Genomic DNA, 57,671 nt, shown 5'->3' with positions numbered 1-57,671 from the left:
TGAGGCCTTTACAAACCAGCTGATTCCCGTAAACCGGTGGTACACTGCCGAGCTGAAAGGTGAGGATCGAGTTGCCGGTTATGAGGTGGTAACTGTGGCGTTAACGGCTAACGATAAACACAGATACAGTCACAGCCTTTGGCTGGAAAAATCGACAGGACTTCTGGTAAAAAGCCACGTACGCACGGCAAAAGGTGAAGTGCTGGAACACTTCCAGTTCACCAGCCTGGAGATCACCGAGGATATTTCTGACAGCGAATTTGAGATCCGCTCCAAAGGGCGAGAGATCTCCCGCACCCTCAGTGGTTCAGGCTCGGAGGGAGAGGTTTCTAAAGTGCCGCGTATGCATGGGTGGCACCTGGGTTGGCGGCCAGAAGGGTTTGAACCGGCTGCTGCGCCAGGGTCCGGCAAAGGTCAGGCAGTTGCATTTTCGGATGGGTTGGCAGCATTCTCGGTCTTTGTTGAACCTGCCGGCAGGATCAGTATGCCTACAGGGGCCTCGCGTATCGGAGCAACAACCGTTTATATGCGTCAGTTGGAAAGCGGTAACAAAATGTTTTTAGTGACTGTGGTAGGTGAGTTGCCTCCCGCCTCTGCGCGTCAGGTTGCTGAGTCAGTGCGGATTGATGAGACGTTTGTGCTGGGTGTAGCAAAGCCGTGATTACCGAGACTGGCAAAGTGGTAGCTGTTTCAGGTGAACACGCCTGGGTTCAGACCATTCGCATCAGTGCCTGCCAAAGCTGTTCGGCACGCAACGGGTGTGGGCAGAAGTTACTGGCTTCAGCGACTGGCGGGCGTGCCAATCAGGTTCGGGTTGTTAATTCTGTGAATGCCTGTGTTGGCCAGGACGTTACGCTCGGTATTGAGGAAAGTGCACTCCTGGGAGCATCGATGCTGGTGTATGCGCTACCGTTACTGCTTATGGTGGTTGCCAGTGTGGTTGGGCATCAGGTGTCCGGAGGCAATGATTTTGTTTCTATGGTCGGCGCGGCCGCTGGCCTTGCATCAGGCTTTTTTATAAGCCGGAAATTACAACACCGGAAATCCGGTGGTTATGAACCCAGGCTGCTTCGGGTTAACCGTATCCCGGCCGGAGCGGTTTCACATACAGACTCGCTAACATGACTTACAGGGGACCCTGATATGCTGAGAACTACACCAGCAGTTACCTGGCTTTCCCCGGCATCACTCACTCAGAGGGTGCCGGCTTCTGTGCTGATGATGTTGCTGGCCTTTGTGCTGGTGGTCTGGAGTCAGTCAGGTGCAGCGCGGAGCTTGCCAGACTTTACCGAGCTTGTTGAAGAAAATGCAGACGCAGTCGTCAATATAAGCACCACCAGTACTCCTGCAGCGGGCGGCACACGCTTTCACGGGTTGCCTTTTGATGAGCGTCAGTTCGATCAGTTGCCCGAGTTTTTTCAGGAGTTCTTCCGTGGCCCGCAATCGCCGTTTGGTGGTGCGCCGGGTGGTTCACAGCCAAGCCGCTCTATGGGGTCCGGGTTCATTGTATCTGCTGACGGGTACGTGCTGACCAATAATCACGTGGTTGAAGGGGCTGATGAGATTATCGTCCGGCTCAATGACCGTCGTGAGTTGCCAGCAACACTGGTTGGCACAGATCCCCGCTCGGATATGGCAGTTTTAAAGATCGAGAATGGGGATGACTTGCCCGTTGTAAAAACAGGGCGGTCCAAGGATCTCAGAGTGGGGGAGTGGGTGTTTGCAATAGGCTCACCGTTTGGCTTTGACTACACGGTCACGGCTGGCATTGTCAGTGCGCTCGGGCGCTCACTGCCGTCAGAAAACTATGTGCCTTTTATTCAAACAGATGTTGCTATTAATCCAGGCAACTCTGGCGGCCCGCTGTTCAATATGGATGGTGAGGTTATTGGTATCAACTCACAAATTTACACGCGTTCGGGCGGCTTTATGGGGGTTTCATTTGCCATCCCCATAGATGATGCCATGAGTGTATTTCGTCAGATACGTGATAGCGGTGTGGTATCCCGTGGCTGGCTCGGCGTGTTGATTCAGGAAGTTAATCGCGACCTGGCTGAGTCGTTTGGTCTCAAGCGCCCAAGGGGTGCCTTGATTGCAGAGGTGATGTCAGGTTCACCGGCCGAAGCTGGTGGTTTGCAGTCCGGTGATATTGTTCTTGAGTACGATGGTGAAGATATTCATTTGTCGTCTGATTTGCCACCAAGGGTGGGGCGCACCCCGGTAGGAGAATCAGCGCGGCTGACCGTTCTTCGCGGTGGGAAAGAAATCACCCTGAATGTGGAGATCGGCCAGTTACCGGACGAGCGTGGCGCTCAGCAAGCGAGCCCCTCGGGCAGTAATTCATCTGCGGCGCCACTGGGGCTCACCGTTGAACCATTACCATCAGAGCTGGCGGACTCTATAGGTGTGTCGGGCGGCGTTATTGTAACAGGCGTTGGCAGAGGTCCGGCTTACAATGCAGGTATTCGCGCCCGGGATGTGATTACCGAAATCAACAGAAAAGCTGTGTCATCGGTTGATGACTTCCGTAAGGTTGTCAGAACCTTGCCGGAAGGGCGGGCGGTCTCAGTTCGAGTGGTGCGTCAGGGGCGAGCAATCTATCTGGTAATGAAGCCCTGATCTGACTGGTCGCATATAATGGCGTTAAGCCTCCTGGCCTGATGTTATAAACGACAGGTCAGGAGGCTTTTGTTATACTGCTTCGCGGTAATAATAAGAACGGCCACGGAATGGACCAGGTCAGATTATGATGAACAGAAAGGATCTCCCCCTCCTGCAACTTCTGAAACTCCGTAACGCCTGGCTTGCCTGGTTGCTTCTGCTTGTGGCGATCGCTGTCACTATTGCGTCCTGGCAGTTTTCGATCCGCTTGGTTGAAGATCGTACAGAAGCCAGATTCCGAACCCAGTCACTGCAATTGAAAACTGCAATTGAAGAGCGCCTGATCAACTACGAGCAGGTCCTGGCCGGTAGTGCAGGCCTCTTTGCTGTTGCAGGCAATGTCTCCCGTGATCAGTGGCAGGAATATGTTCACAATGTCGATATAAATCGCTACTACCCGGGTATTCAGGGCATAGGGTTTGTTGAACGCATTGAAGTGCGGGATATGGCAGATCACATTGCTTCGGTGCGCGCAGAGGGTGTTCATAATTATTTGGTGAAGCCTTTGGGGGTCGGGCCTTTTTACTACCCTATGGTATACCTCGAGCCGGGAACCGTCAGTAATCGCAGGGCGCTAGGCTACGACGCCTTCAGTGACCCGGTTCACCGCAAAGCCATGGAGCAGTCCCGCGACAATGCCATTCCAACGGTAACGGGCAAGGTGGTTCTGATTCAGGAGGAAATGGAAGAAGGGCAGGCCAGTTTCCTCATGTATTACCCGGTTTATCAAGGCGGGGAGGTGCCTGAAATACGCGCTGAGCGACGTATGATGCTGGCGGGCTTTGTGTTCAGTGCCTTCCGTATGAATAACCTTCTTGATGGCATCGTTGGCCTTATCTCGCCGTTTCTTGATGTTCGTATCTACGACAATGCCATCGCTGCCCGTGAAAACCTCATGTACGGCTCAAACCTTGGCTCTCTGGACGACCAGTTCAGTTTCGACATGAGCCAGACCGTAAGCCACGGTGGGCGCGAGTGGCTGCTGCAAACCCGGTCTACTCCTGCATTCGATTATCTGGCCTCTGATCCGCGCCCGTCCATAGTGCTGGGCAGCGGCATTGCAATAAGCCTGCTGCTGTTCATCGTCGCTTTGGTGTTGATCCGTTCCCGTCTTATGGCGCAGATCAGTGAAGGGCGTTACCGGGCAATTACAGAGGGCGCCGCCAACGTAACTCTGGTTATGGACGAAGCAGGCAAGCCCCTTTATGCCAGCCCCTCCAGCTTTGATATTCTCGGGTTTAATCCCGGCGAAATACAGGCGCTTGCACTGGAAAACCTTGTTCATGAAGACGACTGGGCTCAACTGAAACAGGGGTTTGAAGACGCAGTTAAGGCCCCGGGCAAGCAGATGCCGGTTATCCGTGCGCGTATCTACGATGCAGAACACAACTGGCGCGACATGGAAGGCACTTACACTGCAATGTTGACGGTGCCGGGCGTGGATGGTGTGGTTCTTAGCTTGCGTGATCTTACCCAGCTGAAAGCTGCACAGACTGAGCTGCACCGGTTGGCATTTTACGACCCGCTCACCGGGCTGGCCAACCGACAGTTATTTCGTGACCGTTTGAATAGTGTAGTGCAACGAAGCCGTCGCAGTGGCGAGCCCGCCGCCCTTATGTTCCTGGACCTTGATGGCTTCAAACGCATCAATGATACGCTCGGCCATGATGCGGGTGACGAACTCTTGAGTCAGGTGGCAACCTGGCTTGAGGGCTGTGTGCGAGAAGAGGATTCTGTTGCAAGGCTTGGTGGTGATGAATTTGTGGTGTTGTTGTCGCAGATCAGTGGCGCCGAGGCGGCCGGCAAGGTTGCTGAAACCATTCTGCGCAGGCTGTGCCAACGGATTCGCCTGAACGACCATGAGGTGGGAATTACTGTCAGTATTGGCGTGACTATGATCCCCCATGACAGTGAAGACCCGGGAACCCTGATGAAGTTTGCGGATTTGGCCATGTACCGCGCCAAAGAAATGGGCCGTAACACCTACCAGTTCTTCACCCCCGCTATGAATATAAAGGCCGCCCGCCGCTTGTTGCAGCAGGAAGAGTTGGCCAGTGCACTTGAAGAAGAACGATTTGTTCTGCACTACCAACCGAAGATAGACCTGTCCACGGAGCGGGTAATTGGTGTTGAGGCCTTCCTGCGCTGGCATCATCCGGAAAAAGGCTTGGTATCTGCGCAGCAGTTTATCGGGCTGGCAGAGGAAACCGGCCTGATTGTGAGGTTGGGTGAGATGGCCCTGCGTCAGGCCTGTATTCAGGTTCAAGCGTTGGAACGTGCGGGTTTTGAGGACCTGAAAATGGCGGTTAATCTTTCCGTGAGGCAGGTAACGGATTCGCGCTTCCTTGATATGGTTCGGCAGGTGATTACAGAGACGGGCGTATCCCCTGAGAAGCTTGAGCTCGAAATGCCTGTTGAACTGTTGAATGAGGACTCGCGGGCGGTGCGTGAGCTGCTGGTGTCACTCAATGATCTTGGTGTGTGCCTGATTCTGGATGATTTTGGGGCAGGTTCCTGCTCCCTGGTTGCCTTGCAGCAGTTACCCCTTGATGTTATCAAAATTGATCACCGCTTTATTCGCGATATTCCGTACAATGTAAGCGCAACCGACGTGGCCTCTGCGGTTATTGCGCTTGCACACAAGCTTCATCTTACTGTGGTTGCTGAAGGTGTGGAAACACCGCAGCAGCTGAGTTTCCTGAAATCTGCCGGGTGTACCCAGTGCCAGGGCAATCTGTTCAGTTACCCGCTGGATGAGGATGCTTTGATTGGTTTCCTTGTGCGGCAGTATGAACGGCCGGTTATTTCCTGATCATGGCAATAGCGGCCGGTTACCGGTAAAATCACGCCGGTCCCGGATCCTGATAATGGCCTCTCCGGGCTCAATCCTTCGTCTTTTTATGAGTATTCATTGTCTGTGACTGAACTGAGCCGAATCCGTAACTTCTCCATTATTGCCCACATTGACCATGGCAAATCTACCCTTGCTGACCGTTTTATCCAGATATGCGGTGGTTTGACCCAAAGGGAAATGGCCGAACAAGTATTGGACTCCATGGATCTGGAGCGGGAGCGGGGCATCACTATCAAGGCCCAGAGCGTTACGCTGCACTATACGGCCCGGGATGGCGAAATTTATAAACTGAACCTTATCGACACACCGGGGCACGTGGATTTTTCCTACGAAGTGTCGCGCTCACTGTATGCCTGTGAAGGCGCGTTGCTGGTTGTGGATGCGGGGCAGGGCGTTGAAGCCCAGTCGGTCGCTAACTGCTATACAGCCATTGAGCAGGGCCTGGAAGTCGTTCCGGTTCTGAACAAGATGGACCTGCCTCAGGCGGAGCCGGAGCGGGTTGCGGCAGAAATAGAAGACATTATCGGTATCGATGCAACCGACGCGGTGCGCTGCTCTGCCAAGAGTGGGATGGGCGTTGAAGATGTTCTTGAAGACCTGATCAAGAAAATTCCGCCACCGCAGGGTGACCGTTCCGCGCCCCTGCAAGCGCTGATTATCGATTCCTGGTTCGACAACTATCTGGGTGTTGTTTCTCTTGTCCGGGTAACTCAGGGCGTTTTGAGAAAAGGTGACAAGATTGTCCTCAAGTCGACGGGCAAAGCCTGGAATGCCGATAAGGTAGGGATTTTCAAACCCAAGCCCCACGACACCAACATACTGGAAGCTGGCGAAGTTGGCTTTGTGGTTGCCGGTATCAAGGATATTCACGGTGCGCCGGTTGGCGACACCATCGTGCACCACAAATTTGCTGAAGAAACTCCAATGCTGCCGGGGTTCAAGAAGGTTCAGCCTCAAGTATACGCTGGCCTGTTCCCGGTGAGTGCGGATGATTACAACGACTTCCGTGATGCACTGGAGAAGCTCACCCTGAATGACGCTTCACTATTCTACGAGCCAGAAAGCTCTGACGCTCTCGGCTTTGGCTTCCGCTGTGGTTTCCTTGGCATGCTGCACATGGAGATCATTCAGGAACGGCTGGAACGTGAATACGATATTAACCTGATCACAACCGCGCCTACGGTTATATACGAAGTGCTGACCAAGCAGGGCGAGACCCTGACCGTGGATAGCCCCTCAAAGTTGCCGGATACCGGCTCGATTGAGGAAATGCGCGAGCCTATCGTCGAAGCGAATATTCTGGTGCCCCAGGAGCATCTGGGCAACGTTATAGCGCTCTGTGAAGAGAAGCGTGGTGTTCAGAAAAACATGCACTTTACGACCAATCAGGTGCAGCTGACATACGAGCTGCCCATGGCTGAAGTAGTGCTCGATTTCTTTGATCGCATCAAATCTGCCAGCCGTGGTTTTGCTTCTCTGGACTACCACTTTGTGCGCTTTCAGCCGGCGAATCTGGTGCGTCTGGATGTTCTCATAAATGGTGATCGGGTAGATGCTCTGGCGCTGATTGTTCACAAAGATCAGTCCCACTATAAGGGGCGTCAGCTCATTGAGAAGATGAAAGAACTGATTCCCCGTCAGATGTTCGATATAGCCATTCAGGCAGCTATCGGTAATCAGGTGGTATCCAGAGTCAGCGTTAAGGCGCTACGGAAAAACGTAACTGCAAAATGTTACGGCGGCGATGTCAGCCGAAAGAAAAAGCTGCTCCAGAAGCAGAAGGAAGGTAAAAAACGCATGAAGCAGGTAGGTAATGTTGAAGTACCTCAGGAAGCGTTCCTTGCCGTATTGAAAGTCGATAATTAGAAGGCATCTTGATGGATATTGATTTTCCTCTGGTTCTGGTTGTTCTGACTCTGGTGTCAGGCTTGATCTGGCTGGCAGACATTCTGTTTTTGCGTAAGCGTCGCCTTGCAGCGTCCCCGGCTGCCTCCGTGGATGGCGAGGAACTACCTAAAGAACCGTACCTGGTAGACCTCAGCCGCTCGTTTTTCCCGGTACTGGCGGTTGTGCTTATCCTCAGGTCGTTTTTGGTGGAGCCCTTTCAGATTCCTTCGGGTTCCATGTTGCCAACCCTGGAGGTTGGCGATTTTATTCTGGTTAACAAGTACGCCTATGGCCTGCGCTTGCCTGTTGCGGGAACCAAAATATTGAGTATAGGGGAGCCAGAAAGGGGTGACGTGATGGTATTCCGCTATCCCGAAGACGGCAAAACCAACTACATCAAGCGGGTGATTGGCCTGCCCGGGGATACGGTGCGCTATCGCGACAAGCAGTTGTTTATCAACGACCAAAAGGTGGAAAGCGAGTTTGTTGTGCGCTTGCCGCCGGTGGAAGTGCGCCGCGAAGATCTGGGCAAGGTAGAGCATGATATTTTCCTGACCATGGGGCGCCCGGGTGCAGCCGGAGAGGGAGAATGGCAAATCCCCGAAGGTGAGTACTTCATGATGGGTGACAATCGCGATAACAGTAACGATAGCCGTTATTGGGGCACGGTTCCCGACGAGTTGATTGTGGGCAAAGCTTTCGCGATCTGGATGCACTGGAAATCCCTCACCAGTCTGCCATCCTTCAAGCGTGTGGGTGGAATTGAGTAATTTTGACTATTCTGGAGTCCAGTTGTAATGAAACACATTAATCTGTCCGCCATGGGCCGCCAAGGCGGCGCCTCAGCGCTTGTCATTCTCATTATGGTCCTGTTTTTTGGCAGTTTGCTTACCTTGCTGATCAAGGTTGGGCCAGCGTATATGGATGACTACACCATTCAGGAAGCGCTTCAAAGTCTGGATGGCACGGAAGGTCTGTCACAGATGGGGCCGGCTCAAATTCTTACCCTGATCAACAAGCGACTGAGCGTGAACAGCATCCGGGGTTTTGATACCAAAAACATTTCTGTTGAGAAGGACGGTGAGATTGTTGTGATTGCTGTGGACTACGAAGTCCGCAATAACATCTTCCGCAACATTGATACGGTTGTTCACTTTCAGCACAGTTACGAGATGAGGGGTAAGTGAGTTCGCAACCAGACCTCGATCAACTACAGCGACGGATTGGTTATCAATTCAAGTCGCCAGAGCGTCTTATGCTGGCGCTTACACACCGGAGTTACGGAAATCAGAACAATGAACGGCTTGAGTTTCTTGGCGACTCCATTGTTAACATGGTGATTGCCGAGTACCTGTTTCAGAGTTTTGATAAAGCCCGGGAAGGCCACTTGAGCCGGCTTCGGGCTCGCATGGTTAAAGGCGTAACCCTGGCGGAGATTGGGCGAGAGTTTGATCTTGGAAGCTACATGCGACTAGGTTCCGGTGAGCTGAAAAGCGGGGGCTTTCGTCGAGAATCCATTCTTGCAGATGCAGTGGAATCGGTAATCGGTGCCATTTACCTCGATAGCGATTTTTACACCTGTCGCGAGCAGGTGCTGCGCTGGTTTGAGGCGCGTCTGCAAAAGCTGGATCTTCAGGATACCCAGAAAGACCCGAAAACCCGTTTGCAGGAATATTTGCAGTCCCGACAGTTCCCCTTGCCCAGATACGATGTTATTTCGGTAGATGGGGAAGCTCATAAACAGACATTTCATGTGTCCTGTGTGTTGCCATCGCTGGATCGGAAAACCAGTGGAGTGGGCAACAGTCGCCGTGTGGCGGAGCAGGAAGCGGCCCGTAGCGCGCTGAAGCAACTTGGCGTGGAGACACCCTGATGAATGATATTACTCGTCCCGAAAACCCCGACAGTCGTTGTGGTTTTGTCGCTATTGTCGGCCGTCCCAATGTGGGCAAATCGACGCTGCTAAACCATATTCTGGGGCAGAAACTGAGCATTACTTCCCGTAAACCCCAAACCACTCGCCACAAGGTGCTGGGTATTAAAACCGAGGGACCAGTGCAGGCGATTTATGTGGATACGCCAGGGATGCATGTGGAAGAGCCTCGCGCTCTTAACCGCTATATGAACAAAGCAGCAACTTCCGCGCTTTCTGGCGTGGATGTTGTGGTGTTTGTGGTGGATCAACTTGCGTGGACCACGGCAGATGAAATGGTGCTCGAAAAGCTGAGCAAGCTCGATTGCCCGGTTATTCTGGCGGTGAATAAAGTTGACCGGATTGAGAAGCGGGAAAGCCTGTTGCCGCACCTCGATATGCTATCCAGAAAGCGCAATTTTGCGGAAATTATTCCCATGTCTGCGCTAAAGGAAACTAATCTGGAGCCTCTGGAAAAAGCGGTGACACGTTTCCTGCCAGAAAGCGTCCACTTTTATCCGGACGATCAGATTACCGATCGGAGCGAGCGTTTTATGGCTTCGGAGATGGTGCGTGAGAAAATCACCCGCCAACTGGGCGCTGAACTGCCTTACTCCGTTGCTGTGGAAATTGAAGAGTTCCAGCATGATGGCAAGACACTCCATATATCGGCGTTGATTCTTGTGGAGCGCGAAGGCCAGAAAAAAATCATGATTGGTGATAAAGGCGATCGGCTGCGAAGTATTGGCCAGGAGGCCCGGGCCGATATGGAACGCATGTTCGACTGTAAGGTCATGCTCAAGTTGTGGGTTAAGGTAAAACGCGGTTGGGCCGACAGTGACCGTGCACTTAAAAGCCTGGGCATGAACGACCTCTGAGGCTGCCACGCCCCCCCTGAGGCACTATGAGAAGAGACGCGCAACAACAGGAGCCCGCTTATGTGATCCATCGGCGGCCCTGGCGGGAAACCAGCCTCATGGTTGACCTTTTTACTCTGAATCACGGCCGTCTTAGCGTGGTAGCCCGGGGTGCCAGCGGTAATAAAAGCCCACTGAAAGCTCAGCTTCAGCCTTTCCAGCCACTGATGCTGAGTTGGGTGGGGCGCGGCGATCTGAAAACCCTGACCGATGTGGATGTGCGTGATGGCCAGGCCCTGCACCGCACGGTTTCCCTTTATAGTGGTCTGTATCTGAATGAGTTGATACAACGGGTATTGCCCCAGGCCGATCCTCACCCCACACTCTTTGCTGCTTATATTGAAGCGCTGGGCCAGCTTGCACAAACGTCGGATGTAGAGCCGGTATTGCGAAAGTTTGAGCAGGCGTTTGCGGCTGCCCTGGGGTACGATTTTCGCTGGGATGAGGTGATGGACACGGGCAAGGCAGTCCATGCCGCACAGGTTTATTGCTACGACCCGGAACAGGGTATTGTTGCTGCAGCGTCCGCCGGTGTGCGTTTGCAAAATCTGCCTGGGGAGACGCTGCTGGCACTTGCTGGTGGGGATTATGAATCTGCCGCGAGCCGACGGGTGTCAAAGCGGGTCATGCGCGTACTGACAGATTATCTGCTTCAGGGGCGCCCGTTGAACAGTCGCAGTCTTTTTAGTCATCTTTCTATTCGCTCATCATGAGGGAGAACGACATGAATCCTAGAGTATTGCTTGGTGTCAATATCGATCATATTGCTACCTTACGTGAGGCCCGGGGAACGCGTTATCCCGATCCGGTCCAGGCCGCTTTGATGGCAGAAGAAGCCGGGGCCGATGGTATTACCATCCATCCCAGAGAAGATCGTCGTCACATTCAGGACCGCGATGTATTGCTGCTAAAAGAAGTGCTTCAAACCAAAATGAATCTCGAGATGGCGGTAACTGATGCCATGCTGGAATTCGCCGAGAAAGTCCGCCCTGAGTGTGTGTGCCTGGTTCCGGAAAAGCGGGAAGAGTTAACAACCGAGGGTGGTCTTGATGTGGTAGGTCAGGAGAAGCGCGTGGCAAATGCGTGTGAGCGCCTTGCCAAGCTTGGCGCCGAAGTCTCGCTCTTTATTGATCCAGACCCTGCACAGATTGATGCAGCAGTGCGTTGTGGTGCTCCGGTTATCGAGCTTCATACTGGCGAGTACGCTGAGGCGGTTGGTGCTGAAGCCCAGGACGCGACGTTCAAAGCGCTATCAGACGCCGTCAGTTACGCCCGCAAGAAAGGGCTAATTGTGAATGCGGGGCATGGCTTGCATTATCACAACACCGAGCGGATCGCCGCTATTCCCGGTATCAATGAACTGAACATTGGCCACGCGATTATTGCCAGAGCCTTATTCACCGGCCTCAAAGAGGCAGTTAAGGATATGAAGGCCATTCTTGATCGGGCGGGCAGGCAAGCCGGATAAGGTCTTGCAGGTGCACCCATCCATCATCAGCTGGTTTCGGCCCGCTGATGATGAGCCCGGAACATTTGCTGCCAGTCTGTTTGTTCGCTCCAGATTTGCAAACGCTCAATAGCTGACATTAGCTGGTCTTTCTGCAGTTCCATGTCAGGCGCTGAGCATTTGAGGGCGGTTTCCAGCTGGTTTGCGGCAGTTCGCAGTTCCGGAACACCGCAGTAGCGCGTGGCACCGTGCAGCTTATGCACGCACTCCAGCAGGCCGGCCAGATCACCAGTATTCCAGAGCTGGTTAATACTGTTGAAATCTGCCGGCAACTGTTCCAGCAGCATGCTGAACAACTCTTCCGCCAAATCTGTTTTCCCTGCCGCCAGTTGAATACCCTCATCCACACTTACGCACTCTCGCTGCATCTTCCGGGTGGAAGGTCTGAGGGCGCGCCTGGTGTCGCGCACCTCCGGCACAGGAATTCGGCCTGCTTCACCGGCGCTTTGGCAACGGTATCCGGTGCATTCGAAGATGGTATCTGCAAGCTGCCCGCTACTGATAGGCTTGGGCATATAGCCGTCAAAACCCTGCCGGGTCAAACGCTCCTGCTCATCTGCCAGGGCGTGTGCCGTGAGGGCAATAATGGCTGTTCTGTGGTTGCTGTTGTCCATGTCACGGATTCGGGCCGTTGTTTCTACTCCGTCCATGCCAGGCATCTGAAGATCCATGAACACCAGATCAAAGGACTTCTGCCTGGCTTTGCTCAGGGCCTCGAAGCCGCTTGAAGCGCCTTCTGCGTCTATTTGATAATCCTGCAACAGGGTCATGACCAGCTTGAGGTTGGCATCGTTGTCGTCCACTGCCAGTACGCGGGGCACATTCACCGGGGCGGGCAGTCGTGCGCTGTAGTCCTGGCGTGAAATGCCTTGTCCGGATGTGTTGATGCCGTGTACCAGGAGCAGCAATTCATCGTACAAGGCATCTCGACAAACGGGCTTTGTCAGGTGGCCACTGGCCAGCCCGGCCAGCGGGGTGTCATGGACGTCGAGGGTCGGTGTAAGAAGCAGGGTGCGGCAATCCCGCTCTATCTCCACGGCTCGCACCAGCCCGCAGTACTGGCTGGAATTGAGCAGATGCCGTGTAATACCAATGATAGCGACGGCGTACCCGGATTGGCTTTTCTGGGCCTCTTCAATCTTCTCCTGCATGGCGCTTGGGCAGGTAACGCGATCAACCGTCATTCCCCAGTCCCGCAGCAGGTGTTCAACGGCAAGGCCACAGGTTTTCTGGTGTTCCAGATAGATGGCCCTCTCGCCCCGCAAAGCGTCCCGGGGGGCGACGGCTTCGCCACTTGAGGACAGTTCTGGAGTTAGAGTGAACCAGAAGGTAGAGCCTTTGCCCAGCTCACTTTGCAAGCCAATCTGGCCGCCCATTTCTTCCACCAGCCGCTTGGAAATGGCCAGCCCAAGGCCCGTGCCGCCATATTGCCTTGCGGTAGATGCATCGGCCTGGCTGAAGGCGTTGAACAGCGATTGCTGCTGGGCCCGTGACAAGCCAACGCCGGAATCGGTAATGCTCAGGCGCAGGGTAACGCGGTTACCTTCTTTGTCTTCCTCTTCCAGGCTCGCCCGCAGAACGACTTCACCGGTCTGGGTAAACTTGATGGCGTTGTTGACGAGATTGGTAATTACCTGTTTTACCCGCAATGGGTCGCCCATTATGTTATCGGGCACATCGTTGTAGACCAGCGGTACCAAATCGAGGTTTTTGCTATGGGCAGCGGGGGCCAGCATCACCATTACCTCTTCCACAATATCCCTGAGCTGGAAGGGAACACGGTCGAGAATCAGCTTGCCGGCTTCAATCTTGGAGAAATCCAGAATGTCGTTAATGATGGTGAGCAAAATTTCGGATGATTTGCGAATGGTGCTCAAATGATCCCTTTGTTGGCGGGGCAAGGGGCTTTTGAGCAGTAGTTCGGTAAAGCCGATAATCCCGTTCAGCGGTGTCCGGATCTCATGGGACATATTTGCCAGGAATTCAGATTTTATGCGGCTGGCTTCCAGGGCTTCCTTGCGCGCGAAATCCAGCTCTATGTTCTGGATTTCAATGGTTTCCAGAGTCTCGCGCAGGTCTTCCGTGGCCTGATCAATGTTTTGCTGCATTTCGGCCTGGGCTTTGCTCAGCTCCTCTGCCATGGCATTAAGGCCAGATTCAAGCTGCTCGAATTCCGGGCCGGCCTTGGTATGAATGCGGGTGTCCAGCTTGCCTTCTTTAAGCTTTGCGACAGCTTCGTTGAGCTCGAACACTGGCCCGGTGAAGGCACGGCTCAAGCGCAGGGCGATCAGTAAACTGAAAATAACGCCACCCAGAACCAGCAGAAGGGAAATCAGTAAGGCTTTGTAGGTCTCTTTTTCCGTACGGATATGAGACATCTCCACTGCCACCCAGCCAAGCGGCTGCCTTTGCTCGGAGGAGGGCTGCTGTGAGCCCTGGTCGTGGATGGACTGAATGATCAGATCCTGGAGAAAAACAGGGTTCACAAAACGTGTACTGGTCTTGCGGGTAATCCGGCTTGCCTCTTCGCTGACCAGCTCTTTGCTGTCGAGGTTGTCTGAACTGCCGGGCCCAGTGTGCAGTAAACGACGGCGGTTGCTGTCGAAGAAGGTAATTGAGCGAACGTCCTGCTCTTCCAGCAGGGCGCTGGAAAGATTGCTCAACAGACTGCGGTTCGCCGTGAACAGGCCATATTCTGAGCCAGCCGCGAGTTGGCGAGAGAGTGACTCGCCACGATCCTTCAGAAGGCTTTCAATATTGTTAACCCAGCTATAGGTAAAAAACATCCCTAGCATAAGGGTGGTGATAAGGGTGGGAACCAGAGTAACCACCAGCACCTTTTTGCGAATGCCCCAACGTCGCATACGAAATTCCTGAAAAATAACTTAACGCCACCTTTATGGGCGGGTTACGTCCTTGTAATAGTAGGTCATCCGGGCGCGGATGTTCTGAGTATCCAAGCCGGCGGAGCCGAAAAATACGTTGCTCATATAGCCTCCAGTCATGGTTTTAGCGAGAAGCTGTATTGGGCGACCGGGGCCATAAGGCGTATCATGCCACCCAAAAGTGTACCACAGGGTTCTCATATGCATTTTCCAACAGTTGAAGATTATGTCGGGCATACGCCTCTGGTTCGATTGCAGCGTCTTCCTGGCGAGACCAGCAATGTAATTCTGGCAAAGCTGGAAGGCAATAACCCGGCGGGCTCTGTAAAAGACCGACCTGCTCTGGGAATGATTCAGGAAGCGGAGCGTCGCGGTGAGATTCAGCCCGGGGATACGCTGATTGAGGCGACCAGCGGTAATACCGGTATTGCTCTGGCAATGGCAGCCGCCATCAAGGGTTACCGGCTGATACTTATTATGCCGGCCAACATGAGCGAAGAGCGCCGTGCATCCATGAGAGCCTACGGCGCCCGGATCATTACCGTGAGCCAGAAAGAAGGTATGGAAGTGGCCAGAGACATGGCTTTGAAAATGCAGGAGGAAGGCAAAGGCAAGGTGCTGGATCAGTTCAGTAACCAGGACAACCCACTGTCGCATTACCGCACCACAGGCCCTGAAATCTGGGAGCAGACGGCGGGGCGGGTAACGCACTTTGTCAGTTCCATGGGTACCACCGGTACTATTATGGGCGTGTCCCGTTACCTGAAAGAGCGCAACCCGGATATCAGCATCATTGGCCTGCAGCCAAAAGAGGGTGCTTCCATACCGGGAATCCGCCGCTGGCCTGAAGCTTACCTGCCCAGCATATACGATGCTGCCCGGGTGGATCAGGTACTCGATATTGGCCAGCAAGAAGCCGAGGACACCATGCGTGCGCTTGCTGAGCGAGAAGGGATTTTCTGTGGCGTATCATCCGGCGGCTCAGTTGCCGCTGCACTTCGACTGTCTGCCCAGGTTGAAAACGCCATTATCGTAGCCATTATCTGTGACCGCGGCGACCGCTATTTATCCACGGGTGTGTTTCCAAACACCTGAACCTGACTGACGACACCAAGAGAACAGATTATGAGCAGACGACGCAGGAAGGCACTTCCTACGGAACCCGTACGCTGTGAAGTGGACAAGCTAAGCCATGATGGCCGCGGCATAGCTCGTCAGGACGGAAAAATCCTGTTTGTCGATGGTGCCTTGCCCGGTGAAACGGTGATGGCCAAAGTGGTGTCCAGCCGCAGCAAATTTGATGAGCTGCGTACCCTTGAGGTGCTGGAGTCTGCACCGGACCGCCAAACACCTCCATGCGAGTTCGCAGATCTGTGCGGTGGTTGTAGTCTTCAGCACATGAGTAGCGATGCCCAGATCCGCTTCAAGGAAGACACACTGCGTGAACAATTCGCGCACTTTGGCGGTATAGAGCCTGAGGAGTGGATTGAGCCGCTACGCCCTGACAGCACATTGGCTTATCGGCGCAAGGCGCGTATGGGTGTGCGCTATGTGAAGGCTCGCGAGTCGGTATTGGTTGGTTTCCGGGAGAAGCGCAACAGCTTCCTTACGGATATTGACCGGTGTGTGGTTTTGGACCCGCGCATTGGGGAGCGTATTGTTCCGCTGCGCGAGTTACTGCACAGCATGGATGCCTATGCCCGCATTCCCCAAGTGGAGATTGCCTGTGGCGACGATACAGCGGCTATGGTTTTCCGCAATATGGATGAACTGAGCAGTGGCGACCAGGAAAAACTGATTGCCTTTGGTCAGGCACACGAACTGCATATTTATCTGCAGCCGAAAGGGCCGGATACTGTTCATCGCATCTGGCCGGAATCGGCCGGCCGGCAGGATGAGCGGCTCAGCTACCGGCTTGACGCCTTCGACCTGACCATGAAGTTCCATCCCATGGACTTTACCCAAGTCAATGCAGATATTAACAAGGCCATGGTACACAGGGCCGTGGAGTGGCTGGATGTGCAGCCAGGTGAGCGGGTTCTGGATCTGTTCTGCGGGTTAGGCAACTTTACACTGCCACTTGCGCGCAAGGGCGGGCAGGTGATTGGCGTTGAAGGCGACGATGCGATGGTTGTGCGGGGCCGGGAGAATGCGGAACTGAACGGGCTTACGAACGTAGCGTTCCACGGCGCGGATCTGCACGGAGATTTTACCGGCCAGAGCTGGGCGCAGGAGGGGTTTGATAAAATCCTGATCGATCCGCCCCGGTCGGGGGCAGAAGAAATCTGCAAGTACCTGACCGCATTCGGCGCCAAGACCATTGTGTATGTGTCCTGTAACCCTGCCACCCTGGCCAGGGATGCGGGTGTAATGGCCCGAAATGGGTACCGGTTGGTACGTGCTGGAGTGATGGATATGTTTCCTCACACCACGCATGTGGAGTCGATTGCGCTGTTTGAGCGCGGCTGACAATGAATGTTGTTGTGCGCAGCAAAGGACTGCTGCGTGAACCACCAGGAATAACAAAACAGATATGGTAAAAGTTCGCGAAGACTACGCAGTGGATGGCGATGGCCAGATTGATATCGATGGTTGGGTTCAGCAGATTTCATCGCAGACCCACCTGGATGATGTGGCGCAATTCCGCAGGGCTTGCGAAAAAGCTGCTGAAATAGATCTGCAGGCCTACCGTGAAGACCGCCTGTGGGCGGCTGGTTCCAGCAGCTTTCGCATTGGCATAGAAATGGCTCAGGTGCTTGCAGAGCTGCGCTTGGATCAAACCAGCCTGGTTGCCGCCATTCTCTACCGGGCAGTACGGGAAGAGCGAGTTGCTCTTGAGGTTATCCGCAAGGAGTTTGGTGACGAAGTGGCCATGCTGATCAACGGTGTTCAGCAAATGGCAGCCATCTCCTCGATTCATCATCCGCTTAAAGGCAATGTGCTTGGGCAAAGTGAGGGCCAGCTGGACAATGTCCGCAAAATGCTGGTCACCATGATTGATGATGTCCGGGTGGCGTTAATCAAACTTGCGGAACGCACCTGTGCTATCCGCGGGGTCAAGAATGCGCCGGAAGAAAAGCGCATGCGGGTGGCCCGGGAAGTATTTGATATCTACGCGCCCCTGGCCCATCGCCTGGGTATCGGGCACATCAAGTGGGAGCTGGAAGATCTGTCCTTTCGCTATCTCCATGAGACTGCGTACAAGAAAATCGCAAAGCTTCTGGATGAAAAACGCCTTGATCGCGAGGAGTATATTCGCCGTGTTATCAGCACGCTTCAGGCTGAGCTGAAAGCTTCTGGTATCAACGCTGAACTTTCCGGTCGCGCCAAGCATATCTACAGCATCTGGCGGAAAATGCGCATAAAGGGCATCGACTTTTCTCAGGTGTACGACATCAGAGCTGTGCGCATACTGGTGCCGGAAGTTAAAGACTGCTACGCGGCACTTGGGATTGTGCATGCACTCTGGCGCCACATACCCAATGAATTTGATGACTACGTGGCCAACCCCAAGGAAAATGGTTACCAGTCTCTGCACACGGCGGTTATCGGGCCTGATGGCAAGGTAATGGAGGTTCAGATTCGCACCCACAGCATGCATGAAGATGCCGAGTTGGGAGTGTGTGCTCACTGGCTTTACAAGGGTACGGATAAAAATCAGAAAGCATCCGGCTATGAAGCCAAGATCAACTGGCTTCGCCAGGTGCTGGAGTGGCAGGAGGAATTGGGCGATCTCTCCGGGCTGGCTGATCATCTTAAAACGGACGTTGTATCAGACCGGATATACGTCTTCACGCCCGATGGGCATGTGGTTGATTTGCCTCAGGGCGCTACTCCTGTGGATTTCGCCTACCGGGTGCACACCGAGATAGGCCATGCCTGCCGCGGTGCACGGGTAGATAGCCGGATAGTGCCGCTGACCTACCCGCTGAAAACCGGGGAGCAGGTATTCGTGCTCACCTCCAAGAATAATCCCGCTCCAAGCCGGGACTGGCTGAACCCAAGCCTTGGGTATCTCCAAACGTCCCGTGCAAGAGCCAAGGTTACTCACTGGTTCAAGCAGCAGAATCGCGAACGTAACGTGACCGATGGGCGCGCCATCATTGAAGACGAGCTCAGGCGCTTGTCGTTGCACGACGTGGATTTCGGCCAGGTGGCGGTAAAAGTAAACTATCACAACGCCGAAGATATGTTTGCCGCAGTGGGTGCAGGCGACCTGCGGCCGGCGCATGTGGCCAATGTTGCCCAGCAAATGCTGGAACCGAAATCGGAACAGCTTGATCTGAAGCTGACTGCCCAGCGCCGTAAGCCATACGATACCGAATCGGATATTCACATACTGGGTGTAGGCAAGCTGAAAACCCAGGTGGCGAAGTGCTGCAAGCCTCTGCCGGGGGACGCTATAGGTGGCTACATTACCGTCGGGCGGGGAGTAACGGTTCACCGGCAGGATTGCCTTACCTTCCTGAACTTGCAGGAATTCGAGCCGAACCGGATTATTGAAGTGAGTTGGGGTGGCCAGCAAGCCTCTGTTTACCCGGTGGATATCGAAATCGAAGCCTACGACAGGTCGGGTCTGCTGCGTGATATTACCCAGGTATTGTCCTTGTCAAAGAGTGATGTTCTGGCGCTTCATACCATGACGAACCGGGATGACAACACCGCAACCATGATTGTGACGGTAGAAATCTCCAGCTTGGAACAGTTGGCGCGGTTGCTGGCCCAGATTCGTAACCTGCCCAATATTATTGACGTCAGGCGTAAGCGCTCATGACTTACTCCATTGACGATTTGAAAGTATTGATGGCCCGGCTGCGTGACCCTGAAACCGGTTGCCCCTGGGATACAAAACAAACGTTCAAAAGCATCGTGCCCCATACGCTGGAAGAGGCCCACGAAGTGGCGGATGCCATTGAGCGGGAGGATTACGGAAACCTCAAGGATGAGCTGGGTGATCTGCTGTTTCAGGTGATCTTCTACTCACAGATAGGGGATGAGGAAGGCCGCTTCAATTTTGATTCTGTGGTCGATAACCTGGTGCGCAAACTTGTTCGGCGACACCCTCATGTTTTTCCCGAGGGTACGCTGGAAAGCCGTATTGATCCGGATAACCGGCCGGACGAAGCCTGGATCAAAGAGAGTTGGGAGCGTATCAAGGCGGAAGAACGGGCACAGGCGCAAAAAGCAGACGCAGCGGATGCGCCATCTCCAAGCCGGCTTGATGGCATTGCACGGGCGCTGCCTGCGATGGTGCGTGCGGAGAAATTGCAGAGGCGGGCGGCAAGACACGGGTTTGACTGGCCAAATATCGAGCCTGTTTTTGACAAGCTCCATGAAGAGATTGATGAGCTGAAAGAGGCCTGGCAGGCCGCCGAATCCGGGAAGGGTGAGCGCGACGCCGTTGAGGACGAACTGGGCGATGTGCTGTTTGTGTGTGTGAACCTCGCCCGCTTTATGAAGGTTAACCCGGAACAGGCAATTGGGCGCACCAATCACAAATTTGAGGCACGGTTCAGGGCCATTGAACAGGCGCTGGTTCAAGAAGGCCGCGACTTTGATGGGGAAACGCTCGAAGCACTCGATGATATCTGGCAGTCAGTCAAAGGTGTGGAAAAGAAGAGCTGATCCTTGGCTTCGTCTACACTGGTTGAAGCAGGAGCGCTGTTTGGGCTCTGAGTGTCACCAACAGGATGCAGGAGTCAGGTTTGATGAAAATAAAAGATCTGGTCAGTTACTGGGATAAGCACGCAAGCCGAAAGCTTACTCGTGATACCCACCTTATGGCTTTGTCTGATCATCATCACCAGCAACTTGAGGCCTTATCGACCCTCTACCCACTGAAATCGCCTGAGGATTTGTTGCGCGACTTGATAACGGTGGCGCTTGATGAGATTGAAGCTGAGTTCCCCTATGTGCAGGGGGATCAGGTAGTTGCCTTTGACGAGGATGGCTTTGAACTGTACGAAGACAAAGGGCTTACACCGGAATTTGTGCGTCTTAGCCAAAAGCATATCAAGCGCCTGAAGGCTCGCCAGATCGAATCTGTAGCCTGATTACTCGCTCGCCATCGGTAAACTGGAGTTAAACACCTACAGCTTATGCTTGCCCAACTTTTCTTTTAGCGGATTTCGGCTGGTCAGTTCGTCCAGGGCGGCAGCCACCATGTCATTGAGAATGTCGCTTTCGTTGCGATCGGGGTAAATCTCGGCCAGAGCTGCAACTCTTGCAGCGTCTCCAAGGGGAAGCCTCAGGCTGTATTCATGAGTGCGCTCTGCAGGCTCTTTCTTTTGCTCCCATTGCTTGGGCAGATCTGTGACTTTCATGGTCGCTCCTCAGGCATCTAAACGCCAATAGACTTTTCCAGTCGTTCCTTAGTATCGTTAGTTTACTTTGTCTCCGTCAATCCATAAGGACGCCAATGTGACCGAGCTACACCCTGATCTCCGAGAAAATGTCCGAATGCTGGGCGAGTTGCTGGGGCAGAGCATACAGCGACACCCCGGCCGTGAATGTTATGACCTTATTGAGGAAATCCGGGCTGCTGCCAAATCGGACCGCCGGCAGGAAAGCGGCTCTGGTCAGCGACTGGTCAGCCTTCTGGGCAAATTAAGCGATGATGAGCTGTTACCGGTCACCAGAGCCTTCAACCAGTTTCTTAACCTTGCGAACCTGGCTGAGCAGTATCATGGTATTCGTCGCAAGCGCGGGCACCAGTCGGACCTTATGGTTGAGCCTTTGGCAGGCGTGTTCGAACGCTTGAAAACCAGCGGAGTGACGGCCGAAGCATTGCATAAATGTGTAGCCGATATGCGTGTGGAGTTTGTGCTAACGGCGCATCCCACAGAAGTCGCACGCCGCACACTGATCATGAAATACGATGAGATGTCGGAATGCTTGGCCCGTCTGGATCACGATGACCTGTTGCCGGCAGAACAGGATGCCATCACCGAGCGTTTGTCCCGGCTTGTGGCAGAAGCCTGGCACACAGATGAAATTCGACATGAGCGCCCTACGGCAGTTGATGAAGCCAAGTGGGGGTTTGCAGTTATCGAAAACAGCCTTTGGCAAGCTCTGCCCCGGTTTCTTGCCGATCTTGATACGTCGCTTCAGGACGCAACGGACCAAGGGCTGCCATTGCAGGCAACGCCTGTGCGCATTGCATCCTGGATGGGTGGCGACCGCGATGGCAATCCGAACGTCACCCATGAGGTAACCCGAAAGGTATTCCTGCTTGGGCGCTGGATGGCTGCCGATCTGTTTCTCCGCGACATCAAATCGCTGCGGGCTGAGCTTTCCATGTGGCAAGCAAACGATGAGCTGCGTGGCCTTGCCGGCGATTCCCGCGAACCTTACCGTCATGTGTTGGCGGAGCTTCGTGACCGGCTGATTAAAACCCGCGATTGGGCAGAAGCCTCTATCAACGGAGAGCCTGCCGATAGCAATGGCATATTGTTCGAAAATGAAGATCTCACTGCGCCGCTTGAACTTTGTTATCGCTCAATGGTGGAGTGCGGGCTTGAGCACATAGCCAAAGGTGCTTTGCTGGACACTATCCGCCGCGCCCATACGTTCGGCTTGCCATTGATTCGTCTCGATATCCGTCAGGAAGCCACCCGACACGCGGAAGCGGTTGCGGAAATGGTGGAGTATCTTGGCTTGGGTGATTACCTTTCATGGCCTGAAAAAGACCGACAGGCCTTTCTGGTTCGTGAGCTGCAGGGGCGTCGCCCGCTGGTCCCCCGGAACTGGGAGCCTTCCGAGCTGGTGCGTGAGGTTTTGGATACCTGCGAGGTGGTTGCACAGCAAACGCCGGAAGCGCTGGGCTCCTACGTTATTTCGATGGCCAGCAAGCCGTCTGATGTTCTGAGTGTCATCTTGCTGCTTCGTGAATCCGGCATGAAATTCCCCATGCGTGTTGTGCCCTTGTTTGAAACCCTGGACGACCTGCAAGGTGCGCCTGAAAGCATGGCCGCCTTGTACGAGGTGGACTGGTACCGGGACTACTGCCAGGGACGTCAGGAGGTCATGATTGGGTACTCGGATTCGTCCAAGGATGCCGGCCAGCTAATGGCTGCCTGGGCGCAATACCAGGCCCAGGAAAAGCTTACTCAGGTGGCAGGTCGTTACGGCGTGCACCTGACTCTGTTCCATGGTCGGGGGGGAACTGTCGGCCGAGGTGGTGGACCCGCCAATCGTGCGATTCTTTCCCAGCCTCCCGGTTCGGTAAATGGCAGTTTCCGCATTACAGAACAGGGCGAAATGATCCGGTTCAAGTTCGGCCTTCCCCAGCTTGCGGTGCAAAGCCTGACGCTATACACCACAGCTGTTATTGAGGCGACTCTGGCACCACCACCTGAGCCAGAAGATGCATGGCGAGACACCATGGACTGGTTGACGGAGCGATCGCTCAAAGCTTATCGGGATGTGGTTCGGGAGAATCCGGATTTTGTACCCTATTTCCGCCAGGTAACCCCCGAGCAGGCTTTGGGAAAGCTGGCGTTGGGCAGCCGGCCAGCCAGGCGTAAAGCCAGCGGTGGAGTGGAAAGCTTGCGGGCTATTCCCTGGATTTTTGCCTGGACTCAAATGCGGCTAATGCTACCCAGCTGGCTTGGCAGCGACGTGGCGTTGGAAGATGCAGCTAAAGAGGGACGCTTGCCTGTCTTGCGTGAGATGATGCATGGCTGGCCGTTCTTCCGCACCTATGTAGACATGCTTGAAATGGTGTTGGCCAAGGCGGATCTGCGCATTGCCAGTTACTATGAGAAAACTCTGCTGGACGACGATAAGCTCAGAGCGCTCGGGGTAAGCCTGGGTGCTCGTCTTGAGGGCTGCGTTCAGCGCTTGCTGGAACTCAAGGAACAGGACAAGTTGCTGGAAGACGAGCCGGTTTTTGCTCACTCCATGCGCGTTCGCAACCCCTACACAGATCCCTTGCACTATCTTCAGGCAGAATTGTTGAGGCGTGACCGGGAGAGTGAAGGCAAAGGAGAGGTTCCTGAGCTGGTAGAACGAGCACTTAAGGTTACAATGGCGGGAATTTCCGCCGGAATGCGCAACACCGGCTAAATCGGCCGGGAATGGATAGAGGGGCAGAGGCGCCCCTGCCATGGATAACAGGAGTATTCTTTTGGCTCTCGCAGCGCGACTGGAGCGATTTTTTAATCAGCAAGGCATTGCTTATCAGGAGCGGCCCATCGGTCGGGCTAGCAGCCTGGATGAGGCCGTATCGGCCTTGGGCGAATCCCGGAAAAACGTCATTAAAGCAACACTGCTGATTGATATCAGTGGCATTGTTATGGCTGTGCACAAATTCGACAGTGCGCTTGATACAGAAGCTCTACACCAGTTGACAGGGCGCCATTTGCAACCCCTGACGGCGCAGCAGACCATGCGGTTGTTCGGTGATTGTGACCCCGGGTTTACGCCACCAATTGGCAATGCTTACGAGTTGCCAGTATTGCTGGATGAAGGTATTTCACAGGCTGAGCAGGTGTTGTTTTCCAGTGGCACAGATCACTCCATGGTAGAGCTGGATGGGCGCTCGTTGCGGCTGGCGATGGCCGGTAGCCGGGAAGGGAATCTGGCTATTCGCGGGCCGGGTAATAACGGTGGCCGGGATGCGCTGACGCTGGCAGAAGTCGCCAGCAAATTGAAAAAACTGTACCGATTGCCGCCTATGCCGGCACTGGCATTGCGTATTTTGCGCTTGACGTCCAACACCGAGGCCACGGCCCGGGAGCTGGCGGAGCTTATTGAGTTTGACCCTAGCCTGACGGCGCAGGTAATGCGCTATGCCCGGTCGGCGCTGTTCAATTACCCGGGCCAGATTAACTCTGTTCAGGATGCTGTAACCCGCGTGCTGGGCTTCGACCGGGTTGCCCACATAGCATTGGGCATTGCTTCAGTTCGTGCGTTCGATGTGCCCAAGGCGGGCATCCTGGGTATGGATAGTTTTTGGCGTCACTCACTTTACTGTGCTTTTGTGAGTCAACGCATGGCACCTCGCTGCGGTGCAGACAAAGGCTTGGCGTATTTGTGCGGCTTGTTGCACAACTTTGGTTTGTTGCTGGTTGGGCACTTGTTTCCGGCAGAATTCAAAGAGCTCAATAAGCTGCGAGAAGCCAACCCGGAAGCCAGCATGCAGTCTCTGGAGCAGCAGGTGTTCGGGCAGGGCGGTGAGCAGGAAATTATTTCTGTAGGTCACGGTGCCATTGGCGGAATTCTGCATCGTCTCTGGGAGTTGCCTGACCCGGTTGTCAAAGCTGCAGGCGTGCACCAGCAGCCAGGCTACCAAGGTGAGCATCAAAACTATGTGATGATGGTTCAGCTGGCTAACGCATTGCTGAAGGAGCGAGGCATTGGCGACGAGTTCAATTCAGATGATATTCCTGCCTTGCTGGATGGCCTGGGGTTGGAGCCAGGATTCGTGGATGAGTTGAATGTCGAAATTGATCAGGTGGCCCCGGAACTGGATGCCCTGGCATCGTCACTGAACACCTGATACTGGTCTTGCTAGCCTCCGTTATACGTCAGTTTTATGTAGATGATACGGAGGTCGACTTTCTCTGAAGTGCCTGACTTCGTATAATGCGCCATCGTCGAATTCGACCGACATCTGTTTCAATGGGAGAGGTTGTCGCAAAGGCACGGGTTTTTGCCACAGTTTTTCAAACTTTAATAACGAAAACGGGAGCACAGCTGTATGCGAATCATCATGTTAGGCGCACCAGGCGCGGGAAAGGGGACTCAGGCCCAATTTATAACTGAGCGTTTTGGTATTCCCCAGATTTCCACTGGCGATATGCTGCGGGCCGCTGTTAAAGCTGAAACTGAGCTTGGACTGCAGGTTAAAGAAGTGATGGCGACCGGCGGCCTGGTCTCTGATGACATCATTATTGCGCTGATTGAAGAGCGGGTTAAGAGCCCTGACTGCAAAAATGGATATTTGCTGGACGGCTTCCCGCGCACAATTCCCCAGGCTGAAGCTTTGAAAGATCAGGGCATTGTTATCGACTATGTTGTCGAGATCGCTGTCGACGACGAAGAGATTGTTAGCCGTTTGTCTGGTCGCCGTGTGCATGAGGGTAGTGGCCGGATTTATCACGTCAAATACGATCCACCCAAGGTGGAAGGTAAAGACGATGAAACGGGTGAGCCGCTGATGCAGCGTGCAGACGACAAGGAAGAAACTGTTCGCAAGCGCCTGAAGATCTACCACGATCAGACCGCACCTTTGATCGGGTACTACCAGGATCTGGCCAAGACACAGCCTGAAGCGGCACCAGAGTATGTGAGCGTTGAAGGCGTAGGCAGCTTGGACAGTATTCGCGAACAGATTAGCGCTCGCCTCAAATAATCCATTGATGTTCTACCGAGGCCATTCACGCCTGTGAAACTTTTGGCACTGGACACCTCCTCAGAGGGCTGCTCTGCAGCCCTTTTTGTTGACGGTGAGGTTATCGAGAAGTTTGAGATTGCGCCCAGAGGCCATACACGCCTTCTGATGCCGATGCTGCGAGAGTTATTGGCGGAGCAAAGGCTTAAACCAGCCGATCTCGATGCCCTGGCATTTGCCCGTGGTCCGGGATCCTTTACTGGTGTCCGTATCGCCACGGGTGTGGTTCAGGGCCTGGCATGGGGACTCAACCTTCCGGTTGTTCCGGTCTCTTCGCTTGAAACGGTTGCGCTTGGCGCTATTGAGGGCTTGCAGGTAAGTGAAGGCCAAGGCGTAGCTGTCGCCTTTGATGCCCGCATGAGCGAAGTCTACTGGGGCTGCTTTTTGAATCGCTCGGGCTTGCCAGAGCTGATTGGCGCGGAGCGCGTCTGTTCACCGTCCAGCGTTGTTCTGGAGCCCGGAATTGAAGAGTGGGCTGGTGCGGGCCAGGGTTGGGCATTTCGTGAAAAGATGCCCCCGGAGGCTTCAAGCCTGATCACTGCGGTGGATGAATCTCTCATTCCCCGGGCTGCCTGGGTTGCACGTCTGGCCGCGTTGAAGTTCAGTCAGGGATTGGCTGTGCCGGCAGAGCAGGCGCAACCGGTTTACATCCGCGATGAAGTTACCTGGAAGAAATTGCCGGGCCGTGAATAAGGTTTTTATCTGATGTCACGCCCTAACGCTTCGAAAGTCCCCTCTGACCACACACGTATTCCGTTGGCTGTCGCCCGAAGTCCGCTTGGCGATGATCACAAGGCCAAACTGCTTGGCTCTGATTTATCCTTGCCGTACCTTGGTGTTGTCCGCCCGAAAGATGTGCAGCAGGCTGATGCCTTACTGTTTCTGGACGAGAACGGATTGTGTCTGCAAGTAGCCGGAAAAGGCGCACCAGGCCCTGTGAGAGCAGAGTTTGTGACCGGCAAGATGGGATACCGTCGTGAGCATGGTGGAGGCTCCGGCCAGCTTGTTGCGCGCGCTGTTGGCTTACAGAAAGCCAAAGCAGGCTTGCATGTTCTGGATGCCACTGCTGGCTTGGGTCAAGACGCGTTCGTGCTCGCTAGCCTTGGTTGTCATGTCAGCCTGTTTGAACGTAACCCCGTGATTCATGCGCTGCTGGCGGATGGTTTGGCCCGGGCAGCCCTGAATATGGATTGCGCACCCATCATCGCCCGAATGACACTGAGGGCCGGGAGTAGCATTGACTGGTTGACTAGCGTTGAAGAGGCCTCAGAAGTGGCCGATGTTATCTATCTCGACCCCATGTTTCCCCACAGGGACAAACCTGCGCTGGTGAAGAAAGAAATGCAGGTGTTCCGAACGGTAGTAGGGGATGACGACGACTCAGAAGCTTTGTTGAACGCTGCACTGGCCACCGCAACCTATCGCGTGGTGGTTAAACGCCCACGGAAGGCACCGGCGATCCCCGGGCCTGAGCCGAGCACCCGGGTAGAGGGCAAGAGTAGCCGTTACGATATCTACCCTGTCCGCGCATTACCCTCGCGCTAGCCCTCTAGCCGATCCTTTGCCCACCGACGCTCCGCGTTACGATGCCACTACAAGCCGTGACTGACCTCCTCAGATACATTTTGGCCTAACCTGGCCTCCAGGTTTGAAGCTGGTGTTGTAGTTCCTGTGATATTCGAAGATCCGAATCTAACCAGCACGGGCGCGCATGCTGCAGGAGTTATACGAACGCGTTCGCAAAACTCCAGAAATCTCCAAAGAAAAGAAGGTAACTATCTGATAGGGTTGGAAAGTTGAAGCAGGAAGGGTGGAGTTATACGCCCGTGGTGGGAGCAGGAGTGGCTCGAAATAGGGCGTATAACTCCGGCGGTAGTCGTGGTAATTGGTCCTCAAGATTTTGTTTTTATTTGGAAAATCGTGTTTTCTTGAGTGTGTTTGAATGGAGTTTTACGAATAAGTGATATACGAACTCGTTCGTATAATTAGCTGTTAATTTCAAGGAGATTGTCGGTATATGGAAGTAAGCACTCAAGAACGTATCATCGCTGGCACGGTGCCATTGGTCAGCTTGATCATTTTCTATACCTATTTCTGGCTGTATGTACCATTGGTTATTCTTTTCCTGCTATTGGCTCGTCGTTTCGAATTTACGCATAGCAAGATGACTCTGCTGAAGTTCATGGATCTTTGGCTATCAACATTTATTTACCTCATGCTTCTGGCGGCACTAGCTGTTGGGGTTCGTATTGCGGTTCGTGACGCAGGCACGAGCATCCCTTACCTTTCAGGCGATGGTCTTAAAAATATACTCATGCTGGTTGGTATGGGCTTGAGCATCGTTGCAACCGTGTTCCTTTCAGTTGCAGGGTTTCGTGGGAGAAATTTAAAAATTCCAGGCCTGGTTCGGCCGTTTGAATACTGGATCGGGCGCAGTGCTACACCCACAAATTAACAAGTCGCAGCAGTTTGCGGCCGATGGCCGCCGGACGCCACTGACTTGGCGCCGCTGTGCTTCAGCGTTATGGGGTTACAGGTGCTGTTCCACATCCATGCTGTTGTGAAGAATCCGTATTACAACGATATGGGATTCCGTGCCAGCCCGGTAAAAGATGACATGGCTACCCTGGCTGAATTTTTTGTACCCTGGCTTGATATCGTCCGCATCGCGGCCTATTTCAGGCTGGCGAGAAAGCAGTTTGAATGCATCATCAAACTGCTTGAGGTATTTATCGCGTTGCCGCTTTCCCCATTTTTCGGTGGTAAAGCGGCCAATATTAATAAGATCTTTACGGGCAGAAGCGGTAAGCAGGTAAGGACGCATTAGTGAGCTTCGTTATCCAGTTCTGCAATAATGCTTTCAAGGGAATAATCCGCTATCCCGCTTTGCTCACCTTCATCCAAGAGGCGTCGGAGGCGATCAAGCTTGCTCTCTGTTTCTTCAAGCAGGCGCAGTCCGGCGCGGACCACTTCGCTCGCCGAGCCATAACGGCCATTCTCCACTTGGGCCGCAATAAACTCATCAAAGTGAGGGCCAAGTGTAATGCTGGTATTTCTAGCCATGAGTAGCCTCCTGTACCAAATATTGGTACATTGTGCCAAGACACCCATAACAAGGCAAGGCAGGCCGACATGGACTTCCCCCACTTCAGTAGACACGCATCGATAACTCCGCCACAGGAGAAGTACGATGCCGAAAATGATCACGGGGAAGAAGACCCAACGCTATAGCGTCGAGTTGAAAGTCAAAGCGGTGGAATGGATTAATCCAGGCGAGACAAAAGATGCGGAAGTCCTTTTCCTCTTTCCCAAAGGCTACGATATCGCACTGTATGAGAGGCTTGAATGGCGCCTTCAGGAAGGGGCGCTGGTAGGTTAATGTTCAGAGCACGAGCTCTGTTCAGCAAGTCGCTGTTAACCGACAAATTAGCGGCCTTTTTGGGAGCGGCAATGTTGCATAGATCGGCCGTTGTAGCCTCCAGTTGCAGCAACATGCTTAGTGATAGGTTGTGCGCATGCAAGTGCAGTTAACCAGAGGCCGTTGCCGGGCGGCGTTACACGCCTAGCATAGTGACTTGCTGAATGGCCTGTCGTTTCTCCACGCTCAGTACCAGTCGGGCATCATCCGCCACTTCATCCAGGCCTTCGCCATAGCATAGCAATTCGTTGTCATCGGTGGTGATAACACCGTTTTTTTGCATGTTGGCAATAAAGTTCCGGAACAGGCTCTTGTCAAAAAACTCAGGCGCATTCAGCCCGAACAAGATAGACATACGTTCTGCCAGCAAGGTGCACTGCTCTTCCAGTTCTGCTGCGGTAATCGTCCCTGAACCATTTTTGCGCAATATACCCAGCGCGATGTGGTACCGCTCTACCGTCTGAATGATGAATCTGGACAGTATTCTGAGGCGCAGCATGGCTTCAGTGCCTTCTTCGGGGCGCGCGATTCTGTCGTTCTCCTGGGCAACCAACAGGCCCTGTTCTACCAGAACGTCAATCCACTGGTTAATAACCGCTTCCGCTTCTTCAGGTTGGTACTTCAGGAACAGTTCAGACTGGATATAAGGGTAGGCGACGCCAGCAAGATGGACGATTCGTTCACGTGCAAGTGAGCTTTTGTTCTCGAACAGGCTAGCCACCAGTGCAGGCAAGGCAAAAAGGTGCTGGATGTTGTTGCGATAGTAGGTCATCAGGATGGCATTGCTGCCTTCCAGCCCAATGATGTCACCCAGCTTCTGGGGTTGGCGTGAGACCAGCCCCATGGATTCGCAGTAGGTAACCCAGTCTTTTCCTGAGCCTTCAGGCAAGGTTACAGTGTCTGCGTAGGGGAAAGCCTTGAGAAGGTCTCCGTACTGATCCGCCAGGCGAACAAGCTGGCCTTCATCCATGGCCAGCCTTTCAGCGCCAAGCAATACGGTTGCGATCATGCCAATGGGGTTTACTGCTACCGATGCGTTGATGCTTGAGGCAACGCGCTGTGATAGTTCGCCAACCGCTTCATTGAGCCAGGCAGGACGATACTCTGAGCTGTAAGCTTCATCGCGCCAGCTGTCGCGGACATCGTCCAATACCTCAGACAGATGTATGGCCTCGCCAAAGTTGAGTGCAACTTTGCCGAAGGAGCTACCAAGGTTGCGGGCGGATTTTGCCAGCCCGAACACGCTTTCTTTCTGCTTTTTCTTACCCCGGAGTTCGCCCAGGTAAGATCGCCCTTCCATGACCTTTTCATACCCGATGTACACAGGAACGAAAACAATCGGCTTGCGGTGGTCGCGCAGGAAGCTGCGCACTGTCATGGCGAGCATGCCCGGGCGGGGTTGCAGCATACGGCCGGTGCGGCTGCGGCCGCCTTCTACAAAATATTCAACCGAGTAGCCACGGGTAAACATTACGTGCATGTATTCGTTGAAAACGGTGCTGTAAAGCGGGTTGTCCCGGAAGCTTCTGCGCATGAAGAAGGCCCCGCCCCGGCGCAGGATTGGCCCTAATATCGGCATGTTCAGGTTGATGCCTGCTGCGATGTGCGGGGGCATCAGGCCGTTTTTGTAGAGCACGTAAGACAGCAACAGGTAGTCGATATGGGAGCGGTGGCAGGGCACGTATATGACCGTGTTGTTCTGAGCAGTTTCCTTGGCCACGCGAATGTTGTTAACGGCAATGCCTTTGTAAATGCGGTTCCAGAGCCAGGCAAGTAGTACCTCAAAAATACGGATGGTGACGATGGACATGCTGGCGGCAATTTCATCAGCGTATTTGTAGGCCCGGGCACGTACTTTTTCTGGCGCTATGTCTTCTTTGACTGCGGTCTCCCGGATAGCCTCTTTAACGGCCTGGGTTCTTACCAAGCCTTCTACGAGCGTTCTCCGGTGCGACAAATCCGGGCCTAACACCGCTTGTCGAACCTTGCGGAAGTGGGTTCGCAAAATACGGGCAAGCTTGCGGTTGGCGCGCTCTTCGCTGTGGCGATACTCTTCAATAATCTGCTTCAGCGGGAAGGGCTTATTGAACTGAACATAGGTGTTACGACCATGCACCAGAATAATCAGGAATTTTTGCAGTCGGCCAGCAACAGACCAGGTGTCTGATAAAAGCAGTTTCACCAGGGACTTTTCTTTGTCCGGAGAACGTCCCCAGAACAGGGATACAGGAACAATCTGTACATCCTTCTCCGGGTTTTCCAGACCGTAGCGCACCAGCGCCTGGAATTCAGGGGTTGGAACAGGCGCCTGGCGTTTGCGGAAGGATCTGCCAACTCGACGGTACAGAAAAAAGAAGGAGTGCGAAGGGCCATTTTTTACCGGAAGTGATGTAGTGGCACCGGGCAGATTTGCTCGTATCACCTCCTGCTCAAGAACCAGTCGACTCGATAGCGAGCTGTATTGCAGTACATAACAGACGGGCTTTTCAGGCGACAGCCCCAGTGCTTCAATGCTGTTCCCGCTGACGTCTGTCCGAACCCATAAAAACAGGATTTTCCGGAAAAGTGTCAGGATCAGGCTTCGAATACCCTGGTAAAGACGCATAAAATGTCGCTCCGATGAAAAACAGCCGCCAAGTTTACTTGGTTGAGTGAGAGCCGGAAAGCCAATGCTTCATTCTTGAAGCTCTCTTACGTGTGATACATTCCTGTTTGGCCCGTTTAACACTATAAGGTGCGATAGCAGATGGCGACATCATCTATTCAGTGGAACCCCGGATGGACTACCAGGCAGCCCGAGCGGGGAGACCTTGTACTGGTACTGTCTGGATCCGGTGTGTTCAAGCCGGGCGATGGATGGTTGCAGCCGTTGGAAAGTATGCCTGTGCAGGCAGGAAGTGCGGGCTTTGTATCTTTGGGAAGCGCAGATGGCCGTGCAGTTTTCGTGACCGAAGTACCGGAATCCGTTAGTGCTGACGGTGATATTGTTTCGTTGCGCGATGCCTTGATGATGATCAGCGATGTGCCCGCGGCCATGCTCAGCACCGGCTTTCAGGTTTGGCAGTGGTTTCAGGATCACCAGTATTGTGGGCGCTGTGGTGGCTGCATGGGGTTTCATCGCCGGGAACGGGCAAAGTGGTGCGATAGCTGCAGCATTCCTTGGTATCCGCGGCTTGCGCCCTGTGTGATTGTGGTGATTCGCAAAGAGGACCACTACCTTTTGGCCAAGTCCTCTCGTGTGAAGCGCCATTTCTATAGCCTGATAGCAGGTTTTGTGGAGCCAGGAGAAAGCCTGGAAGCTGCCGTTGTGCGTGAGGTAAAAGAAGAAACCGGGTTGGATGTGACTAATATTCAATATCGGGCGTCTGAGCCCTGGCCCTTTCCACACCAGTTGATGGCCGGTTTTTTTGCTGACTATGCTGGTGGCGAGCTGGTTCTCCAGGAGGATGAGCTTGCTGATGCAGGTTGGTTTTTACCTGGTAGCAGGCCGCCAGTGCCACCAGAAACGACAATTTCCGGGCGACTGATACGGGATATGGAAAGAATGATTACTGGTGGAGTGTCCGGCCTTGAGTGAGCGTGGCTTACCGCGGGTTCTGGTTTTTGATTCAGGCGTTGGCGGGTTAAGCGTTGCAGCCTGTGTCCATGAAAAGCTGCCGCAGACATCTATTGTATATTTGGCAGATAACGCCGCCTTTCCCTACGGTGGTCAGCCAGAATCTGTCGTTATTGAGCGTTGTTGCTCGCTTATTGCAAAAGCACTGGAACAATACCCATGTGATGCGATTGTGGTGGCTTGCAACACGGCCAGCACGGTTGCCCTGCCGCACCTGCGCGCTATAACAGCTGTGCCGGTGGTGGGTGTTGTGCCAGCGGTGAAACCTGCTGCGGCGCAAACCCTCAATCACCGGATTGGGCTTCTGGCCACCCCTGCAACGGTACGCCGGCCTTACCTCGACGAGTTGGTGCGGGAATTTGCCTCTCACTGCGAGGTTGAGCGTGTTGGGCACCCGGCGCTGGTTCAGTGGGCGGAGGATTTGGCCAGAGGTGTAGCTGTGCCTCAGGCTGAACTCGATAGCGCAGTTGCGAGCCTGCGAAATGCTGGAGTGGATACCGTTGTCCTCGGGTGTACTCACTATCCACTGTTGCTGGATAATCTTCGGTTAAGTCTGCCGGAGGTGAAGTTCTGGGTGGATTCCGGGGAGGCTATTGCGCGCCGTGTTGCCTGGCTTCTGGCGCAAGCCGAAAAGCCTTTAACCGCGACGGCGCCCAGTGACGTTAAAGGCGAACCTGTGGCTGCAGCCCTGTTCACCGGTAAGGCTCCGGAAGGTGTTGCCAATTATATGGCAATCATGGGCCTGCAGCCTGCCAAGGTTGTCGGGAATTGGCCTTCAGAGTCATAGCACTTGGGTCAGCTTGAACATGGCAAGAAACTCGAGTGCTGGTATGCTCCGCTTGTGGCAGCAGTATGTCTTGAAGTTGTCGCCGCGGAACCGTGATTTAGTGAACTCCAGTCCCTTGAAGTTATAGATGAAATTACCCCGGTTGTAGATGCCGTGCAAAATGCGTTTTAGAAGCCGTCCTTCCTGGTGTTCCGTGGTTGAGTCAAGCGACAGCGGGATAAGCCCCAAATCCAGATAGGGAACGCCTTCGGCCTTGAATGCTTCCATGGCGTGTGCCATCAGAGTATAGAAAATGCCCTGTTTGAAATCTGCGTTTGCGCGGGAAATATTAGGGACGTAACTGATGATTTCGTTGTCGCGGTAAATCGGATCAAAGTAGATAAATCCAACCGCTTTGCCATCCTGGTACGCATAGAAGCGACGCTCGTTTTCCCGGTATTCCATGTCCATGGGGCGAATCAGAAAGCGGATTTCGTTACTTTTACATTTGCGGGTACGAATCCAGGCTTCCGAGATTTCCCGGGTGTGGTCGTCGCTGAACCGTTCCTGCACCGTGATGGCGCTTTTTTCAGCCTGGTTCAATGCGGTGCGCAGAATCTGTTTTTTCTTGCCGCTAAGAGACCACTTTGCAAGGTCGATTCGGGATTCGCTGCCAAACTGTGTGCCGTACAAGCCAAAGCGCTGGTGCAAGAAGTCCACAACCGGTTTGGAAACCTGTACATAGGAGGCGTTAGGGAAGCGCTTTTGAAACAGCTCCAGAACCGCACCGAAGTTTTCCGGGGCGCAGACTGGGTCTGAGAGAACAATGGTGGTGCCCCACTGCCGCATGTAGGCCACATACCCCATCCCTGGTACATCAAAATATTGCATACCTGGCTGCAGGGTAGAGAAGGATTGGGAATGGCCGCCAAACCTCTTCAGGTAACCTACTCGCTCACTGAAGGTAAAAGCGGTGCTTTCAAGCTCGGAGGCCTGGTCGAGAGCAAGGATTTGATCTGACATGTGAATCTCCCCGGTTTTTATTATTTGGCAGATGATCTGTTATGCCTGCTTGCGGCCGAGAATTGACCAGTAACAATCCATGTTCAGCAGTTTGAAGTGCTTTTTCTCCGTTACCTCAAGGCCCAGGCTACGCATGTGCTCCGGGTAGTTGTATATCTTGTGGAAGGCATTGTTGGCGAACAGCCAGAAGGTAAACACGGCCATGTACCAGTACAGCTTTTTGAAGGTGCGCGAGAACACATTGCCGGTTGGGTAACAGAAATCGCCTACAACAATGTGAGCGTCTTCCTTGCCCAGTTGAATCAGGTGTTCCAGAACCTTCACCATCATGGTTTCGTCAAATACGTTGAGGAAAAAGTTGGCGACAACCATGTCGTATTGACCTACTTCATCCACTTTCATGATGTCGCTGTGAATGCGGCGAATGCTGAGGTGGGGTGCTTCGCTTTCCTGTGCTTCTCCGAACTTGCGCAGCATGGTTTCTGACAAGTCAACAACCGTAACGTCGGCACCCAGTTCTGCTGCACGTATGGCGTCCCGGCCATGGCCAACACCGGCAAACAGAATGCGGTCGCCTTGCTTCACTGTTTCCACATCCAGCATCGCGGTTTTACATCGGTGAATGTTTTTTCCGCTGTAAAGATTGCTGAGGAAATCGTACACGGGGCCTATGTAGCGGTACTTGTCACGCATGATAACTGCTGCCTGTTCTTGTTAGCTTGAATGCCGCCATCGTTATTGTAATTTTTGCCATTCTGACTAGTCAGAATGTTTCGATAGCCAATGTCTTTGTGATTCAAGTCTATTGAGCAGGGTAGAAAAAATATGTGCCGTAATCCCCATTTCGAGATACAAAAATTAACCTGAGGCACTACTTTGATAACAGATTCAAGGTTCGGTATAGGATTGTAAGACAGTGTTCTCGGAGCAGATCAGCTTGAGGCGGTTGCAGCCATTTCGGTTTTTGGGTGTGTCAGCAACTTGCTGATTTCTGCAGCGGGTTGTGCGGGGCCGTAGAAAAATCCCTGTACCTGATGGCAGCCGAGTGCGCGCAGGTAATCGAGCTGCTTTTCAGTCTCTACGCCCTCGGCAACAATTTCCAGCTTGAGCCCGTGAGCCATAGCTACAATAGCGTTAACAATACAGGCATCGTCCACGCCACTTCGGATGGCTTTAACGAAGGATTGATCAACTTTCAGGGTGTGGATAGGCAGTCTGTGCAGGTAGTTCAGTGATGAATACCCGGTGCCAAAATCATCGATTGCGATACGTACGCCGATATTTGCCAGCTCCCGGAGCTTCTGGCTGATCTGCTCCAGGTCGTTCATGATCACGTTTTCGGTAATTTCGATTTCCAGATTTGCGGGAGGGAACCGGTTAGCGTTTACTCGCTCTATCAAGGTTTCAACAAACCGGGGATGCTCCACCTCAATAGGGGAAAGGTTTACGGCCAGTCGCAAGTCTTTATGCCCGGCGCGGATCCATTGGCCAACATCCCGGCATGCCTGATCCAGAACCTGCTCGCTGAGCAGGCCAATGAGCTTGGTTTCCTCGGCCAGACTGAGAAAATCCCGGGGGTAGAGCAGGCCACGTTCAGGGTGCTGCCAACGTACCAAAGCCTCGAGCCCAACGATCTGATCAGTGCGGGCACAAACCTGGGGCTGGTAAAACACCCGCAGCTCTTTTTTCTCAAGAGCTATGCGCAGATCCCGTTCCAGCAGCAAGCGGTGGGTACTGTCGATGCTCATGCTCTCGGAGTAAAAGCGATAGCTGTCTTTGCCCCGGGCCTTGACGTGATACATGGCGATATCAGCATTCTGGATCAGCTGATCCATGCTGCAGCCTGCTTCCGGATAGATAGCGATGCCAATGCTGACCCCCACATACACTTCATGCTCGCCCAGCAGGAAAGGCGCTTTGAGTGTCTTGATGAGTTTTCTGGCGATCTGGCTTGCGTCTTCGTGACCGTGAACCGATGGAAGAAGCAGGGTGAATTCGTCGCCGCCAAAGCGAGACAAGGTGTCGCCCTTGCGCAGGCAGCCTTCCAAGCGTTGGGTGACAGCTTGTAGCAGCCGGTCACCCATAGCGTGGCCAAGGGTATCATTAATGATTTTGAAGCGGTCCAGGTCAAGAAACATCACTGCGAGCTTTTGGTGGCCGCGACGTGCATGGGTGATGGCTAACTCCAGACGATCTTTAAACAACGCGCGGTTAGGCAAGCGCGTGAGCAGGTCGTGATAGGCCTGGAAATTTATAAAGGCTTCAGCTTCTTTGCGTTCAGTGACATCGCGTGCAGTGCCGTAGTAGCTGGCGTTTTGGCCATTACCGCCGCCGTTGGTACTGCCGTTGTGTGTCCAAGCCTGGGGTGAAATGGGAAAGGCTGTTATCTCGAAATGCCGGGTAGCTCGGCGGCTACCTCGTGTTTTGAGACGTATCTCAAGAGTACGGGGGTTGTCTGCGCTGATGTCCGGCGCGTTGAGTGCGTAAACACCTCTGGCGAGATCGCGCTCATCAAGAATGTTCCGGAAGTGCTTGCCACAGAGCTCAGCCGGCTTATAGCCCAGCAGGCTTTCGACCTTGCTGTTAATAAAACAGAAGTGCCCCTTTGCATCCAGCATGAATACGATATCGGGCGAACTGTTTACGATGTAACGATGCAGTGCTTCAGATTTCTCAAGGCGCACCTGTATGTCTTCATGGGCTTTAAGAAGCGACTGCTTGCCAATAACGCCTTTTACTGTGGCGATGAGTTCTTCAGGATCAAATGGCTTACGAACGTAGTCCAGAGCACCGCGCCTGAGTGCGCGGCTGACGGCTGTGAATGAGCTTTCTCCGCTGATAACGATAATCGCGCATTCTGGCTGCCGGCTGTTCAGGTGGCTCATGACTGCAAAACCATCTACTTCTGGCATGCGCAAATCGAGCAGGGCCAGGTCAAAGCGAAGGGTGTCTGCCAGTTCGCAGGCCTGTTTTCCGCCATGGGCCTCGGTTACATCGTAGCCGCAGCTGCGCAGCAGGGTAGACAAAGCGCTTGCCAGGCGTGGCTCGTCATCAACCACCAGAATGCGCGCTGCGCCATGCAAGGTATGCTTGTTGGGCTGATCAGGTGCCATTGCTCTGGATCCGCTATCGTTCGTCAGTCGGTCTTGGTGTCTTCGTGGCTAGTCGCAGGCAGCAGCAGTCGGAAGGTGGTTCCTTCCTGCCCCGTATGACAAGCAATGATGCCCTCCATGTCATCAACAAGTTGTTTCACAATGCTAAGGCCCAAACCGCTGTGGCCTTCTCCTTTTGTGGTCTTTCCCGGTGTAAACAGGGCTTTCCGTAAACTCTCGGGAATGCCGGCACCCGTGTCGGTCACTACCATCTCAACCCAGTTGCTATGCCCTTGCCAAACCGGGGCCGAAGTCTTGATTGTAACGGTTCCGCCGGTCTCACACATGCTTTCAGCAGCATTCCTGACCAGATTGATAAGGATCTGGCGGATGGCAGGCGGGCCAGCGTTAACTAACGTTTGAGTGTTACACAGTAGCACGTTCAAATGCAGGTTGCCGTCGCTGAAAAGGCTGTCTTCCAGTACGCGGGCGAGGCTTGATATCTCTGCGTTCAGATCGGCTGCTCCGTCGCCAATATCGCGGGTTGTGGTGTGGGTGAGTTGCAGCAGCAAATTGCCTGCCCGATCTATTTCATCCCGCACGACATCCAGTTCTCCCTGCATTTCCTGATCGCTAAGCCGGCTTTTGAGTTGGTGGATGTACTGGCGAATGATGGTCAGAGGATTGCTGATTTCATGCACTTGCCTGTGCAGTTTTTCCAGCGCGATCTGGCGATTCAGGTCTGCTTCCTCTGTGCTGATCTCCAGGGAAGCGCTCTTGTCCTGAAGTGTCGCGGAAAGTTTTTGGACAAAAAGATTTACCAGCTCTGCAGATGTATCGGGTGTCTTGCCATCGGTGCCCAGCACAAATACGCCGGGGCAACGATTACCTGTAATCACGGGAACAGCGGTTAGTGATGGGGTTCTGAGCAGAGATAAAAGCTGGTTGTCGAGCACGTTTGGCGTGCGCCCACTCAGGCTGACCTGCGTTCTCGATGCAAAAGCCTCACTCAAGGCACTGCCACCGGCTTGTGCGTTTATAACCAGGCGCGGGTTGTCCCCTGCGGTGCCTGACAGAAGTACAAGGCTGTCATCGTCGAGCCCAAAGCACAGTGCAGGCAGCCCGGTAATCAGCGTAAGGCTACTGACAGTTTCCGCAAGAATAGCGCCACTGGTGCCGGCCAAATCTGCAAAGCCAAGAGCTTGCTGCGCAATGGCCTGTCGCAATACGGTCTGACGGAGTTTTTTTGATGCGGGCTCGGCGCTGTAGCTGTTGATTAGCGGAATTCCCATAGACTCTGCCATTTGGGAAACGTCCAGGTTGATGCGCCGGTTGACTTCACGGACCAGGTCTTCGCTGAGTCCGAACATGGTGCCCGCGGCTGCAATGCCGGCAGAATCGGACAAGGCGAGGCGGGTGGATAGGCTGATAACTTTTACCAGATGCCCTGCGTCCCGTAACTCTGAGGGTAACGCCTGTTGATAGCGCATGGCGTCTGCTGCCATTGACCCCAAGCCCCAGGAGGTAACCAGCTCTGCTGCGATCTCGGACTGACGATTCATGAATTCTTGCCGCGCCTCCATATCAGGCGTCTTTATTGCGATCAGTTCGCCGATGTTGTGAAGCATACCGAGCATGAAGGCTTCATCGGCTTCCGGATAGCGGGTCAGGGTTGCCAGAGCACGAGCCGTAAGTGCTGTAGTCAGCGCATGTCGCCAGAAATCCCGCAACTGTTGCCAGGCGCCACCGCCCAAGTCAAAAAGTACCTGGCGGAGGGCGACGGTCAGTATCAGTGTTTTGAAGCGTCGTGTTCCAAGGCGCATTAATGCCTGATCAATGGATCGTATTCCGGGGGTGGGGCCATAGAGAGCGGAATTGGCCAAGGCAAGAATTCGAACCACCAAGGCGGTATCCGATGCGACGATTTCGCTGATAGCACGATAGTTGTCATCCCGGTGGCAGGCTTCAAGCGCGCGCAGGGTGACTTCCGGAAGGCTCGGGAGCTGGAGGTCGGGAACTGTATTCATAGGCTTGCCTGTAGAGCGCGCTGAAATCACATTATGAAACTGTGTTCATTTTTATTAGTAGTCGAGCTTAGTCAAAAAGTCGGGAAGTTTAAACATCAACTGTACTTTTTTTGATCGGTATATTCATTGGAACGTGATGTGTGTACAATTTTTACAGGTTAATGTGCCGTTTGTTGTTCCTGCAAGGATGTAAGGTCATCCGCCATGAGTGCTCAGCAATCACCAATACGCAAAGCTAACCCGCCCAGAACCATCGCCATAACTGGCGGCAAGGGTGGAGTGGGGAAGACATCTGTTGCGCTGAATTTGGCGCTCACGCTGGCGCGCCAAGATAAACGTGTACTGCTTTTGGACGGTGATACAGATCTTGCCAATGTAAGCATTATGCTGGGGCTGTACCCCGAGCGCACACTGGCGCATGTGGTTGCCGGTGAATGCCGTCTGGAAGACATACTTCTGGAGGTGAGTTACGGCTTGCATATCCTGCCCGGGGCGTCCGGTGTCCAGGAATGCATGGATATGGCACCCGAGGACAGCTTCCGCATTCTGCGTGCGCTTTCAATGCTGGAACGACGCTATGACTGCGTGATAACGGATACTGCAGCTGGTCTTCAGCCGACTGGTTTGCACATGATTGCAGCTGCGGAACTGGCCTGTGTGGTGGTAACGCCAGACCCAGCCTCTCTGACAGACGCCTTTTCCCTGATCAAGGTATTGAGGCGCCGTGGCTATAAACGAACGCCCAGTGTGTTGATCAATATGGCGCAGGGTGCCAGTCAGGCGCGCTCGGTGTTTCAACGCCTCGATGCCGCCGCGCGTCGTCACCTTGAGTGCTCCCTGCATTACATGGGCGGAATATGGCGCGATGAGACGCTGCGCCAATCAGTATTGAATCAGAAGCCGGTTGCACTCTTGCCACAGTCTGACCCGTCGTGCCGACAGTTCGGTACATTGGCGGACATGCTTGAGGTGCGACTCACGCAACTCCCTGTGCGCAAAGCGGGTATAGCTGCCTATTGGCATTCCGTTTCGAAGCGTCAGCAGACCCGTGAGCAGAAGCCGGAAGTAACAAAGCCCTCGGTCAGCCCCCGGGATCGCTGCCTGAAGGCTGTTGCTGAGCTGGAAGCAGTGCTTGGGCCGGTAAGTGATAACGCTATGCTGCGCTATGACGTTTTTATGCGCCTGTTTGCCTTGCTGGGGCGCACGCCCGACAACGACACTATTGAGATTATCCAGACCGGGCTGAGTGCTATTGCCTGGGAAGGCCTGAATCGGGAGCAACGTGAACATCTCGCAGCGCACCTCAGGCATTTGGCGGAAGAAATTTCGCCACCCGACACAGATATGACCCCGGGTGATAGCAGTGCTCTTGCGCAGAGTCTCCCTCAGCCGGTACTCCCCGAGCCATTTTATGATCGCATCAGTTTTGGTGATCAGGAAAACCTGGTTAGAGTTTTGAAAGAACAGCCTTCCGGTATTTCACTGAGCCAATTGCTACGGTCTTTGGTTGATGAAGAAGGCAGTGGCGCCTGAGCAAGGTTGCTTGGGTGCAAGTACGGGAACATGTCGGCTAATTCGCTATTTCTTCCGGGGCGTTTGTAGAGCAGCACTTTGTGCTGGCGCTGTTGCGTGAGTTTTGGTGATAACCTTGCGGTTTGTCACCACACTGCCATGATTCTTGTGCAAGTATTGGGAGCTGCAGGAAATCATGAAAAAGGAATTTTCGTTATCGTAAACCAAACAAAGGAGGCTGGAATGTCTTCGTCCAAGGTACTTGAGCAACTGCGAGGCAAGCATGTTCTGATTACCGGCACCACGGGGTTCCTGGGCAAGGTTGTTCTGGAAAAACTGATTCGGGCGGTGCCTGATATTGGTGGTATACATCTTCTGATACGGGGCAATAAGCAGAACCCTGATGCCCGTAGTCGATTCCTCCAGGAAATTGCCACCTCGTCTGTGTTTGATCGTTTGCGTCAGGAGGACAACGAAGCGTTCGAGTCGTTTCTGGAAGAGCGCCTGCACTGTGTCACAGGAGAGGTAACTGAACCCGGTTTTGGTCTGCAGCCCGAGGCCCTTCAAAAGCTGGCTGACAGCATCGATGCGGTCGTTAATTCCGCTGCCAGTGTCAACTTTCGCGAAGAGCTCGACAAGGCACTAACGATCAATACCTTGTGCCTGGAAAACATTGCGGAGCTGGCGCAACTGAACCCCAACCTTGCGGTTGTTCAGGTTTCAACCTGCTATGTAAACGGAATGAACTCCGGCCAGGTTACCGAATCGGTAATTAAGCCTGCGGGTGAGGATATTCCTCGCAGCGCCTCAGGCTACTATGAAATAGAAGAGCTGATCCGGGTGCTTAACGACAGCATCGCAGATGTGCGTTCGCGCTATACCGGCAAAATGCTGGAGCGCAAGCTTGTAGACCTGGGGATCCGTGAGGCAAACCGATACGGCTGGAGTGACACCTATACCTTTACTAAATGGCTGGGCGAGCAGCTGCTAATGAAAGCACTGAAGGGTCGCTCCCTTACCATTGTACGCCCGTCCATAATTGAAAGCGCTCTGGAAGAGCCAGCGCCTGGCTGGATTGAAGGTGTAAAAGTGGCGGATGCCATCATTCTTGCTTACGCTCGGGAAAAAGTAACCCTCTTCCCCGGCAAGCGCTCTGGCATTGTTGATGTTATTCCCGTTGATCTGGTTGCAAACTCCATCATTCTTGCGGTGGCTGAAGCATTGAGCGAGCCGCCGGAGTCGAGGATCTACCAGTGTTGCAGTGGCAGTTCCAACCCGGTGTCTGTGGGTGCGTTCATTGATCATCTGCTGGCGGAAGCCAAGACCAACTACGCCGCCTACCCAAACCTGTTTTACCGTCGGCCCGTCAAACCCTTCATTGCAGTAAATCGCGCTCTGTTCGATGCCTTGGTGGGCGGTGCCCGTATTCCATTGAGTATGGCAAGCCGCATGAAGGGGCTGTTGGGGCAGGGGCGCGAGCTTAAGGTCTTGCAAAACCTTGATACCACTCGTTCATTGGCAACCATTTTCGGCTTTTACACTGCCCCGGATTATATCTTCCGCAATGACGAGCTTCTGGCTTTGGCCACGCGCATGGGGGAGGTAGATAAGGCATTGTTTCCTGTGGATGCCCGCCAGATTGATTGGGCAGTATATTTACGCAAGATTCACCTGGCTGGCCTGAACCGGTACGCACTTAGTGCGAAAAAAGCCCGTGGTCCACGGAGTTCCCGGGGACGAAAGAAAGCTGCGTGATTTTATCTGGCCCGATTAAACGGGGGCTGGTTTACCTCCCCGGGAAGTAGGGCCGCCTTTAATTTGAAGCCCATACTGTTTGGAAATTACCCTTGAATTCTTGCAGGTTACTGAACTTTTTAAGCTAAAAGTTCAAGTACGTTAGGACGTTAGTCTAATTCATTGTGTGGTAGCTCACATGTTGAACTACGGCTATGTGTCCGCAGGGCCTGCACGCCCTACCGCTCTGGATTGACAAAATCGACAATGACAACAAACTCTGATCAAAGGGGAGCACTATGACTGATAAAAACCTTTATCCGGTAAGCCCGGAAGTGGCCAAACGGGCCTTGGTAAACCGGGAGCAGTATGACGAAATGTATCGTCAGTCCATCGCAGATCCGGATGCGTTCTGGGGAGAGCATGGAAAGCGAATTGACTGGATCAAGCCCTACACCAAAGTCAAGAACACCACATTCGACCCTGAAAACGTTTCCATCAAGTGGTTTGAAGATGGTGAGTTGAATGCTTCTGCAAACTGCCTGGATCGACATCTTGAAACCCGCGGCGATCAGACGGCCATTATTTTTGAAGGCGACGACCCAGCCGAATCCCGTCACGTCAGTTATCGCGAGTTGCACGAAGAAACCAGCAAGTTTGCTAACGTACTTAAAAGCCTTGGCGTAAAAAAAGGTGATGTTGTCACGATTTATATGCCAATGATTGTTGAAACCGCCGTGGCCATGCTGGCCTGTACCCGTATTGGTGCTATCCATTCAGTTGTTTTTGGGGGCTTCTCGCCCGAAGCATTGGGTGCCAGAATTGTGAACGGCAAGTCGCGCTTTGTTGTTACTGCCGATGAAGGGCTCCGCGGTGGTCGCAAGGTGCCACTGAAAAAGAACGTGGATGCTGCCCTGAAAGACAGGGAAGGCGCGGCCGTTGAGAAGGTTGTGGTTGTCAGCCGCACAGGAAACAAAGATCTGCCCTGGAGTGATGGCCGGGATGTGCGCTATGAAGATTTGATGGCAACCGCATCCGCTGACTGCCCGCCAGAGCCAATGAATGCGGAAGATCCTTTGTTCATGCTCTACACCTCAGGGTCTACTGGCGCCCCCAAAGGTGTTTTGCATACTACCGGTGGCTATCTCGTATACGCCTCCATGACGCATGAGTATGTGTTTGATTACAAAGAAGGTGATGTCTACTGGTGCACCGCAGACTTTGGCTGGGTAACAGGCCATAGTTACATTCTTTATGGGCCTCTGTGTAACGGTGCAACATCGCTTCTGTTTGAAGGCGTTCCCAACTACCCGGACAGCTCACGTATGGGCCAGGTTGTAGACAAGCACCAGGTCAACATCCTGTACACAGCGCCAACGGCTATTCGGGCACTGATGGCCGAAGGCGAAGCCTGCATGGCGGGTACAACGCGCAAGAGCCTGAAGTTGCTGGGTTCTGTGGGCGAACCCATAAACCCGGAAGCCTGGGAATGGTACCACCGTGTAATCGGCAACAGCCAATGCCCGATCGTGGATACCTGGTGGCAAACGGAAACCGGCGGCATTTTGATTGCGCCACTACCCGGCGCCATTGATTTGAAACCGGGCTCCGCGACCGTACCTTTCTTTGGCGTGAAGCCGGGCCTGATGGACAACGAAGGGAATCTGCTAGAAGGAAAAGCTGATGGTAACCTGGTTATTCTGGACAGCTGGCCTGGGCAGATGCGCACGATCTATGGTGACCATGAGCGCTTTATCCGAACCTATTTCAGTGCCTACCCCGGAATGTACTTTTCCGAAGATGGCGCACGCAGAGATGAAGACGGGTATTACTGGATTACCGGCCGCGTTGATGATGTGCTTAATATTTCCGGGCACCGCCTCGGCACCGCTGAAGTTGAAAGCGCCCTTGTGGCCCACGACAAGGTGGCAGAAGCCGCAGTTGTTGGTTTCCCCCATGACATAAAGGGTCAGGGGCTGTATGTTTACGTGACTCTGATGCAGGGTGAAGAGCCTTCAGATGAGCTCAAGAAAGAGCTGGTACAATGGGTTCGTAAGGAAATTGGCCCCATTGCCTCTCCGGATGTTATCCAGTGGGCGCCGGGCATGCCTAAAACGCGGTCAGGCAAAATTATGCGCCGGATTTTGCGTAAGATTGCTGCTAACGAGCACGACCAGTTGGGAGACACATCCACACTTGCAGATCCGAGTGTAGTGGACGATCTGATCAGCAATCGTGAGTTTAAATAAGGTCTGATAACAGGCCGAAAACCTGTGAGGAATCGGTTTAATGACACAAACAATTATCGTCGCTGATGATCATCCGCTGTTTCGGGCTGCCCTGAAACAGGCGGTCAGTCAGGCGGTACCTGATGCGGAAACAGTAGAAGTTGACAGCATCAAGGCACTCCAGGCGTCGGTAGATTCGCACCCGGATGCAGATCTGGTCCTGCTTGATCTGAATATGCCGGGTGCCCACGGTTTCTCGGGGTTGGTGTTCATGCGTGGACAATACCCCGGGCTACCCGTGGTGGTTGTGTCAGGGTCGGAACAACTGCAGGTAATGCGGCGCTCGATTGACTATGGGGCGTCTGGCTTTATTCCGAAGTCGGCGCCGCTGCCCACCATCACCGAGGCTATACGGGCTGTTCTTGAGGGGGATGTGTGGCTGCCGGAAGGTGTAGCAGACAAGCTTGAGCGCATGCATGCCGACACCACAGACTTCTCTGAAAAGCTGGCGTCACTGACCCCGCAACAATTCCGGGTTCTGGGTATGCTGGCGGAAGGCCTTCTGAACAAGCAGATTGCTTACGATCTCGAGGTGTCTGAGGCAACGATCAAGGCGCACATCACAGCTGTGTTCCGTAAGCTTGGGGTTCGTAATCGCACCCAGGCGGTAATCGCGATACAGCAGATGGAGATCGATCCAGCGGATCAGTCGTTGTCTGGCAGCTGAGGTAGACCCAGTAAGTCAGGAGACCGGGCAGGGGAGGTGTTCCCAAAATGCGGTGTGAATACATCCCTGTAAGCTCGGCTCCGTCATCCATGGCTCCGCACGGTTTTAGGAACATCTCCCCCGCCCGATCCGGCATTTGAGGGAACGTCGGCTACTTGCTCCCCGCGTACCCCAGCTCTTTATCCACCAGATTGAACAGTTCTTCACCACCGTGCCAGCGATCAAAGTTTTCAAGAAACTGATCGGTAAGCGCACGATGCCAGCCGATAAAGTCACCGGCCATGTGTGCCGTCATGATGACGTTTTCCATGTCCCAAAGCGGGTGGTCTTCCGGTAAGGGCTCTTCCTCGAATACATCAAGCCCGGCGCCAGCAATGTCACCACTCTCCAGAGCAGCAATAAGATCGGCTGTTTTTACAATCGGGCCGCGGCCAACGTTAATCAGGCGCGCCGTGTTTTTCATGGCCTTGAAGGCTTTTTCGTCAAACAACCCCTCAGTTTGCGGCGTCAGCGGTGCAGCAATCACCACGTAATCGGCCAGTTCCAGCTGGTGGTATAACTCATCATTACCATGAACCGCTACAAAATCCGGGTCGTCCGTACGGGCGGTTCTGGCAATGCCGTGGGGCTTCATTCCAGCAGCGGCAACAAGGCGGCCAATCTGCCTGCCAATAGAGCCTGCACCAACTACCAGAACCTGCTTGCCTGTTGCTCTTTCCGTATCCCGATGCTTCCACTTGTGTTTCATTTGCAGGCGGATTGAGCCGGGAAAATCCTTGGCAAACATCAGGATGGTGCATAGCACATATTCAGCGATGGTGCGGTCAAATATGCCTCTGGCGTTAGTGACTACCACACTGCTGTTTGTGAGGGCAGGGAACATCAGCGCATCTACCCCGGCGCTGGTGGCGTGTATCCATCTCAATTTGTCCGCACAGCCCCAGGCAGCCTCCAGCGCCTCGGTTCTAAAATCTGTCACCATCATCACATCAGTACCCGGCAAGGTGCTTCGCAGGGTTGCTTCGTCACTGGCGAAACGCACTTCGGCACGAGCCCGAAGAGAATCCATTCCTGGTGGCTCCTGCTCTCCGGGAGCAGTAAGGACAGTTACAACAGGCTTGCTGAGATGGGACATTGAACCTCCGCGGCTTCGGTTGCTGATTGTCGAGAGTTGTTTTTATGGGCCAGGCATTTTCCTCTACAAAACCCTGAGGTTAGTCTGGTAGGCGGATGTCGTCTGGTCAACCTCAGCTCGCACATACAGTGGTGATCATCGGGAATCCTGGTGGGTACTTGTACCTATCAAACCCTTTCCGGCATTACCTTGTATGCCCGGATTTTCGTGACTAACCTGCAAAGGGGTCTGTTTTGGCCCTCCCGTTCCCGTTGTAGGAGGTTGTTATGGCAAATGGCGCCAATAAAGATACCGGCGAGGATAAAGTGCGGAGAGTGAAATACCGGAAGGCGAAGGCCAGTTGGAACCCTGCAATGCAGGCAATTCCGGTACCGGGGATTAGGCGCATGGTCAATATGGCGGCCACTATGAAGGATGTTATTCATCTGTCGATTGGCCAGCCTGATCTCCCAACACCCAAGCATGTTATTGATGCTTATATTGACGCCCTAAATGCAGGACAAACTGGCTACACCATGGATGCCGGTTTGCCTGAACTGCTAGTGGCCTTAAGGGATTACTACGGCAAACGATACAACCGGAAACTCACCAGAGATAATATTCTGGTGACCAGCGGAGCAACCGAAGCCATGTATCTGGCTATCTCGGCTACATCTGCACCGGGCCGCCAATTTATTGTTACGGATCCTTCTTTCCTGCTTTACGCACCACTTATTCGTATGAACGGGGGAGAGGTCAAGTTTGTACCGACCCGTGTGGAAAACGATCATCAGCTTGATCCCGATGAAGTGATCGCAGCCATGGGGCCGCGCACCTTTGCCTTGATACTGAACAATCCGAATAACCCTACTGGGGCGGTATATCCCCGCAGTACCGTGGAAGCCATTCTGGAAGAGTGTGCCTATCGGGGCATACAGGTGTATGCCGATGAGGTGTACGACCACATGATTTTTGATGATGAAGATTTTGCCAGTGTTCTCAGTTGCTCCGTGGATCTGGACAACATCATGTGCATCAGTAGTTTCTCGAAAACCTACAGTATGGCGGGGCTGCGAGTGGGTTGGGTCATTGCCAGCCAGGCTACGATCAAATACCTGCGGCGCTACCACATGTTCACCACGTCGGTGGCTAATACGCCCTCCCAATATGCGGGAGTGGCAGCATTAACGAGTGACCAGCAGTGCGTTAGGGACATGCTGGATATCTATCGGGAGCGCAGAGATAAAGTAGTGGACTTGATTGATCAGACTCCATACATGACCGGTTACAAACCAGGAGGAGCGTTTTTTGTCTTCCCGGATTTGCCGCCCCATGTTGATGGGTCGGACCTGGCTTTGCGGATGCTCAAAGAAACCGGAGTGTGTGTGGTGCCGGGAGATGCATTTGGAGAGGCCTGTACCAATGCCATTCGGATCAGCTTCTCTACCACTTGCGAGAATCTTGATGCGGCGTTTGATCGTATCATTCCGTGGATGGCCAAACAGAAGTTCTGAGGAGTGCTTATGTCGGCTCTGGATTCGGTCCTTATCCAGTGCCCCTACTGTTGGGAGACGCTGGATATCAGCGTCGACCCTTCAGTGGCGGAACAGGAATATGTTGAAGATTGCCAGGTATGCTGCCAGCCCATTCTATTGCAGGTTGTTTTCGATGATAATCTCACCCCGCATGTAGAAGCCCGGGCCGAAAACGAGTAGAAGTGTTCGGATTCTGACCGATCATTAACCTGCCAATCTTGTCTCGCCTCCCTTGCTGCCGCAGGATAGGGGGTCAGTCCATGGAGATCAAACGATGAAATACACGCACCTTAATGGCCTCTGGGGCTTGGTGTTGCTGGTTCTTGCCCTGACGAGCGGCTGTGCCAGCATGTCCCCTTACGCAATATCGGAAGGGGAGTTGGAACGGCACCTGCGAGATGTTGTTAGCGATTTTGATCGCACTCAGTTAAAGAATGGCTCGCCGCTGAGTATGAGTCTTAGCGATGCCGACATTACCCTGGGACCAGATGGCCGGGATGTGGCAGTGATTGATCTGAAAGGGCAGGTAGCGCTGAACGCTTTTCTGGCCAAACTACCGGTTGATATTGCCCTGAAAGTGGAAGGCGCACCGGTTTATGACAGCAAGGAAAAAGCCATCTATATTCGCAGGATCAAGTTACTTGAAAGCAGCATAGATTCCGGCTTTTTCAAGGGTGACCTTGCGCCCGTTACCGACACCGTGATGAGTGTGGTGGCTCAGATGCTGGAAACCATGCCGGTATATCGTCTGGACGAATCCAATATGGCCCAGCGTATGTTTGGAATGGTGCCGATGGATGTGCGTGTAGCGCCGGGGCGTCTTGAGTTTGTAATGGCTGACAAGTAAGCGGCTTTTATCAGACCAGAGCCAGAAACTGCTTCCTGGCTCTGGTTAAGCAATCGATCAGGCCGACAGCCGTTGGCAGATTGCCTCTCCGATTTCCTGTGTTCCCCGTCGCGCGCCGGCATTTTCCGCCAGGTCTGCCGCTACTGCACCAAAAAGCTCTTTGCCAGCGGTCGCCATTACCGGGTCTTTCCGGCCAAACCACTCCAGCATACGTGCCGCAGTAAACAGCATGGCGGTTGGATCTGCCAAGCCTTGACCCGCGATGTCTGGGGCGCTGCCATGGGTTGGCTCAAACATGGAAGGCATGTCCGGGTCGGTGGGGTTCAGGTTGCAGGAAGGGGCAACGCCCATACCGCCGGATAATACGGCCGCAAGGTCTGTAAGAATATCTCCCTGCAGGTTGCTCGCAACCACCACATCGAACGCCCAGGGGACTTGCACAAACTTCATGCAGGCTGCATCCACCAGTTCGTGGTGCGTGGCCACATCCGGGTATTCCTTGCTGATTTCTTCGAAGGCTTCAGTGTACATATCGCCCCAATAACGCAGCGCATTACGTTTGGTGATCAGGCACACCTGGCTTTCACATGTGTTGCCATTGAGCGTGCGAAACTCCCGAATGCGTCCTTCGGTTGAGCGATCCGCCGCTCTGGCACGAGCCTGCTCAAAGCCATAGCGAATAATGCGATTGGTGGCTTTGCGGGTAAACACCTCCATTTGGGTCGCAATCTCATCCTCGGTGCCTTTGCGCAGGCGCCCGCCCTGACTCACGTACTCGCCCTCGGAATTCTCCCGAATCACCAGCATATCTATGTCTTTTGCGCGCTCATCAGCGAGATATTGGCGGGCGCCGGGCAGCAGGCGAGCTGGGCGCTCACATACCCACTGATCAAAGCCTTTGCGCATTTCCAGTAGCGGTGCCAATGAAACGCTATCGGTCAAAAGGTAGCGATCGGGATCGTTCAAGGGGCCGGGATCACCCAGAGCACCCAGTAATATGGCGTCATAAGCTTTGAGTTGAGCGAGGGCATCCTCTGGCATGGATTCACCATGCTCTTGGTGCCAGGCGTGCGACGGCCACGGGAACTGATCCCACTCTAGGTTGAGGTTGTGCTTGGTGCGCAGGGTTTCCAGGCAGCGTATGGCTTCCCCAACAACCTCCGGGCCAATACCGTCGCCCGGTGTTACTGCAATGCGGGTAGTTTGGGCCATTTTGGAGACTCCTTTTAAAATTGACTCGTATGGATAACCAACCCAGTTTAGTCAGGGAAGCCGGGGTTGCCACCGGTGTGGGAAATAAACCCCTTTTACCCACCTGCAGCCCGGCGCTATAGTGTGTCCGCAATTGGCGCATTCGTGCTTTTTTCGTTTCAACTTACTACAGGAAGGCAGCTTTGCTTTACCGACTTCTTACCGTCATTGGCGGCCTGGTATTTGTGGCGGCGCTCTTTGCGCTGGTATGGATTTTCTGCAAAAAGTTTCTGCAGCGCCACGGCGTTATCGATAACCTTTCAGACCGCACAACCGAGCTCGCTACCTGGACCTTTGCCGGCATCAGCATTGGGTTGGTGTTTGCCGTAGTTGGAGCGTTTATCCTTGGGCCTTGGGCGTTCTATCGCACCCTGCGTGGGCACGGGGTCGACATCTCCGATGGCGCGGCCATTTGGTGGGGATTCGGTATAGTGTTGGCCTCCCTCGGCATTACCGCAGTCGGTTTTTTCGGCTTTCTGATTGCTGTGGGTGCTTACTGAATCGCCTTGAGCTGCTCCCGAAACCATATAAGCGCCGGCTCCTGGCCGTAGGCTGTGTGCCAGTACAGGTGCACATCGACTGAGGGCAGGTCGGCTGGCGGGTTCATTATGGTGATGTTTGCCCGCTCGGAAATAATCTGGGCGTAGGTTTCCGGCATAGTCAGCAACAGGTCCGTTTTCTCCACCACCCGGCAGGCGGCGTAATAGTGCTGACAGCGCAGGCGGATGCTGCGCTGAACCCCTAGCCTTGATAATTCAAAATCCTCAATTCCCGGCCCTTCTGCGCGTGATGAAACCAGTACGTGGCGCGCAGAAAGGTAGCCGTCCATATCCAGCGTGTTTCCCGCCAGGGGATGACCCTCCCGCGCCAGAACCACAAGCCTGTCTTGCCTGAGAAGTTCATGGGATGTCTGGTTGCTGACCGGCAGTAAAACATCCACAGCGAAGTCCAGTTTGCCTGCGGCCAATTGCGTTTCCATATCCCGCCGGGGAATCCGTTTGCTGGCTATCTCCAACTCCGGATAGGCGTTTAATCGTTGCATCAGCGGTGGCAGAAACGTTGATTCCAGTACATCCCTCAGCCCCAACGAATAGGTTTTGCGCTGATTCGCCGGGTCAAACGCATGGAATTGATTCACCGCTCCCTGAATCTGCGTAAGCCCAGGCTTCATGGATTCCAGGAAGCGACGGGCCAGAGGTGTAGGCACCATTTGATTGCCCTGGCGGGTGAACAGCGGATCGTCAAAATGGTCGCGCAATCGGGACAGCGAATGGCTAACGGCGGGCTGGGTAAGGTGTAACGCCTTTGCCGCCCGGGTAAGGCTGCCTTCCCGATAAATCGTGTCAAACACATGCAGCAGGTTGAGATCCAGACGATTCCCGGCCATAGTCATTAATCTCTATAAGAATTAGTTTCATTAATAGTAAACGATAAGAATAATTCAGTCGCGTAATAGTTTGAGCAGCCCTAGACTGGTTTAATCGTGCTTATAGTCATCGCACCGTTTGCTGGTCTATCTAATAGATGTTGTTCAATTTCTGAGAGGGTTTGGCAATGGATTTCAGTATCTCCGAGAAAGGTCAGGATTATCTCGAGCGTGTAAAAGCGTTTATGGCGGAAGAAATTCTCCCGGTAGAAGCCCAGTACCATAAGGAACTGGCGTCTCTGGACAATCGCTGGGTTGTACTGCCAATCATCAAAGAATTGAAAGAAAAGGCAAAGGCACAGGGCCTATGGAATATGTTTTTCCCGGATGAGGAGCATGGTTGTGGCCTGCTCAACTCCGACTACGCCCTGATTGCTGAAGAAACGGGTCGCAGCTTTATTGCCCCCGAAATTTTCAACTGCAACGCGCCCGACACTGGCAACATGGAAGTGCTCATTCACTATGGCTCCGAGGAGCAAAAAGCTGAATGGCTGCCACGTTTGCTCAGTGGTGAAATCCGCTCAGCGTTCTGCATGACTGAACCAGCCGTAGCCTCCTCTGATGCTACCACCATGGAAGCAACCGCCGTGGTTGAGGGTGACGAAGTGGTGCTTAATGGGCGCAAGTGGTGGAGCACCGGCATTGGCCACCCGGACTGTAAAGTGGCCATCTTTATGGGGCTGACGGATCCCGACGCCCACAAACACCGCCGCCACTCCATGGTTCTGGTGCCGCTTGATACCCCGGGCATTACAATTGAACGAATGCTTCCCGTATTCGGCGAGTACGACGAGCCCTACGGTCACGGCCAGGTACTGTTCGAGAACGTGCGCCTACCCAAGAGCGCATTTATTGCCGGCCCCGGCCGCGGTTTCGAAATTGCCCAGGGTCGCCTTGGACCTGGCCGAGTACACCATTGCATGCGCGCAATTGGCGCAGCGGAGCGCACACTGGAGTTGCTGGTGAAGCGCTCCCTGAGTCGCGAAGCCTTTGGGCGCCCACTGGCCAAACTGGGCGGCAACCCGGACATCATCGCCAACGCCCGCATGTCGATTGAACAGGCCCGTTTGCTGACCCTGAAATGTGCTTGGGCACTGGACACCAAAGGTATTGCCGGTGCGATTCAGGAAGTGGCCATGATCAAGGCGCTGATTCCAAACATGCTGCAAACCATTGTGGATCAAGCGATCCAGATTCACGGCGGCGCCGGTGTGAGCGATGATGATTTCCCGCTTACTCAATTGTTTGCCTATGCTCGTGTACTGCGATTGGCAGATGGCCCGGATGAAGTACATCGTGCCACGGTTGCTCGCCTCGAATTACGCAAATATAAAAATTGATGGTATAGCGCTAATGATGAGAGGAGCTGGCGGGGTGGGAGCTTCTGAAACTGTGCGGAGCCATGGATGGCGGAGCCAAGCCTACATGGATGTATTCACGGCGTGTTTCAGAAGCTCCCACCCCGCTGGCTCCGTCACACTCTATAGTTGACGTTTTTAAACAACAAACAACGGACAACCCCATGACACAAAGAGTATTCGTAACAGGCGGCGCAAGCGGCCTTGGCCGAGCCATTGCACTGCGTTATGCCAGAGAAGGCGCCAAAGTCTGCATCGGTGACATCAATCCCGAACAGGGCGTAGGCGTTGAGCAGGAAATTAACAATGCCGGCGGTGAAGGCTACTTTGTTGAGTGCGACGTTCGGCGCCTGACAGATCTCGAAAAAATCTGCGCCGATCTCACCGAGAAGTGGGGTGGCGTAGACGTAGTGGTGAATAACGCAGGTGTGGCCTCTGCCGGCTCCATTGAAGACACCACCATGGCCGACTGGGAATGGATTATCGACATCAACGTACTGGGTGTTGTGCGCGGCTGTAAGGCGTTCACGCCGCAGTTCAAAAAGCAGGGCTCAGGAACCTTCGTGAACATTGCCTCCATGGCGGGCCTCATGCTCGCACCGCTAATGGACAGCTACAATGTATCCAAGGCCAGTGTTATAGCATTGTCCGAAACCCTGCGCCAGGAACTGCGGGATGATGGCATTCACGTGAGCTGTGTGTGCCCTGCATTTTTCCAGACCAATCTCACGCAAAGCATGCGTTCGGACCTTCCCGGCATACAGCAAAATGTCAACAAGCTCATGAAACGCTCGACAATAACTGCAGATCAGGTTGCCGACGACATAGTGCGTTCGGTGCAGAAAAAAGACTTCTGGGTACTGCCCCACGTGAAAGAGCGCCGCTTGTGGATACTCAAGCGCTATGCGCCAGCGGTGTTCGACAAACTGATGTACGAAGAGAGCAAGCGCTGGATGAAGAAGATGGGCAACAAGGCCAAAGCCTGATTAGCACACGGGAACAAAAGGAGAGTGATGAATGACCCAGATTGACCAGGCAGCAGATATCCGCGAAGGCGAAGAGCTGGATATATCCGCAGTAGACCGCTTCATGAAAGGCGCCATCCCGGACTTGACCGGCGAGCCGGTTATCCGCCAATACCCGGGTGGCGCTTCCAACCTCACCTATCAGGTTGACTACGGCGACCGTTCCTTTGTTTTGCGTCGCCCGCCCTTCGGCAAAATTGCGAAATCCGCCCACGACATGCTGCGTGAAGCCAGAGTGATGCAGGCGCTGAAGCCTGTGTACCCTTATGTGCCCAACATCATTGCCATTTGCGACGATCACGATGTGTTGGGTTGCGATTTTTACGTGATGGAACGCCTGAAAGGCATCATTCTGCGCCAGGATTTCCCCAAAGATCTTGAAATGGATGAAGCCGACACCCGCAAGCTTTGCCTGAGCGTAATCGACAAGATGGTGGGCTTGCATCGCGTTGACGCCAAAGCCGCAGGCCTTGATTCCCTGGGTAAGGGCGAGGGTTATGTACAGCGCCAGATCGGCGGCTGGAGCGATCGATTCCGTAAGGCTCGCACGGACGACGTCGGCGACTTTGAGGAAGTGATGGCCTGGCTCAGCGAAAAAATGCCAAACGATGTGGCCCAGGTAGTGATTCACAACGACTACCGCTTCGACAACGTTGTATTGAACCCCGACAACCCCTTTGAAGTGATCGGGGTTCTGGATTGGGAAATGGCCACCATTGGCGACCCGCTGATGGATCTGGGCAATACGCTCGCCTACTGGATAGAGGCAGATGACGATGAATCCTTCAAGATGCTGCGCCGTCAACCTACACACCGCCCCGGAATGCTTACCCGTAAAGAAGTGGTTGAGTACTACATGGAGAAGTCCGGCTTTCGGGCAGATAATTTCGATTTTTATGAGATCTACGGGTTGTTCCGTTTGGCGGTGATCGTGCAGCAGATCTACTACCGCTTCTACCATGGCCAAACCAGCGACAAGCGTTTTGCCATATTCGGCCACGCAGCCAACAGCCTGGAGAAGCGCTGCAAGCGTTTGATCGCAGAGAGCTCTCTGTAATGGCTACGGTGTACCTGGTACGCCATGGCCAGGCCAGCTTTGGTAAAGAAAATTACGATCAGCTTTCAAAGAAGGGCTGGGAGCAGGGCAAGGTGCTCGGCCGCTGGATGGCCGATAAATTTGAACCGGCGGCGATTTTTGGCGGCGACTTGCAGCGGCATCGCGAAACCGTAGAAGCCATTGCAACCGGGTACGGCGCGGAGTTGCCGGATATGCAGGTTGCGCTGGGTTTTAACGAGTTTGATCATGAGTCCATCGTAAACGCCTATAAACCCCAGTGGCGAGATCGGCAGGTGATGGCGAGGGACCTTGCGGCTTCTCCGAAGCCCGCTGCGGCCTTCCAGAAGGCATTTGTTGAAGCCGTGCGCCGCTGGGCGTCTGGCAAGTTCGATAGTGAATACGATGAGACCTGGGGGGAGTTCAAAGCCCGGGTTCTCTCGGCCTTTGATGAAATGATCGAGTATGCAGACGGCGGCGATGTTCTGGTGTCCACATCCGGCGGGCCTATTGCCGTTATGTGCCAGCACCTTTTGAGCCTGAGCGACGAACGCACATTAGGGCTGAACGAAGTCATCGCTAATACCAGCGTTACCCGTGTGCTCTATTCCGCGGGCCGCCGCAGCCTGTCTGTTTTCAATAATTACAGCCACCTGGAAGCGGAAGACCCCGCCCTGGTGACCTTCCGATAACGAATTGAGGTGAACCAATGAGCAAGAAAGACCTGTTTGATCTGACTGGAAAGATTGCCCTGATTACCGGTGCGAGCCGTGGTATAGGTGAGAGCATTGCCCGCACACTGGCGGATTACGGCGCCCACGTGATTGTAACCAGCCGCAAGATTGATGGCTGTGAAGCCGTCGCCAGCAGCATTCGTGAAGCGGGTGGTAGCGCTGAAGCCTACGCTTGCCACATTGGTGAGATGGATCAGATAGAAGCGATCTGGGCTCATATCGAAAAAGAGCACGGCAAGCTGGATATTCTGGTAAACAACGCCGCAGCCAACCCGTATTTTGGCCCGGTTGAGGACACAGACCTGGGTGCCTTCCAGAAAACCATTGATGTGAATATTCGCGGCTACTTCTTTATGTGCGCTCGCGGTGCGCAACTGATGAAGAAGAACGGCGGTGGTTCAATCATAAACGTGGCGTCAGTAAACGGTGTGAACCCGGGCCATTATCAGGGCATCTATTCGGTGACCAAGGCCGCAGTTATCTCAATGACCAAATCCTTTGCCATGGAACTGGGCCAGCAGAATATTCGTGTGAATGCCTTGCTGCCGGGGCTCACAGACACCAAGTTTGCCAGTGCCTTGACTACCAACGAAGCTATTAAAAAGCAGGCTATGGCACACATTCCCATGAAGCGTGTGGCCGATCCCAACGAGATGGCAGGCACTGTGTTGTATCTGGCATCGGGTGCATCCAGCTACACCACCGGCGCCTGCATTAATGCCGATGGCGGTTACCTGACGGTCTGATTGCCCGCTATCTATTGCGTGAGGCGACTTCGGGGCTTGGCTTGCAGGTCAGCGCTTTGAAGTCGCCGCCCAACTCCGATATCCGCCGGGTCAGGTGATCAAGCTGTGAGGCGTGGCTTGCCAGCAGCAGTTCCTGAATCAACGAATTCATGGCTACCATGCTTTCATCTATCCTTTGCGCATAGGCATCGCCCCGGCCCGCTTTTGGGTTGTTAATCAGTTCAGTAATCGTTGCTTCAAAATCAGCCTGGCTGCGATATTCGAGAGCATTTAGCAGGGTATCCTGCCAATTTCGACGGCCTGCGAGCCAGATTTCAGTCTGCCCGGCACGGTCTTCTGACCAGACCTTGATAATGTCTTTCTGAACCGGGTTCAGGCTACCCAGCCAGCGCTCAGCTCGCTCTTCCGTGCGTTCTGCTC

General features: G+C 53.9%; 51 protein-coding genes (2 of these 51 cut by a window edge). 37 read left to right on the top strand and 14 right to left on the bottom strand.

Going from position 1 to position 57,671, the window contains the following annotated elements:
- The 11 genes from RKA07_RS16985 to pdxJ all read left to right on the top strand — a co-directional run.
- Positions 1 to 661: the 3' portion of a MucB/RseB C-terminal domain-containing protein gene (locus tag RKA07_RS16985; protein WP_200201905.1), read on the top strand. The gene continues 371 nt to the left of window position 1, outside the view; the window shows 661 of its 1,032 coding nt (coding positions 372-1,032); the start codon falls outside the window, past its left edge; it ends in the stop codon at positions 659 to 661.
- Complete coding sequence (locus RKA07_RS16980) at positions 658 to 1,125, top strand: SoxR reducing system RseC family protein (protein ID WP_200201904.1); 468 nt, start codon at positions 658 to 660, stop codon at positions 1,123 to 1,125. Before RKA07_RS16985 ends, RKA07_RS16980 begins: the two co-directional genes overlap by 4 nt.
- 93 nt (positions 1,126 to 1,218) lie before the next feature.
- On the top strand, positions 1,219 to 2,619 hold the full coding sequence (locus RKA07_RS16975) for a DegQ family serine endoprotease (RefSeq protein WP_265091897.1): 1,401 nt from the start codon (positions 1,219 to 1,221) through the stop codon (positions 2,617 to 2,619).
- A gap of 127 nt (positions 2,620 to 2,746) precedes the next feature.
- Entirely contained in the window at positions 2,747 to 5,473 is a 2,727-nt protein-coding gene (locus tag RKA07_RS16970; protein ID WP_310966905.1) for a bifunctional diguanylate cyclase/phosphodiesterase, read from the top strand.
- Positions 5,474 to 5,578: 105 nt separating this feature from the next.
- Positions 5,579 to 7,381 carry a translation elongation factor 4 gene (gene lepA, locus RKA07_RS16965; RefSeq protein WP_200201901.1) on the top strand — a complete coding sequence of 601 codons (1,803 nt, stop codon included), beginning with the start codon at positions 5,579 to 5,581 and terminating at the stop codon, positions 7,379 to 7,381.
- Positions 7,382 to 7,392: 11 nt separating this feature from the next.
- Positions 7,393 to 8,172: a signal peptidase I gene (gene lepB / locus RKA07_RS16960; RefSeq protein ID WP_200370137.1), complete on the top strand. Its 780-nt coding sequence runs from the start codon at positions 7,393 to 7,395 to the stop codon at positions 8,170 to 8,172.
- A gap of 27 nt (positions 8,173 to 8,199) precedes the next feature.
- Positions 8,200 to 8,589: a DUF4845 domain-containing protein gene (locus RKA07_RS16955; protein ID WP_200201899.1), complete on the top strand. Its 390-nt coding sequence runs from the start codon at positions 8,200 to 8,202 to the stop codon at positions 8,587 to 8,589.
- Entirely contained in the window at positions 8,586 to 9,275 is a 690-nt protein-coding gene (rnc, locus tag RKA07_RS16950; protein ID WP_200201898.1) for a ribonuclease III, read from the top strand. Before RKA07_RS16955 ends, rnc begins: the two co-directional genes overlap by 4 nt.
- Positions 9,275 to 10,192 (top strand): GTPase Era, encoded by a 918-nt coding sequence (gene era, locus RKA07_RS16945; RefSeq protein WP_310966904.1) that lies wholly within the window; start codon positions 9,275 to 9,277, stop codon positions 10,190 to 10,192. Before rnc ends, era begins: the two co-directional genes overlap by 1 nt.
- Before the next feature lie 26 nt (positions 10,193 to 10,218).
- The gene (gene recO / locus RKA07_RS16940; protein WP_200201896.1) at positions 10,219 to 10,944 is read left to right on the top strand and encodes a DNA repair protein RecO; all 726 of its coding nucleotides are present in this window, start codon (positions 10,219 to 10,221) and stop codon (positions 10,942 to 10,944) included.
- 11 nt (positions 10,945 to 10,955) lie between these two features.
- On the top strand, positions 10,956 to 11,699 hold the full coding sequence (gene pdxJ, locus RKA07_RS16935) for a pyridoxine 5'-phosphate synthase (protein WP_200201895.1): 744 nt from the start codon (positions 10,956 to 10,958) through the stop codon (positions 11,697 to 11,699).
- Positions 11,700 to 11,725: 26 nt separating this feature from the next.
- Here the strand turns inward: pdxJ and RKA07_RS16930 are convergent, their stop codons facing one another.
- A complete protein-coding gene (locus tag RKA07_RS16930; RefSeq protein WP_310966903.1) occupies positions 11,726 to 14,602 on the bottom strand; it encodes an ATP-binding protein in 2,877 nt (958 codons plus the stop codon).
- 222 nt (positions 14,603 to 14,824) lie between these two features.
- On the opposite strand from RKA07_RS16930, the gene cysM reads away from it, so the two are divergent.
- The 5 genes from cysM (at position 14,825) to RKA07_RS16905 (ending at position 20,676) form a co-directional block, all read left to right on the top strand.
- Positions 14,825 to 15,718: a cysteine synthase CysM gene (gene cysM / locus RKA07_RS16925; RefSeq protein WP_200201893.1), complete on the top strand. Its 894-nt coding sequence runs from the start codon at positions 14,825 to 14,827 to the stop codon at positions 15,716 to 15,718.
- A gap of 30 nt (positions 15,719 to 15,748) precedes the next feature.
- A complete protein-coding gene (gene rlmD / locus RKA07_RS16920; RefSeq protein ID WP_310966902.1) occupies positions 15,749 to 17,092 on the top strand; it encodes a 23S rRNA (uracil(1939)-C(5))-methyltransferase RlmD in 1,344 nt (447 codons plus the stop codon).
- Between the two features lie 64 nt (positions 17,093 to 17,156).
- Complete coding sequence (gene relA / locus RKA07_RS16915; RefSeq protein ID WP_200201891.1) at positions 17,157 to 19,397, top strand: GTP diphosphokinase; 2,241 nt, start codon at positions 17,157 to 17,159, stop codon at positions 19,395 to 19,397.
- Positions 19,394 to 20,248 (top strand): nucleoside triphosphate pyrophosphohydrolase, encoded by an 855-nt coding sequence (mazG, locus tag RKA07_RS16910; protein ID WP_310966901.1) that lies wholly within the window; start codon positions 19,394 to 19,396, stop codon positions 20,246 to 20,248. The genes relA and mazG overlap by 4 nt, the downstream gene beginning before the upstream one ends.
- A gap of 83 nt (positions 20,249 to 20,331) precedes the next feature.
- Positions 20,332 to 20,676, top strand: a complete 345-nt coding sequence (locus RKA07_RS16905) for a pilin assembly protein (RefSeq protein ID WP_310966900.1) — start codon at positions 20,332 to 20,334, stop codon at positions 20,674 to 20,676.
- Between the two features lie 36 nt (positions 20,677 to 20,712).
- Here the strand turns inward: RKA07_RS16905 and RKA07_RS16900 are convergent, their stop codons facing one another.
- Complete coding sequence (locus RKA07_RS16900) at positions 20,713 to 20,946, bottom strand: hypothetical protein (RefSeq protein WP_310966898.1); 234 nt, start codon at positions 20,944 to 20,946, stop codon at positions 20,713 to 20,715.
- 97 nt (positions 20,947 to 21,043) lie between these two features.
- On the opposite strand from RKA07_RS16900, the gene ppc reads away from it, so the two are divergent.
- The 6 genes from ppc (at position 21,044) to RKA07_RS16870 (ending at position 28,473) form a co-directional block, all read left to right on the top strand.
- Complete coding sequence (gene ppc, locus RKA07_RS16895; protein WP_310966897.1) at positions 21,044 to 23,689, top strand: phosphoenolpyruvate carboxylase; 2,646 nt, start codon at positions 21,044 to 21,046, stop codon at positions 23,687 to 23,689.
- 61 nt (positions 23,690 to 23,750) lie between these two features.
- Complete coding sequence (locus tag RKA07_RS16890) at positions 23,751 to 25,124, top strand: HDOD domain-containing protein (RefSeq protein ID WP_200202112.1); 1,374 nt, start codon at positions 23,751 to 23,753, stop codon at positions 25,122 to 25,124.
- A 201-nt stretch (positions 25,125 to 25,325) separates the two neighbouring features.
- Entirely contained in the window at positions 25,326 to 25,979 is a 654-nt protein-coding gene (gene adk, locus RKA07_RS16885) for an adenylate kinase (protein ID WP_310966896.1), read from the top strand.
- 33 nt (positions 25,980 to 26,012) lie between these two features.
- Positions 26,013 to 26,711, top strand: coding sequence for a tRNA (adenosine(37)-N6)-threonylcarbamoyltransferase complex dimerization subunit type 1 TsaB (gene tsaB, locus RKA07_RS16880; protein WP_310966895.1), 699 nt, complete (start codon positions 26,013 to 26,015; stop codon positions 26,709 to 26,711).
- A 12-nt stretch (positions 26,712 to 26,723) separates the two neighbouring features.
- Entirely contained in the window at positions 26,724 to 27,563 is an 840-nt protein-coding gene (locus RKA07_RS16875; protein ID WP_310966894.1) for a class I SAM-dependent methyltransferase, read from the top strand.
- Positions 27,564 to 28,035: 472 nt separating this feature from the next.
- A complete protein-coding gene (locus tag RKA07_RS16870; protein WP_310966893.1) occupies positions 28,036 to 28,473 on the top strand; it encodes a hypothetical protein in 438 nt (145 codons plus the stop codon).
- Between the two features lie 75 nt (positions 28,474 to 28,548).
- On the opposite strand, the gene RKA07_RS16865 is transcribed toward RKA07_RS16870, so the two are convergent.
- From RKA07_RS16865 to plsB, 4 genes are all read right to left on the bottom strand, one after another.
- Positions 28,549 to 28,842, bottom strand: a complete 294-nt coding sequence (locus tag RKA07_RS16865; RefSeq protein ID WP_200201882.1) for a type II toxin-antitoxin system RelE/ParE family toxin — start codon at positions 28,840 to 28,842, stop codon at positions 28,549 to 28,551.
- A complete protein-coding gene (locus tag RKA07_RS16860; RefSeq protein WP_200201881.1) occupies positions 28,842 to 29,081 on the bottom strand; it encodes a type II toxin-antitoxin system ParD family antitoxin in 240 nt (79 codons plus the stop codon). Before RKA07_RS16860 ends, RKA07_RS16865 begins: the two co-directional genes overlap by 1 nt.
- 200 nt (positions 29,082 to 29,281) lie before the next feature.
- Positions 29,282 to 29,512, bottom strand: coding sequence for a type II toxin-antitoxin system CcdA family antitoxin (locus RKA07_RS18000; protein ID WP_435404625.1), 231 nt, complete (start codon positions 29,510 to 29,512; stop codon positions 29,282 to 29,284).
- Between the two features lie 60 nt (positions 29,513 to 29,572).
- Entirely contained in the window at positions 29,573 to 32,041 is a 2,469-nt protein-coding gene (gene plsB / locus RKA07_RS16845; RefSeq protein ID WP_200201879.1) for a glycerol-3-phosphate 1-O-acyltransferase PlsB, read from the bottom strand.
- 141 nt (positions 32,042 to 32,182) lie between these two features.
- Here plsB and nudC point away from each other — a divergent pair, with 141 nt between their 5' ends.
- Both nudC and murI read left to right on the top strand, forming a co-directional pair.
- Entirely contained in the window at positions 32,183 to 33,013 is an 831-nt protein-coding gene (gene nudC, locus RKA07_RS16840) for an NAD(+) diphosphatase (RefSeq protein WP_310966892.1), read from the top strand.
- Complete coding sequence (murI, locus tag RKA07_RS16835) at positions 33,006 to 33,839, top strand: glutamate racemase (RefSeq protein ID WP_310966891.1); 834 nt, start codon at positions 33,006 to 33,008, stop codon at positions 33,837 to 33,839. Before nudC ends, murI begins: the two co-directional genes overlap by 8 nt.
- Here murI and RKA07_RS16830 read toward each other — a convergent pair.
- The 4 genes from RKA07_RS16830 to RKA07_RS16815 all read right to left on the bottom strand — a co-directional run bounded on the left by RKA07_RS16830 (position 33,834) and on the right by RKA07_RS16815 (position 39,960).
- Complete coding sequence (locus RKA07_RS16830) at positions 33,834 to 34,841, bottom strand: DUF2156 domain-containing protein (RefSeq protein WP_200370124.1); 1,008 nt, start codon at positions 34,839 to 34,841, stop codon at positions 33,834 to 33,836. The two genes, murI and RKA07_RS16830, sit on opposite strands and share 6 nt — an antisense overlap.
- Before the next feature lie 39 nt (positions 34,842 to 34,880).
- Positions 34,881 to 35,534 carry a class I SAM-dependent methyltransferase gene (locus RKA07_RS16825; protein WP_200201875.1) on the bottom strand — a complete coding sequence of 218 codons (654 nt, stop codon included), beginning with the start codon at positions 35,532 to 35,534 and terminating at the stop codon, positions 34,881 to 34,883.
- 239 nt (positions 35,535 to 35,773) lie between these two features.
- Positions 35,774 to 37,954 (bottom strand): EAL domain-containing protein, encoded by a 2,181-nt coding sequence (locus RKA07_RS16820; protein WP_310966890.1) that lies wholly within the window; start codon positions 37,952 to 37,954, stop codon positions 35,774 to 35,776.
- A gap of 23 nt (positions 37,955 to 37,977) precedes the next feature.
- The gene (locus RKA07_RS16815) at positions 37,978 to 39,960 is read right to left on the bottom strand and encodes an HDOD domain-containing protein (RefSeq protein ID WP_310966889.1); all 1,983 of its coding nucleotides are present in this window, start codon (positions 39,958 to 39,960) and stop codon (positions 37,978 to 37,980) included.
- Between the two features lie 204 nt (positions 39,961 to 40,164).
- On the opposite strand from RKA07_RS16815, the gene RKA07_RS16810 reads away from it, so the two are divergent.
- From RKA07_RS16810 to RKA07_RS16795, 4 genes are all read left to right on the top strand, one after another.
- The gene (locus tag RKA07_RS16810; RefSeq protein WP_310966888.1) at positions 40,165 to 41,493 is read left to right on the top strand and encodes an AAA family ATPase; all 1,329 of its coding nucleotides are present in this window, start codon (positions 40,165 to 40,167) and stop codon (positions 41,491 to 41,493) included.
- A 222-nt stretch (positions 41,494 to 41,715) separates the two neighbouring features.
- Entirely contained in the window at positions 41,716 to 43,227 is a 1,512-nt protein-coding gene (locus RKA07_RS16805; protein WP_310966887.1) for a fatty acyl-CoA reductase, read from the top strand.
- A 278-nt stretch (positions 43,228 to 43,505) separates the two neighbouring features.
- Positions 43,506 to 45,455, top strand: coding sequence for an acetate--CoA ligase (gene acs / locus RKA07_RS16800; protein ID WP_310966886.1), 1,950 nt, complete (start codon positions 43,506 to 43,508; stop codon positions 45,453 to 45,455).
- A gap of 40 nt (positions 45,456 to 45,495) precedes the next feature.
- Positions 45,496 to 46,161 (top strand): response regulator transcription factor, encoded by a 666-nt coding sequence (locus RKA07_RS16795; RefSeq protein WP_200370119.1) that lies wholly within the window; start codon positions 45,496 to 45,498, stop codon positions 46,159 to 46,161.
- Positions 46,162 to 46,312: 151 nt separating this feature from the next.
- Here the strand turns inward: RKA07_RS16795 and RKA07_RS16790 are convergent, their stop codons facing one another.
- Complete coding sequence (locus RKA07_RS16790; protein ID WP_200201869.1) at positions 46,313 to 47,296, bottom strand: D-2-hydroxyacid dehydrogenase; 984 nt, start codon at positions 47,294 to 47,296, stop codon at positions 46,313 to 46,315.
- A gap of 266 nt (positions 47,297 to 47,562) precedes the next feature.
- On the opposite strand from RKA07_RS16790, the gene RKA07_RS16785 reads away from it, so the two are divergent.
- The 3 genes from RKA07_RS16785 to RKA07_RS16775 all read left to right on the top strand — a co-directional run bounded on the left by RKA07_RS16785 (position 47,563) and on the right by RKA07_RS16775 (position 49,657).
- Positions 47,563 to 48,789: a pyridoxal phosphate-dependent aminotransferase gene (locus RKA07_RS16785; protein ID WP_200201868.1), complete on the top strand. Its 1,227-nt coding sequence runs from the start codon at positions 47,563 to 47,565 to the stop codon at positions 48,787 to 48,789.
- A 9-nt stretch (positions 48,790 to 48,798) separates the two neighbouring features.
- Complete coding sequence (locus RKA07_RS16780; RefSeq protein ID WP_200201867.1) at positions 48,799 to 48,990, top strand: CPXCG motif-containing cysteine-rich protein; 192 nt, start codon at positions 48,799 to 48,801, stop codon at positions 48,988 to 48,990.
- A 94-nt stretch (positions 48,991 to 49,084) separates the two neighbouring features.
- The gene (locus RKA07_RS16775) at positions 49,085 to 49,657 is read left to right on the top strand and encodes a YceB family lipoprotein (protein WP_310966885.1); all 573 of its coding nucleotides are present in this window, start codon (positions 49,085 to 49,087) and stop codon (positions 49,655 to 49,657) included.
- 57 nt (positions 49,658 to 49,714) lie between these two features.
- On the opposite strand, the gene RKA07_RS16770 is transcribed toward RKA07_RS16775, so the two are convergent.
- Positions 49,715 to 50,869 carry an isocitrate/isopropylmalate dehydrogenase family protein gene (locus RKA07_RS16770; protein ID WP_200201865.1) on the bottom strand — a complete coding sequence of 385 codons (1,155 nt, stop codon included), beginning with the start codon at positions 50,867 to 50,869 and terminating at the stop codon, positions 49,715 to 49,717.
- 182 nt (positions 50,870 to 51,051) lie between these two features.
- Between RKA07_RS16770 and RKA07_RS16765 the strand changes: the two genes are divergently transcribed.
- A complete protein-coding gene (locus RKA07_RS16765; RefSeq protein ID WP_200370115.1) occupies positions 51,052 to 51,408 on the top strand; it encodes a hypothetical protein in 357 nt (118 codons plus the stop codon).
- Here the strand turns inward: RKA07_RS16765 and RKA07_RS16760 are convergent.
- A complete protein-coding gene (locus RKA07_RS16760; protein WP_200201863.1) occupies positions 51,402 to 52,295 on the bottom strand; it encodes a LysR family transcriptional regulator in 894 nt (297 codons plus the stop codon). The two genes, RKA07_RS16765 and RKA07_RS16760, sit on opposite strands and share 7 nt — an antisense overlap.
- Before the next feature lie 167 nt (positions 52,296 to 52,462).
- On the opposite strand from RKA07_RS16760, the gene RKA07_RS16755 reads away from it, so the two are divergent.
- The 5 genes from RKA07_RS16755 (at position 52,463) to RKA07_RS16735 (ending at position 57,251) form a co-directional block, all read left to right on the top strand.
- Complete coding sequence (locus tag RKA07_RS16755) at positions 52,463 to 53,674, top strand: acyl-CoA dehydrogenase family protein (protein ID WP_310966884.1); 1,212 nt, start codon at positions 52,463 to 52,465, stop codon at positions 53,672 to 53,674.
- Positions 53,675 to 53,856: 182 nt separating this feature from the next.
- Positions 53,857 to 54,678: an SDR family oxidoreductase gene (locus tag RKA07_RS16750; RefSeq protein WP_200201861.1), complete on the top strand. Its 822-nt coding sequence runs from the start codon at positions 53,857 to 53,859 to the stop codon at positions 54,676 to 54,678.
- A gap of 31 nt (positions 54,679 to 54,709) precedes the next feature.
- Complete coding sequence (locus RKA07_RS16745; RefSeq protein WP_310966883.1) at positions 54,710 to 55,774, top strand: phosphotransferase family protein; 1,065 nt, start codon at positions 54,710 to 54,712, stop codon at positions 55,772 to 55,774.
- Positions 55,774 to 56,463: a histidine phosphatase family protein gene (locus RKA07_RS16740; RefSeq protein ID WP_200201859.1), complete on the top strand. Its 690-nt coding sequence runs from the start codon at positions 55,774 to 55,776 to the stop codon at positions 56,461 to 56,463. Before RKA07_RS16745 ends, RKA07_RS16740 begins: the two co-directional genes overlap by 1 nt.
- 17 nt (positions 56,464 to 56,480) lie before the next feature.
- On the top strand, positions 56,481 to 57,251 hold the full coding sequence (locus tag RKA07_RS16735) for an SDR family oxidoreductase (protein ID WP_200201858.1): 771 nt from the start codon (positions 56,481 to 56,483) through the stop codon (positions 57,249 to 57,251).
- A 7-nt stretch (positions 57,252 to 57,258) separates the two neighbouring features.
- On the opposite strand, the gene RKA07_RS16730 is transcribed toward RKA07_RS16735, so the two are convergent.
- Positions 57,259 to 57,671, bottom strand: the 3' portion of a protein-coding gene (locus RKA07_RS16730; RefSeq protein ID WP_310966882.1) for a DUF6279 family lipoprotein. The gene runs 436 nt beyond the window's last position; only the last 413 of its 849 coding nucleotides appear in the window; its start codon lies beyond the right edge, outside the window; its stop codon occupies positions 57,259 to 57,261.

The sequence above is a fragment of the Marinobacter xiaoshiensis genome (assembly GCF_031631795.1).
GTDB lineage: Bacteria > Pseudomonadota > Gammaproteobacteria > Pseudomonadales > Oleiphilaceae > Marinobacter > Marinobacter xiaoshiensis.
Note: the sequence above shows the minus strand (reverse complement) of the source record. Positions and strands in the feature narration are given on the sequence as shown.

Bases quoted from the DNA above. Each gene is read 5' to 3' on its own strand.
- RKA07_RS16860 (WP_200201881.1), bottom strand. From the start codon at position 29,081: ATGGCTAGAAATACCAGCATTACACTTGGCCCTCACTTTGATGAGTTT.
- RKA07_RS16905 (WP_310966900.1), top strand. From the start codon at position 20,332: ATGAAAATAAAAGATCTGGTCAGTTACTGGGATAAGCACGCAAGCCGA.
- RKA07_RS16830 (WP_200370124.1), bottom strand. From the start codon at position 34,841: ATGTCAGATCAAATCCTTGCTCTCGACCAGGCCTCCGAGCTTGAAAGC.
- RKA07_RS16745 (WP_310966883.1), top strand. From the start codon at position 54,710: ATGACCCAGATTGACCAGGCAGCAGATATCCGCGAAGGCGAAGAGCTG.
- RKA07_RS16815 (WP_310966889.1), bottom strand. From the start codon at position 39,960: ATGAATACAGTTCCCGACCTCCAGCTCCCGAGCCTTCCGGAAGTCACC.
- RKA07_RS16970 (WP_310966905.1), top strand. From the start codon at position 2,747: ATGATGAACAGAAAGGATCTCCCCCTCCTGCAACTTCTGAAACTCCGT.
- RKA07_RS16825 (WP_200201875.1), bottom strand. From the start codon at position 35,534: ATGCGTGACAAGTACCGCTACATAGGCCCCGTGTACGATTTCCTCAGC.
- RKA07_RS16785 (WP_200201868.1), top strand. From the start codon at position 47,563: ATGGCAAATGGCGCCAATAAAGATACCGGCGAGGATAAAGTGCGGAGA.
- RKA07_RS16870 (WP_310966893.1), top strand. From the start codon at position 28,036: ATGGAAGTAAGCACTCAAGAACGTATCATCGCTGGCACGGTGCCATTG.
- RKA07_RS16795 (WP_200370119.1), top strand. From the start codon at position 45,496: ATGACACAAACAATTATCGTCGCTGATGATCATCCGCTGTTTCGGGCT.
- RKA07_RS18000 (WP_435404625.1), bottom strand. From the start codon at position 29,512: ATGTTGCTGCAACTGGAGGCTACAACGGCCGATCTATGCAACATTGCC.
- nudC (WP_310966892.1), top strand. From the start codon at position 32,183: ATGGCGACATCATCTATTCAGTGGAACCCCGGATGGACTACCAGGCAG.
- RKA07_RS16790 (WP_200201869.1), bottom strand. From the start codon at position 47,296: ATGTCCCATCTCAGCAAGCCTGTTGTAACTGTCCTTACTGCTCCCGGA.
- RKA07_RS16735 (WP_200201858.1), top strand. From the start codon at position 56,481: ATGAGCAAGAAAGACCTGTTTGATCTGACTGGAAAGATTGCCCTGATT.
- RKA07_RS16760 (WP_200201863.1), bottom strand. From the start codon at position 52,295: ATGGCCGGGAATCGTCTGGATCTCAACCTGCTGCATGTGTTTGACACG.
- RKA07_RS16875 (WP_310966894.1), top strand. From the start codon at position 26,724: ATGTCACGCCCTAACGCTTCGAAAGTCCCCTCTGACCACACACGTATT.
- RKA07_RS16820 (WP_310966890.1), bottom strand. From the start codon at position 37,954: ATGGCACCTGATCAGCCCAACAAGCATACCTTGCATGGCGCAGCGCGC.
- RKA07_RS16780 (WP_200201867.1), top strand. From the start codon at position 48,799: ATGTCGGCTCTGGATTCGGTCCTTATCCAGTGCCCCTACTGTTGGGAG.
- recO (WP_200201896.1), top strand. From the start codon at position 10,219: ATGAGAAGAGACGCGCAACAACAGGAGCCCGCTTATGTGATCCATCGG.
- plsB (WP_200201879.1), bottom strand. From the start codon at position 32,041: ATGCGTCTTTACCAGGGTATTCGAAGCCTGATCCTGACACTTTTCCGG.
- RKA07_RS16775 (WP_310966885.1), top strand. From the start codon at position 49,085: ATGAAATACACGCACCTTAATGGCCTCTGGGGCTTGGTGTTGCTGGTT.
- RKA07_RS16865 (WP_200201882.1), bottom strand. From the start codon at position 28,842: ATGCGTCCTTACCTGCTTACCGCTTCTGCCCGTAAAGATCTTATTAAT.
- acs (WP_310966886.1), top strand. From the start codon at position 43,506: ATGACTGATAAAAACCTTTATCCGGTAAGCCCGGAAGTGGCCAAACGG.
- RKA07_RS16975 (WP_265091897.1), top strand. From the start codon at position 1,219: ATGATGTTGCTGGCCTTTGTGCTGGTGGTCTGGAGTCAGTCAGGTGCA.
- mazG (WP_310966901.1), top strand. From the start codon at position 19,394: ATGACTTACTCCATTGACGATTTGAAAGTATTGATGGCCCGGCTGCGT.
- RKA07_RS16755 (WP_310966884.1), top strand. From the start codon at position 52,463: ATGGATTTCAGTATCTCCGAGAAAGGTCAGGATTATCTCGAGCGTGTA.
- cysM (WP_200201893.1), top strand. From the start codon at position 14,825: ATGCATTTTCCAACAGTTGAAGATTATGTCGGGCATACGCCTCTGGTT.
- pdxJ (WP_200201895.1), top strand. From the start codon at position 10,956: ATGAATCCTAGAGTATTGCTTGGTGTCAATATCGATCATATTGCTACC.
- RKA07_RS16900 (WP_310966898.1), bottom strand. From the start codon at position 20,946: ATGAAAGTCACAGATCTGCCCAAGCAATGGGAGCAAAAGAAAGAGCCT.
- era (WP_310966904.1), top strand. From the start codon at position 9,275: ATGAATGATATTACTCGTCCCGAAAACCCCGACAGTCGTTGTGGTTTT.
- RKA07_RS16750 (WP_200201861.1), top strand. From the start codon at position 53,857: ATGACACAAAGAGTATTCGTAACAGGCGGCGCAAGCGGCCTTGGCCGA.
- RKA07_RS16740 (WP_200201859.1), top strand. From the start codon at position 55,774: ATGGCTACGGTGTACCTGGTACGCCATGGCCAGGCCAGCTTTGGTAAA.
- RKA07_RS16930 (WP_310966903.1), bottom strand. From the start codon at position 14,602: ATGCGACGTTGGGGCATTCGCAAAAAGGTGCTGGTGGTTACTCTGGTT.
- relA (WP_200201891.1), top strand. From the start codon at position 17,157: ATGGTAAAAGTTCGCGAAGACTACGCAGTGGATGGCGATGGCCAGATT.
- lepB (WP_200370137.1), top strand. From the start codon at position 7,393: ATGGATATTGATTTTCCTCTGGTTCTGGTTGTTCTGACTCTGGTGTCA.
- RKA07_RS16770 (WP_200201865.1), bottom strand. From the start codon at position 50,869: ATGGCCCAAACTACCCGCATTGCAGTAACACCGGGCGACGGTATTGGC.
- adk (WP_310966896.1), top strand. From the start codon at position 25,326: ATGCGAATCATCATGTTAGGCGCACCAGGCGCGGGAAAGGGGACTCAG.
- RKA07_RS16810 (WP_310966888.1), top strand. From the start codon at position 40,165: ATGAGTGCTCAGCAATCACCAATACGCAAAGCTAACCCGCCCAGAACC.
- RKA07_RS16955 (WP_200201899.1), top strand. From the start codon at position 8,200: ATGAAACACATTAATCTGTCCGCCATGGGCCGCCAAGGCGGCGCCTCA.
- rlmD (WP_310966902.1), top strand. From the start codon at position 15,749: ATGAGCAGACGACGCAGGAAGGCACTTCCTACGGAACCCGTACGCTGT.
- RKA07_RS16805 (WP_310966887.1), top strand. From the start codon at position 41,716: ATGTCTTCGTCCAAGGTACTTGAGCAACTGCGAGGCAAGCATGTTCTG.